The sequence below is a fragment of the Micromonospora sp. NPDC057141 genome (assembly GCF_042670805.1).
GTDB lineage: Bacteria > Actinomycetota > Actinomycetes > Mycobacteriales > Micromonosporaceae > Micromonospora.
The window spans coordinates 1-44208 of the sequence record NZ_JBHUVA010000057.1; the positions used below are offsets into that span (position 1 = coordinate 1).

Annotated in this window: 34 protein-coding genes and 1 riboswitch; of the genes, 13 read left to right on the top strand and 21 right to left on the bottom strand. The window is 74.0% G+C overall.

The features are described from left to right. The 4 genes from ACFT41_RS23460 to ACFT41_RS23475 form a co-directional block, all read right to left on the bottom strand. Positions 1 to 2132: M48 family metalloprotease (locus ACFT41_RS23460; protein WP_377613984.1), on the bottom strand; the 2132-nt coding region annotated here is incomplete at its 3' end. Further along, a complete protein-coding gene (locus ACFT41_RS23465; RefSeq protein ID WP_377590136.1) occupies positions 2116 to 2670 on the bottom strand; it encodes a hypothetical protein in 555 nt (184 codons plus the stop codon). The genes ACFT41_RS23460 and ACFT41_RS23465, both read right to left, overlap by 17 nt. Positions 2671 to 2765: 95 nt before the next feature. Continuing rightward, positions 2766 to 3605, bottom strand: a complete 840-nt coding sequence (locus tag ACFT41_RS23470) for an SDR family NAD(P)-dependent oxidoreductase (protein ID WP_377590134.1) — start codon at positions 3603 to 3605, stop codon at positions 2766 to 2768. After that, on the bottom strand, positions 3592 to 4971 hold the full coding sequence (locus tag ACFT41_RS23475) for a flavin-containing monooxygenase (RefSeq protein ID WP_377590133.1): 1380 nt from the start codon (positions 4969 to 4971) through the stop codon (positions 3592 to 3594). The genes ACFT41_RS23470 and ACFT41_RS23475 overlap by 14 nt, the downstream gene beginning before the upstream one ends. Positions 4972 to 5105: 134 nt before the next feature. Between ACFT41_RS23475 and ACFT41_RS23480 the strand changes: the two genes are divergently transcribed. Then, on the top strand, positions 5106 to 5732 hold the full coding sequence (locus ACFT41_RS23480; RefSeq protein ID WP_377590131.1) for a TetR/AcrR family transcriptional regulator: 627 nt from the start codon (positions 5106 to 5108) through the stop codon (positions 5730 to 5732). Positions 5733 to 5744: 12 nt separating this feature from the next. On the opposite strand, the gene ACFT41_RS23485 is transcribed toward ACFT41_RS23480, so the two are convergent. The 5 genes from ACFT41_RS23485 to chvE all read right to left on the bottom strand — a co-directional run bounded on the left by ACFT41_RS23485 (position 5745) and on the right by chvE (position 11440). Beyond that, the gene (locus ACFT41_RS23485; protein ID WP_377590130.1) at positions 5745 to 6632 is read right to left on the bottom strand and encodes a GNAT family N-acetyltransferase; all 888 of its coding nucleotides are present in this window, start codon (positions 6630 to 6632) and stop codon (positions 5745 to 5747) included. A 61-nt stretch (positions 6633 to 6693) separates the two neighbouring features. Next, entirely contained in the window at positions 6694 to 7287 is a 594-nt protein-coding gene (locus ACFT41_RS23490) for a hypothetical protein (RefSeq protein ID WP_377613985.1), read from the bottom strand. 125 nt (positions 7288 to 7412) lie between these two features. Next, positions 7413 to 8663 carry a multiple monosaccharide ABC transporter permease gene (mmsB, locus tag ACFT41_RS23495; RefSeq protein WP_377590431.1) on the bottom strand — a complete coding sequence of 417 codons (1251 nt, stop codon included), beginning with the start codon at positions 8661 to 8663 and terminating at the stop codon, positions 7413 to 7415. Further along, the gene (gene mmsA / locus ACFT41_RS23500) at positions 8660 to 10198 is read right to left on the bottom strand and encodes a multiple monosaccharide ABC transporter ATP-binding protein (RefSeq protein WP_377590433.1); all 1539 of its coding nucleotides are present in this window, start codon (positions 10196 to 10198) and stop codon (positions 8660 to 8662) included. The genes mmsB and mmsA overlap by 4 nt, the downstream gene beginning before the upstream one ends. Before the next feature lie 96 nt (positions 10199 to 10294). Continuing rightward, the gene (chvE, locus tag ACFT41_RS23505) at positions 10295 to 11440 is read right to left on the bottom strand and encodes a multiple monosaccharide ABC transporter substrate-binding protein (protein ID WP_377589452.1); all 1146 of its coding nucleotides are present in this window, start codon (positions 11438 to 11440) and stop codon (positions 10295 to 10297) included. A gap of 231 nt (positions 11441 to 11671) precedes the next feature. Here chvE and ACFT41_RS23510 point away from each other — a divergent pair, with 231 nt between their 5' ends. Beyond that, positions 11672 to 12700 (top strand): serine hydrolase, encoded by a 1029-nt coding sequence (locus ACFT41_RS23510; RefSeq protein ID WP_377589451.1) that lies wholly within the window; start codon positions 11672 to 11674, stop codon positions 12698 to 12700. A 45-nt stretch (positions 12701 to 12745) separates the two neighbouring features. Here ACFT41_RS23510 and metH read toward each other — a convergent pair whose 3' ends face one another. From metH to ACFT41_RS23525, 3 genes are all read right to left on the bottom strand, one after another. Continuing rightward, complete coding sequence (gene metH, locus ACFT41_RS23515) at positions 12746 to 16348, bottom strand: methionine synthase (protein ID WP_377589450.1); 3603 nt, start codon at positions 16346 to 16348, stop codon at positions 12746 to 12748. Between the two features lie 16 nt (positions 16349 to 16364). Then, a riboswitch (S-adenosyl-L-homocysteine riboswitch) is annotated at positions 16365 to 16442 on the bottom strand. Positions 16443 to 16509: 67 nt separating this feature from the next. Then, complete coding sequence (locus tag ACFT41_RS23520; protein ID WP_377589449.1) at positions 16510 to 18090, bottom strand: FGGY-family carbohydrate kinase; 1581 nt, start codon at positions 18088 to 18090, stop codon at positions 16510 to 16512. Positions 18091 to 18103: 13 nt separating this feature from the next. After that, positions 18104 to 20521, bottom strand: coding sequence for an aminotransferase class III-fold pyridoxal phosphate-dependent enzyme (locus tag ACFT41_RS23525; protein WP_377589448.1), 2418 nt, complete (start codon positions 20519 to 20521; stop codon positions 18104 to 18106). A 19-nt stretch (positions 20522 to 20540) separates the two neighbouring features. Here ACFT41_RS23525 and ACFT41_RS23530 point away from each other — a divergent pair, with 19 nt between their 5' ends. Beyond that, positions 20541 to 21749, top strand: a complete 1209-nt coding sequence (locus ACFT41_RS23530) for a PucR family transcriptional regulator (protein WP_377589447.1) — start codon at positions 20541 to 20543, stop codon at positions 21747 to 21749. 64 nt (positions 21750 to 21813) lie between these two features. Next, positions 21814 to 22665 (top strand): alpha/beta fold hydrolase, encoded by an 852-nt coding sequence (locus tag ACFT41_RS23535; RefSeq protein ID WP_377589446.1) that lies wholly within the window; start codon positions 21814 to 21816, stop codon positions 22663 to 22665. On the opposite strand, the gene crcB is transcribed toward ACFT41_RS23535, so the two are convergent. The 4 genes from crcB to ACFT41_RS23555 form a co-directional block, all read right to left on the bottom strand. Continuing rightward, entirely contained in the window at positions 22662 to 23024 is a 363-nt protein-coding gene (gene crcB / locus ACFT41_RS23540; protein WP_377589445.1) for a fluoride efflux transporter CrcB, read from the bottom strand. The two genes, ACFT41_RS23535 and crcB, sit on opposite strands and share 4 nt — an antisense overlap. Then, on the bottom strand, positions 23021 to 23569 hold the full coding sequence (locus ACFT41_RS23545; RefSeq protein ID WP_377589444.1) for a CrcB family protein: 549 nt from the start codon (positions 23567 to 23569) through the stop codon (positions 23021 to 23023). The genes crcB and ACFT41_RS23545 overlap by 4 nt, the downstream gene beginning before the upstream one ends. Positions 23570 to 23635: 66 nt before the next feature. Next, complete coding sequence (locus ACFT41_RS23550; RefSeq protein WP_377589443.1) at positions 23636 to 24751, bottom strand: hypothetical protein; 1116 nt, start codon at positions 24749 to 24751, stop codon at positions 23636 to 23638. 176 nt (positions 24752 to 24927) lie between these two features. Beyond that, positions 24928 to 27237: an AAA family ATPase gene (locus ACFT41_RS23555; protein ID WP_377613986.1), complete on the bottom strand. Its 2310-nt coding sequence runs from the start codon at positions 27235 to 27237 to the stop codon at positions 24928 to 24930. A gap of 188 nt (positions 27238 to 27425) precedes the next feature. On the opposite strand from ACFT41_RS23555, the gene ACFT41_RS23560 reads away from it, so the two are divergent. The 4 genes from ACFT41_RS23560 (at position 27426) to ACFT41_RS23575 (ending at position 35240) form a co-directional block, all read left to right on the top strand. Further along, on the top strand, positions 27426 to 30347 hold the full coding sequence (locus tag ACFT41_RS23560) for a helix-turn-helix transcriptional regulator (RefSeq protein ID WP_377589042.1): 2922 nt from the start codon (positions 27426 to 27428) through the stop codon (positions 30345 to 30347). 134 nt (positions 30348 to 30481) lie between these two features. Further along, positions 30482 to 31252 (top strand): DUF5995 family protein, encoded by a 771-nt coding sequence (locus ACFT41_RS23565; RefSeq protein WP_377613988.1) that lies wholly within the window; start codon positions 30482 to 30484, stop codon positions 31250 to 31252. A 215-nt stretch (positions 31253 to 31467) separates the two neighbouring features. Continuing rightward, a complete protein-coding gene (locus ACFT41_RS23570; protein WP_377589039.1) occupies positions 31468 to 33516 on the top strand; it encodes an amino acid transporter in 2049 nt (682 codons plus the stop codon). Positions 33517 to 33704: 188 nt separating this feature from the next. Further along, positions 33705 to 35240, top strand: a complete 1536-nt coding sequence (locus ACFT41_RS23575) for a hypothetical protein (RefSeq protein WP_377589047.1) — start codon at positions 33705 to 33707, stop codon at positions 35238 to 35240. Between the two features lie 182 nt (positions 35241 to 35422). On the opposite strand, the gene ACFT41_RS23580 is transcribed toward ACFT41_RS23575, so the two are convergent. The 5 genes from ACFT41_RS23580 to ACFT41_RS23600 all read right to left on the bottom strand — a co-directional run bounded on the left by ACFT41_RS23580 (position 35423) and on the right by ACFT41_RS23600 (position 39728). Next, positions 35423 to 35632 carry a hypothetical protein gene (locus ACFT41_RS23580; protein WP_377589037.1) on the bottom strand — a complete coding sequence of 70 codons (210 nt, stop codon included), beginning with the start codon at positions 35630 to 35632 and terminating at the stop codon, positions 35423 to 35425. A gap of 223 nt (positions 35633 to 35855) precedes the next feature. Continuing rightward, positions 35856 to 36938 (bottom strand): helix-hairpin-helix domain-containing protein, encoded by a 1083-nt coding sequence (locus ACFT41_RS23585; protein WP_377589036.1) that lies wholly within the window; start codon positions 36936 to 36938, stop codon positions 35856 to 35858. A 167-nt stretch (positions 36939 to 37105) separates the two neighbouring features. Then, complete coding sequence (locus ACFT41_RS23590; RefSeq protein ID WP_377589035.1) at positions 37106 to 38455, bottom strand: FAD-dependent oxidoreductase; 1350 nt, start codon at positions 38453 to 38455, stop codon at positions 37106 to 37108. Between the two features lie 17 nt (positions 38456 to 38472). Continuing rightward, positions 38473 to 38823 (bottom strand): TcmI family type II polyketide cyclase, encoded by a 351-nt coding sequence (locus ACFT41_RS23595; RefSeq protein WP_377589034.1) that lies wholly within the window; start codon positions 38821 to 38823, stop codon positions 38473 to 38475. Between the two features lie 95 nt (positions 38824 to 38918). Continuing rightward, positions 38919 to 39728, bottom strand: coding sequence for a BTAD domain-containing putative transcriptional regulator (locus ACFT41_RS23600; protein ID WP_377589033.1), 810 nt, complete (start codon positions 39726 to 39728; stop codon positions 38919 to 38921). Positions 39729 to 40151: 423 nt separating this feature from the next. Here ACFT41_RS23600 and ACFT41_RS23605 point away from each other — a divergent pair, with 423 nt between their 5' ends. The 5 genes from ACFT41_RS23605 to ACFT41_RS23625 form a co-directional block, all read left to right on the top strand. Next, positions 40152 to 40484, top strand: a complete 333-nt coding sequence (locus tag ACFT41_RS23605; RefSeq protein WP_377589032.1) for a TcmI family type II polyketide cyclase — start codon at positions 40152 to 40154, stop codon at positions 40482 to 40484. Between the two features lie 40 nt (positions 40485 to 40524). Next, positions 40525 to 41253, top strand: a complete 729-nt coding sequence (locus tag ACFT41_RS23610; protein WP_377589031.1) for an SRPBCC family protein — start codon at positions 40525 to 40527, stop codon at positions 41251 to 41253. Then, positions 41246 to 41677 (top strand): cupin domain-containing protein, encoded by a 432-nt coding sequence (locus ACFT41_RS23615; RefSeq protein WP_377589029.1) that lies wholly within the window; start codon positions 41246 to 41248, stop codon positions 41675 to 41677. Before ACFT41_RS23610 ends, ACFT41_RS23615 begins: the two co-directional genes overlap by 8 nt. Beyond that, positions 41674 to 42972 (top strand): beta-ketoacyl-[acyl-carrier-protein] synthase family protein, encoded by a 1299-nt coding sequence (locus tag ACFT41_RS23620; RefSeq protein WP_377589028.1) that lies wholly within the window; start codon positions 41674 to 41676, stop codon positions 42970 to 42972. The genes ACFT41_RS23615 and ACFT41_RS23620 overlap by 4 nt, the downstream gene beginning before the upstream one ends. Next, positions 42969 to 44208, top strand: a 1240-nt coding sequence (locus ACFT41_RS23625) for a beta-ketoacyl synthase N-terminal-like domain-containing protein (RefSeq protein WP_377613987.1), incomplete at its 3' end; no start/stop codon positions are given. The genes ACFT41_RS23620 and ACFT41_RS23625, both read left to right, overlap by 4 nt.

Below are 44208 nucleotides of genomic sequence, written 5' to 3' on the forward strand. Positions count from 1 at the left end.
CCGGCGCTCGCCGCCGCCGTCGGAGCGACGACGAGGGCGTGGGTGAGAACCCGGTCGACGGCGAGCCGGTCGACGATCGGGACGCAGCCGACCGAGGCGCCGGCCACGCAGGACACCACGGTGTCGGCGGCGACCATGGCCGGTGCCAGCAGCAGCCCCGCCGTGAGGGCGGCGAGCAGGGCGTGCGGCAGCGACAGGCGTCGGGTGGCGACCGCGGCGACCGCGACGGTCAGCTCGACGAACGTGACCGGGAGCAGGACGTGGCTGTCGACCAGGGTCGCCGCCGTCGTGGTGCTGAGGCCGGGGTCGCGCGCGGCCAGGCCCAGGCCGAGCGGCACCAGCGGCAGCAGCAGGGCCCCGACGCCGCCGGCCACGACGCCCAGGCGCACCGCCCGCCGGGTGGCGCGAGGGTTGGCCAGCACCGGGTACAGCAGCGCGAGCAGCGGAAGGACGAACAGGTACGGTGCTTCGGCGGCGGCGGTGCGCAGGTAGAAGCCGAGCAGGTCGAGCAGGGTCAGCGGGGTGACCACGTCCGGGTGCCCCTCGCGCGCGGCGACCAGGCGCAGCAGGGTGGTCGCACCGTCGAGGGTCGCGCGGTCCAGCATGAGCAGGAACCCCAGGTAGCCGGCGGCGAGCACGGTGGTGGCCAGCACCGCGCCGGCCCAGGCCAACCGGGTCCGGTGGGTCTGCTCCGGCGCGGTGACCCGCAGGTACGCCCGCGCTCCGCCGGCCACCCAACTGCCGAGCAAAGCCCCGCCGGCGATCCACAGCAGACCGAGGACGACCTCGATCCACCATGCCCGCTGCTGGTCGGTGTACGCGGTGATCCAGGACAGCCGGCGGCCGACGACCAGGCCGCCGGCCAGTGCCGCGCCGAACGCGGTTCCCGAGGAGGCGGCGATGCCGGTGCGCCGCGCCCACCAGGCGCAGCGCCACAACGCGCCGGTGGTGACCAGCGCGAGTGGCACGCCGAGCAGCAGCCCGGCGGCGAAGGCCCCGCCGGTCAGCCGGTCCGTGCCCGGTAGCTGGTGGGGCAGGCTGGTCGTCAGGTCCAGCAGCGGTGGCGCGGCAATCCCGGCGGCGAGGCCCGCGCCGAGCGCCTCGATCGGGCGGGCGGCGAACCGGCGGCCGGGGCGTTCCAGCGTGGCGACCCGGGCGTGGGCGAGCGGGTGGAACCGGAAGGCCGACCCGAGGCGGGCCCAGGGGCCGGTCCGCCTGCGGTCGGTGGCGAGCAGCGCCCGCGCGGCCGCACGGTCGCCGCCGAGGAGGCGGGCGTCGGCGGCGAACTCCCGGGCGCGCAGCACCGACCACGCCGAGGCGTGCACGATCAGCGCGAAGGCGGCCAGCCGCCAGCCGTCGTCGAGCAGGCCTCGTGCGGGCACGGAGCCGGCGTAGTTGACGGCGACGGGGACGACGACGGCCAGGGGGAACGCCCACGCCAGGGCGATGGTCAGCCGGGTGAGGTGGATGTCGGCGTTGCGCACGTGCGCCAGCTCGTGCAGGACGACGGCCCGGAACACCTGCGGCGCGGTCCGCTGGGCGTGCACGAGGCCGAGGTCGAGCCGGACGTACCGGACGGGACCGGCGCCGAAGGTGTTGCCGCTGATGCGGGCGGACCGGGACACCACGAACACCGGCGGGCGGCGCAGGCCCGCCTCCCGGACCAGGCCGGCCAGCGCGGCCCGCAGCGCCTCGGTGCCGGGCGTCCGGTCGAGGCGGCGCAGGCCGCGTAGCCGGCACTCGAACCAGGGGGCGGCGAGGTAGCCGGCGACGGTCACCGCCGCGAGCACGGCCAGCCCGACGGCCATCTGGCGCACCGAGTCCGCCTGGATCGTGCCGAGGCACTGCTGGAACGCGGCGAAGGCCTCGTCGTCCACCGCGCTGGTGCGCACGTCGACCGGTGCCGGAAGGCCGGTGAGCCCGGCGACGCACTCCGCCCGTTCCCGGGTGGCCTCCTTGTCGACGAGCACGGTCTGCCAGCCGAACATGCTCGTGCCCACGACCGCGGTCAACGCGGCGACGAACCGGCCGAGGGTGGCCGAGGGCAGCGGGGGCGCGACCACGTCGACCGGCGAGCCGACCGCGCTGGCCGGTGGGGCGGGCGGGCCGGCGCCCTCAGCCGCCGTCGACATCGCCGCCGTCGAGGCCGAACCGCTGGGCGAACGCGTCGCGCACCGCGTCGCGCAGCACCGCGACCTGGTCCTCGGTCAGCTCCCAGCGCGGATCGCGGGCGGCGGCGGTGACGACCTCCTCGATGCGCAGCAACTGACCGGGCCGCAGCCGCAACGGCGGTGGCGGTGGCGGAAGCTCGGTGCGGGACCGCCGGGCCCGCCAGCGCAGGCCCAGGTTGCGCAGGCCGCCCCGAACGGCCTCGGTGGCGTGCTCCCGTACGCCGTCGCGCAGGGCCTCCAGCGCGATGCCGGTGAGCACCAGCAGGTACGGCAGCAGCGGCGCGACGGCCTCGTCGAAGCCGCCGCCGCCGGCCTCGCCCCCGCCGACGCGCACCAGTCGGGCCGGGTCCCGCCGCCAGCGACCGGGACGGCGGCGGTACGCGGGCGTGAGGAACGCCAGCAGCGGCTCCTCGTCGGGGGCCGCCGCCTGGACCGCCAACCGGACCAGCTCGTCCTCGATGCCGTCGGCGGCGGCGTGCCACGGCGTGGCGCGGGTCATCGGCTTCCTCCCCCCGGCGCGTCGCCCGCCGGTTTCCGCGCCCACCGTACGGGGATTCACGGCGGTCGGCGGTCGGCTTCCGGACAGCCCGGCGATCACCCGGTCGGCTTCTGGGCGTCCTTGCGGCGCAGGTATCGGGCGTGTCCACGCCGTCCGATGCGTTCCAGAAGGGGAAGGGCCCGGTTGCTCAGGCCGGGTGAGGCCGCCATCACCCGGCTGGCCAGGCTGTCGCCGTAGGGCAGGAAGATCTCCAGGCGGCGGCTGGCCAGGGCCCGCTCGTAGCCGCGTACGACGTCGTCGACGGAGAGCACCTTGCCCACGAAGTTGAGCATGCTGCCGCCGTGGCGTGCCTCGTGTTCGAGCATCCGGGTGTCCACTCCGCTCGGATAGATCCCGCTGACCGCGACGCCGGTGCCGTGGAGCTCGGCCGACAGGGCGGCCAGATAGGCCCGTAGGCCCGCCTTGGCGGCGGAGTAGGCCGCGGAGCCGGGCAGGGCCAGCACGCCGCCCATCGACACGGTCGCCATGATGTGCCCCCGCCCGCGTCGGGTCATGGCCGCGCTCGCGGCCGCGATCAGCTGCGTCGGGCTGGTGAGCATCACGTCGAGCTGCGTCGTGATGTCCTCGGGCGCGGTGTCGGCGACGTTGCCGGGCACGATCACGCCGGCGTTGCAGACGATCACGTCGAGCCGGTCCGCCCACTCCTGCCGGACGCGGGCGCCCAGCGCCCCGACCTCGTCGCGGTCGCGGGCGTCGCACGGCACGGCGATCGCGTCGGCGCCGATGGCCCGCGCCGCCGCGGCGGCCAGGGGGCCGTCGAGTTCCACGGCGATCACGCGGTAGCCCCGGCGGGCGAGCATCCGGGACACCCCGAGCCCGATCCCGCCGCCGGCGCCGGTGACGAGGGCCAGGGGGCGGGACTCAGTGGCCGCCATGGGGCACCGCCTCGCGGGTGGCGGGGACGCGGACGGCGTCGAACATTCCGGGGCGCAGCTGCGTCCAGCCCATCCGGCGGGTGAGGGTACGCAGGTATTTCCGGTAGGCGCGCACCTCGACGTAGGCGGCGTGCCGGTCCGAGCCGACGAAGTCGATCCCGCCGGAGAGGTCGGGCCGGTCCTCGCGGACGAGCTGCCGGAACCGGGCGGCCCGTTCGGGCCGGTGCCGCTGGTCGTCGAGGTGCTGGGCGACGAGGTGGGCGATGCGGTCGAACAGCGTGTACGCGCTGGAGTTGACCTCCAGGTAGCCGAGCCCGAACAGGTTCCGCCGCTCGCGGCTGAAGGCGGTGAGGTACATCTGCGGACGCCCGCCCTTCCAGGTGAGGTAGTCGGTGGGCAGGTACGGGATGCTCATGGCGTAGCCGGTGGCGAAGAGGATCAGGTCGACCCGCGCGCGGGAGCCGTCGGTGAAGACCACCTCGTCCCCGTCGGCGCGGGCGATGCCCGGCCTGGCCGTGATGTCGCCGTGCTGCAGGTGGTGCAGCAGTTGGGTGTTGAGCAGTGGGTGCGACTCGAACAGCCGGTGGTCGGGGCGGGGGAGGCCCCATCGGGTCAGGTCACCGACCATGATTCGGCGGACCAGCCCGTACATGAGGCGCTCGCCCCAGATCGGGAGCCATTCCGTCTCGTCGGAGGGCTTGCCGAAGATGTGTTTGGGGACGAAGTGGTAGCCGCGCCGGGTGCTGACGTACGCCTCGTCGGCGTGGGCGGCGGCGTCGCAGGCGATGTCTGCGCCGGAGTTGCCCAGCCCGACGACCAGTACCCGACGGCCGGCGAACAGCGACGGGTCGACGTAGTCGACGGAGTGCATGACGTCGCCGGTGAACGTGCCGGGCAGGTCGGGCATCCGGGCGTCCCAGGTGACCCCGGTGGCGCAGATGACCGCGCTCGCCTGCACGTCGCCGGTGTCGGTGCCGACCGTCCAGCTCGCGTCGGCCTCCTGGCGTACGGAGGTGATCGCGGTGTCGAAGCGGATGGCGTCGCGCAGGGCGAAGTCGTCGGCGAACGTCCTGGTGTAGTGCAGAATCTCGGCGCGGCGGGGGTAGTCGGCGAACTCCCGGGGCATCGGGTAGTCGAAGAACCCCGATCTGTCGCGCGAGGAGATGAAGTGCGCCGACCGGTACATCGGGGTGCCGGGGTTGTCGAGGTCCCAGATGCCGCCGACGTCGCGGTGGCGTTCGAACTGGACGTAGGGGATGCCGAGGCGCTTGAGGGCGCGGGCCGCAGCGAGGCCGGCGGGGCCGGCCCCGACGATCGCGACGGGTAGCTCGTCGCTGGGCGGGATGGGGTTCCGAGTGGTCGTCACGCTGCGCACCTCTCGTCGAAGGAATGGCCGCAAGCCTAATCGGTCAACTGACCAAGTCAAGCGTCCAAGTCGCTGGTCCGGATCACCCTTCGGTCGGGCGGGGCCGGGAGCCGGCTGTGGGAGGATGGCCGGCGATGAAGAGAACGCGACCGGTGCGACCCCGGGGAGAGGCCGCCCGGACGGCCCTGATCGACGCGGCCGTGACCGTCGTGGAGCGCGATGGCGTCGCCGCGGCGACCACCCGGCAGATCGCCGAGGAGGCCGGGCTCCCGCTGGGCACGGTGCACTACTGGTTCGCCGGGAAGGACGAGCTCTTCCGGGCGGTGATCGACACCCTGCTGGGGGAGATGCGCGACGAACTGGCCAAGCGGGCGTCGTTGACCGACCCGGCCCACCGGCTCGCCGACACCTTCGCCGCGCTCACCGCGCTGCGCCCCGGGCGGCAGCTCGCCCTGTTCGAGCTGACCACCTACGTACTGCGCAACGAGCAGTTGCGGTCGCTGGCGGCCGACCAGTACGCGGCGTACCGGACGGCAGCCGAGGCGGGGCTGGAGCCCTGGCGGGAGCGCGCGGACCGGTCGCTGCCGGGAGGATCGGCCGCCCTGGCGGCGCTGCTGGTCGCGGTCTTCGACGGCCTGACCCTCGCGGCGCTGGCCGACCCCGCCGACAGCCGCGGCGCGGAGGCGCTCACCCTCTTCTCCCACCTGCTCACCGGTGCCGGCCTCGACGGCTCCGCCCCCGACGCGGCCGGCAACGGGTAGCCGGCGGCCCGGTCAGGGGGTGAGGCGCTTCTCGAACCAGTGGTGGGCGTAGCGCTCGCTGTTGAACGGCTCGACCTCCTGATATCCGGCGGAGCGGTACATGGCGCGCGCCTCGGTGAGGTTGCGGTTGGTGTCCAGCCGGACGGCGCTCCAGCCGCGGGCGGCGGCGTACCGCTCCAGCTCGTCGAGCATCCGCCGGCCGACCCCGAGCCCGCGCACGGCGTCGGAGACCCACACCCGCTTGATCTCGGCCGGCGCGCCGGGGTGCAGCTTCACCGCACCGCAGCCGACGGGCTCGGCGTTGAGGGTGGCCAGCAGGAACACCCCGGCCGGCGGGACCAGGTCCTCGTCGCAGACCGGGCTGCTCAGCGCCGGATCGAAGCCGTCGTCGAAGCGGCGGGCGACGTCACGGGTGTACGCGCGCACGCACGCCCGCGCCCGCGGGTCGCCCGGCGGGCACGGCGCGATGGTCACCATCGACGCGACGAGCAGCCGCTCGACCTCGGCCATCGCCGCGACGAGCCGGGTGCGGCGTGGCCCGGTGAGCGGTGCGAGGATCGACCACGCGAACGCGTCGGAGCGCTCGTCGAGCTCCGACCACTCGGCCCGGCCGGCATCGGTGAGCGTGGCCACCCTGACCCGCCCGTCGCCGCTGGCGGGCGCGACGGTGACGAGCCCGTCGGCCTCCAGGGCGCGCAGGAGCCGGCTGAGGTGTCCCGAGTCCAGGCCGAGCCGGCTCCGCAGCGCCGCGACCTCGGCGCCGTCCGGGCCGATCTCCCACAGCAGGCGCGCCTGGGCGAGGGGTCGACCCCGTGCCATGTACGCGTCGTCCAACGCCCCCACCCGTTGGGTGACCGTCCGGTTGAACCGCCGTACCGTCGCGACAAGCTCCGTGTCCATGTGTCTGACTTTAGTCAGGTAATCTGGGAGGGGTTCATCCGGGGTGCGGCGGGCGATGCGGTCAGTGGCCCGCGACGGCGGCCAGGACGAGGAAGCCGACGCCCAGCGGCACGTCCAGCAGCACGCAGAACTCCGCCAGCGACCGCGGCACGACCTCGTTGCGCCGGTAGTGGACCACGTCCCAGATGCCGTGCGCGGCCAGCGCGAGCCCGGCCAGCACCAGCCCGACGCGCGGGGCGACGAGGACGGCGGTGACGGCGAGCCCCCCGTAACCGAGCAGGGCCACCGCCTGGGCGGCGAGGGGTGCGCGCGGCACCCCGCCGACCAGGCCGACGACGACCAGCAACGCCGCGACGGCGCCCACGCCGGCCCACCACGGCACCCCCGCCAGTTTGCTCGCCGCCACCACCAACCCGCCGCCGCCGACCCCGGCCCAGGCCACCCAGGGCCGGCCCAGCGCGGCGGCACCCAGGTAGCACAGGGCCGCGACGGCGACCGTGATCGACAGCCCCTCCCGGTCGGCCCCGGTCGCCAGCACCGCCGTGGCAACGGCCAGGCCGAGCAGGCTCGGCCAGCGGCGGGTCAGAGCGGACCAGGGCCGTGCGCCGGCCCGGGTGTCGGTCGGGGGCACGGCACTGCGGTCGGAGATGTCCATGGCTCAGATGGTGGCGGAGGGTGCGGGCCGGGCCCGAGCGAAGCTGGTGGGTCCGTCCGGATTCCTGCGGCCCGTGTCCGATCGCCTGGGCCCGCTCGCGACCGGACACCCGGCGCGACGGGCCGTCAGCGGGTCGCGCCGGCGCGGCGCTTGTTGTAGACGTCGAACGCCACGGCGACGAGCAGCACCAGGCCCTTGACCACCGACTGCATCGACTGGTCGACGCCCATGAGCTGCATGCCGTTGCTCATCACGGCCATGATGAGGCCGCCGACCATCGCGCCCACGACGGTGCCCACCCCGCCGGTGACGGCCGCGCCGCCGATGAACGCCGCGGCGATCGCGTCCAGCTCGAACATGTTGCCGGCGGCCGGCTGCGCCCCGTTGGACCGCGACGAGTAGATGATCCCCGCCACGGCAGACAGGAAGCCCATGTTGACGAAGACCCAGAAATTGACGGTCTTGACCTTCACCCCGGAGAGCATGGCCGCGGGGAGGTTGCCGCCGATCGCGTAGACCTGGCGGCCGAACACCGTGCGCCGGGTCAGCAGCCCGTACACGAGGACGAGCACCGCGAGGACGATCAGCACGATCGGCAGGCCCCGGGCGTGGGCCAGCTGCCAGGCGAAGTACATGACGACCGCGCCCACCAGCACGATCCGGGCGACGAACAGCGGGAACGACTCGACCGGCTGCTGGTAGCGGATGCGCGCCACCCGGGTGCGGAAACCGCCGACCGCGTACCCGGCGACCGCGACCGCACCGATGAACAGGGTGAACGCGTCGAAGCCCTGCCCGCCGAGCAGCCCGTTGAGGAAGCCCGCCGCGATCTGCTGGTATTCGGCCGGGAACGGCGACAGCGAGATGTTGTCCAGCACCCGCAGGGTGAGGCCACGGAACAGCAGCATGCCGGCGAGGGTCACGATGAAGGCGGGAATGCCGGCGTAGGCGACCCAGAAGCCGTGCCAGGCGCCGACGGCGAGGCCGACGGCCAACGCGGCCAGCACCCCGAGCCACCACGGGTGGCCCTGCCCGATGACGAGCACCGCGGAGACCGCGCCGGTGAGCGCGACCACCGAGCCGACCGACAGGTCGATGTGCCCGCCGATGATCACGATGACCATGCCGATGGCGAGCACGAGGATGTAGGAGTATTGCAGGACGATGTTGGTGATGTTGCCCGGGCTCAGCGAGACACCGTCGGTCAGCACCGCGAAGAGCGCGACGATGACCACGAGGGCGACGAAGATGCCGCTCTGGCGCAGGTTGGTCATGATCAGCGAACGCGGGTCGCTGCTGCCGGTGTGCAGGGCGAGGGCGGGGGCGTCGTCGGCCGACGGGCGCTGCCCGGGGGAGGAGGATTTGATGTCGGTCATCGGGCCGGTTCCTTGTCCTTCGCCATGAGCTGCATGAGCTTCTCCTGGGTGGCCTCGCCCACCGGCAGTTCGCCGGTGAGCCGGCCCGCCGCGAGCGTGTAGATGCGGTCGCACATCCCGAGCAGTTCGGGCAGCTCGGAGGAGATGAGCACGACCGCCTTGCCCTGCGCCACGAGCCGGTTGACGATCGTGTAGATCTCGAACTTCGCCCCGACGTCGATGCCGCGCGTCGGCTCGTCGAGGATCAGCACGTCCGGGTCGGTGAAGAGCCACTTCGACAGGACGACCTTCTGCTGGTTGCCGCCGGAGAGCTTGCCGACCGTCGCCATCACGCTGGGCGCCTTGATGTTCATGTCGCGCCGGCTGGCCTCGGCGACCCGGATCTCCTCGTTGTCGTGCACCCACCCGAGGCGGGCGAGCTTGCGCAGCGCCGCCGCCGAGACGTTGTGGCGGATGTCGTCGATGAGGTTGAGCCCGTACCGCTTGCGGTCCTCAGTGGCGTAGGCGATGCCGTTGCCGATCGCCTCGGCGACCGTGCGCGCCCTGATCGGGCGACCGCGCAGGAACAGCCGGCCGGTGATGTCGCGCCCGTACGACCGGCCGAAGATGCTCATGGCCAGCTCGGTGCGCCCGGCCCCCATGAGCCCGGCGATGCCGACGACCTCGCCGGCGCGGACGGTGAAACCGACGTCGTCGACCACCGTGCGGTCCTGGGTGGGGTGGCGCACCGTCCAGTTCTCCACGCGCAGCACCTCCTCGCCGGGGGACGACACCCGGTCGGGGTAGAAGCTGTGCAGGTCGCGCCCGACCATGCCGCGGATGATCCGGTCCTGGGTCACCTCGCCGGAGCGCACGTCGAGCCGTTCGACCGTACGCCCGTCGCGCAGCACGGTGATCGAGTCGGCGATCGCGGTGATCTCGCCGAGCTTGTGCGAGATCATGATGCAGGTGATGCCCCGGTCGCGCAGCCGCCGCAGCAGGTCGAGCAGGTGCGCCGAGTCGACGTCGTTGAGGGCGGCGGTCGGCTCGTCCAGGATGAGCAGCTTCACCTCCTTCGACAGCGCCTTGGCGATCTCGACGAGCTGCTGCTTGCCGACGCCGAGCGCGGCGATCGGCGTGACGGCGTTCTCGCGCAGGCCGACGGACTCCAGCAGGGCCGCCGCGTCGGCGTTGGCGCGGTTCCAGTCGATGAGGCCGCTGCGTCCGCGCCGCTCGTTGCCGAGGAAGATGTTCTCGGCGATCGACAGGTGCGGAACCAGGGCGAGTTCCTGGTGGATGATGACGATGCCGTGGTCCTCGCTGTCGCGGATGCCGCGGAAGTGCACGGGCCGGCCGTCGAAGACGATCTCGCCGGCGTAGCTGCCCGACGGGTACACCCCCGACAGCACCTTCATCAGGGTGGACTTGCCGGCGCCGTTCTCGCCGCAGATGGCGTGGATCTCGCCGCGCCGCACGGTGATCGAGACGTCCTGGAGCGCCGCCACCCCGGGGAACGTCTTGGTGATGGTGCGCATCTCGAGGATGGTGTCGCTCACGGACATCCTCCCGCTGTTCGGGTTCGTCGGGTGCGTCGCCGGCCGGGGCCGTCGTCCGTCGGGCCCGGGCGACCGGCCCGGGCCCGACGGAACCGGTTACTTCTTGGCCTGCCCGGAGGCGACCTCTTCGGCCGTCCAGTAGCCGGAGTCGACCAGCGCGGACTTGATGTCGTCCTTGTAGACGGTCTGGATCGGCAGCAGGTACGCCGGGACGACCTTGACCTTGTTGTTGTAGGTCGTGGTGTCGTTGGCCTGCGGCTGCTTGTCCTGGAGGAACGCCTCCGAGGCGATGGCGGCCTGCTCGGCCAGCAGCCGGGTGTCCTTGAAGACGGTGGAGCTCTGCACGCCGTCGTTGATGAGCTTGATCGAGGCGATCTCGGCGTCCTGACCGGTCACCACCGGCAGCTTCTTCTTGCCCGAGCCGCCGTAGCCGGCGTTCTGCAGGGCGGTGATGATGCCCCGGGAGATCCCGTCGTAGGGCGACAGCACGCCGTCCACCGTGGACCCGTCGTTGTAGCTCGACGTCAGCAGGTCCTCCATCCGCGTCTGGGCGACTCCCTGCTGCCACCGGAGGGTGGCGGCCTGCTCGATCTTCGTCTGGCCGGACTTCACCTTCAGCGTGCCGTTCTCGAGGAACGGCTTGAGGGTGTCCATCGCGCCGCCGAAGAAGTACTGCGTGTTGTTGTCGTCGAGCGAGCCGGCGAACAGCTCGATGGTGAACGGGCCGGTCGCCGTGCCCTTGGAGCCGTCCTTGTTCTGCAGACCGAGGCCGACGAGCAGCGCGGTGGCCTGGGCGACGCCGACCTTGTAGTTGTCGAAGCTGACGTAGAAGTCGACGTTGGGGCTGCCGAGGATGAGCCGGTCGTAGGAGATGACCGGGATCTTGGCCTGGGCGGCGGCCTGGAGCTGGCCGGTGAGCGCCGTGCCGTCGATCGCCGCGATGACCAGGACGTCCGCGCCCTGCGTGATCATCTGGTCGATCTGCTGCGACTGGGTGGGGATGTCGTCCCCGGCGTACTGCAGGACGACCTTGTAGCCCTTGGCCTGCAGCTTCTCCTTCACCGAGTTGCCGTCGGCGATCCACCGCTCCGAGGTCTGCGTCGGCATGGAGACGCCGATGGTCAGGTCGGTGGGCTTCTTGTCGGCGGTGTCGCCGCCCCCGCCCGCCCCCTCGCCGCTGCACGCCGCGATGCTGAGCGCCAGCGCGGCGCTGCCGAGTGCCATCAAGAATCTTCTGGACACAGGCTTCCCTCCCAGGACCTCGTGCCGAAAGTGCCGAGCGTGGCCACGCCCCGGTCAGTGTTAGCGCTCACATCGGCCTTGGTCAACATTCTTCGGGAAATACCGGGGTCACGTTCTCGTAACGGCACCGACCACTTCGGAGCCGACCGACCGGACCAGGGACCGGCCTGCCGGGACACCGCCGGACCGGCATCTCTGGGACGATCGTCGGCGACCATTGGGGAGGTTCACATGACCAGCAACGTCACCCGTCGGGCCGCGATCGGGATGGGCGCCGCAGCGGCGGCGCTCGCCGCCACCGGCCGGCCCGCCGCCGCCGAGGGCCGGGCACCGGGCATCCCGGCCACGGGGATCCGCACCCGCAGCAGCGCCGAGGTGATCCAGCACACCTACCTCGAACAGAAGGCCGCGGCCGGCGGCGTGTGGCACTCCCACATCGCCATGGTCGACGGGGCCGGCACGCTCGCCACCGTCGTGGCCGACGACGCCGACCGCGTCACGCACGGCTACAGTGTGCAGAAGCTCGCCGTCGCCGTCGCGGTCATGGACAAGATCGATCGCGGGCAGCTCCAGCTGGACCAGCGGCTCGACCTGACCGCCGACATCATCCTCGGCGGCACCGGCATCTACTTCCTGCAGACCGTCTGGGGCGACCAGGTCACCGTCGCCAACTTCCTCACCGCGATGCTGCTCGTCTCCGACAACACGGCGGTGCGGATGTGCGGCCGGGTGGTGCCGGCGCTGGAGATCAACGACATCCTCGCCGCGAAGGGGTTCACCCACACCCGCGTCGAGCCGGTCGCCAACCCGAACCGGTTCTACCTCGGCGTCACCACGCCGCGCGAGACCCACGACCTGCTGTGGCGGCTGGCCAACAAGACCATCCTGACCACCCGGTCCGCCGACTTCCTCCTCGGCATCCTCCGCTGGATCAACGGCTACCACGACGGGATCCGGCACACCATGTCGTCGGCCGAGCGCAGCCGGGTCGCCACCAAGTACGGCGCCGACTTCGACGAACTGGGCGCGGCCCGGCACGAGGCCGGCATCATGTTCGACGCCGCCGGCGCGCCCACCCTGACGTACGCGCTGTTCGCCGACTCCCTCGGCGACCTGGACAACTACGGGTCGACCCACCCGGCGGTGCGGGCACACGCGGTCCTCGGCCGGACCATGTTCGACGCGATCTCCGCGACCACCAACCGCACGGCCCGCGCCCGGCACCGCGTCGCGCCGTTCCGCCCCGTCGACGGCGGCTGACCCACCGCCGGCCGGGCCCGTCGCCAGCGGACCCGGCCGCGCCGGTCACGGCTCGTAGGCGAGGTTCGGGCGCAGCCACCGCTCGACCTCGGCGAGGGCGACCCGGCGGCGGGCCGCGTAGTCTTCGGCCTGGTCACGGCCGATCCGCCCCACCGTGAAGTACCGCGAATCCGGGTGCGCGAAGATCAGGCCGCTGACGGCGGCCGCCGGCGTCATCGCGTACGACTCCGTCAGGCCGATGCCGAGCGTCTCCGCGCCGAGCAGGTCGAACAGGTCCCGCTTCTCGCTGTGGTCGGGGCTGGCCGGGTAGCCCAGCGCGGGCCGGATGCCCCGGAACCGCTCGGCGTGCAGGTCCGCCAGCGCGGGGGCGGCGTCGGGCTCGAACCAGTCGCGGCGGGCCCGCAGGTGCAGGTGCTCGGCGAACGCCTCGGCGAGCCGGTCGGCCAGCGCCTTGACCATGATGGCGCGGTAGTCGTCGTGCTCGGCCTCGTAGCGGGCGGCCAGCTCCTCGGCGCCGTGCACGGCGACCGCGAAGCCGCCCAGGTGGTCGCCGGCCGGCGCGATGTAGTCGGCGAGACAGCGGTTGGCGCGGCCGGTGGGCTTGGCGGTCTGCTGGCGCAGCATGGGCAGGCGCGCCCCGGCGTCGTCGAGGACGATGTCGTCGCCCTCGGCGTGGGCCGTCCAGAAGCCGTACGTGCCCCGGGCACGCAGCGACCCGGCGGCGATGATCTCGTCGAGCAGGGTGTTGGCGTCGTCGTAGAGCTCGCGGGCGACGGGCTGGTCGAGGATCGCCGGGAACTTGCCCTTCAGCTCCCACGCCAGGAACAGGAACTGCCAGTCGATCATCTCGCGCAGCTCGGTGAGGGACGGCTCCACGGTGCGCACGCCGGTGAACGCGGGCACCGGCAGGTCGGTGAAGTCGACCCGCTCGCGGTTGGCGCGCGCCTGGGCGAGGGTGAGCAGCGGCTGCGCGTGCCGGCTGGCGTGCTGCTCGCGCAGCCGCTCCTGCTCGGCCCGGTTGGCCGTGTCGAGGGTTTGCGCGCGGCCGGCGTCGAGCAGGTCGGAGACCACGCCGACGACCCGGGACGCGTCGAGCACGTGGACCGTCGGCCCCTCGTAGGCGGGGGCGATCCGCACCGCCGTGTGCTGCCGGGAGGTGGTCGCCCCGCCGATGAGCAGCGGCACCCGCAGCCCTCGGCGCTGCATCTCGCCTGCGACGGCGACCATCTCGTCCAACGACGGGGTGATCAGCCCGGACAGGCCGATCGCGTCGGCGCCTTCGGCCACCGCGGTGTCCAGGATCCGGGCGGTCGGGACCATCACGCCGAGGTCGACGACCTCGTAGTTGTTGCAGCCGAGGACGACGCCGACGATGTTCTTGCCGATGTCGTGCACGTCGCCCTTGACGGTGGCGAGGACGACCTTGCCCTGGCCCTGCCCGGCGGCCCGCTCCTTGGACATGTACGGCTCCAGGTAGGCGACCGACCGCTTCATCACCCGGGCGCTCTTGACCACCTGCGGCAGGAACATCTTCCCCGCGCCGAACAGGTCGCCGACGACCTTCATGCCGTCCATCAGCGGGCCCTCGATGACGTCGAGGGGGCGGTCCATCAGCAGGCGGGCCTCCTCGGTGTCGGCCTCGACGTAGTCGACGATGCCGTGCACCAGCGCGTGCGTGAGCCGCTCGGCGACCGGCGCGGAACGCCAGGAGAGGTCGACCTCCCGCTTGGTCCCGGACCCGGTGACCGTGGACGCGAAGGTGACCAGCCGGTCGGTGGCGTCGGGGCGGCGGTCGAAGATGACGTCCTCGACCAGCTCGAGCAGGTCCGCCGGGATGTTCTCGTAGACGCTGAGCTGGCCGGCGTTGACGATGCCCATGTCCAGCCCGGCCCGCACGGCGTGGAACAGGAACGCCGAGTGCATCGCCTCGCGCACCACGTCGTTGCCGCGGAACGCGAACGACAGGTTCGAGATCCCGCCGCTGGTGCGCGCGCCGGGGCAGCGGGCCTTGATCAGCGGCAGGGCGTCGATGAACGCCTTCGCGTAGCCGTTGTGCTCGGCGATGCCGGTGGCCACGGCCAGCACGTTCGGGTCGAAGATGATGTCCTCGGGGGCGAAGCCGGCCTCGCCCACCAGCAGGTCGTACGCCCGCCCGCAGATCTGGACCTTGCGCTCGGTGGTGTCGGCCTGGCCCTGCTCGTCGAACGCCATGACCACCACGCCCGCGCCGTAGTCACGGATCGTCCGGGCCTGGGCGAGGAACGGCTCCTCGCCCTCCTTCAGGCTGATCGAATTGACCACGCCCTTGCCCTGCACGCACTTCAGGCCGGCTTCGAGCACGCTCCACCGGGAGCTGTCGATCATGATCGGGATCCGGGCCACCTCGGGCTCGGTCGCGATCAGGTTGAGGAACGTGGTCATCGCCCGCTCGCTGTCGAGCAGGTCGGCGTCCATGTTGACGTCCAACAGGTTCGCGCCGCCGCGTACCTGCTCCACCGCCACGTCGACCGCGGCCTGGTGGTCGTCGGCCTCGATGAGCCGGCGGAACCTCGCTGAGCCGGTCACGTTGGTCCGCTCGCCGATCATCACGAACCCGGTGTCGGGCCCGATCGTGAACGGATCCAGGCCGCTGAACCGGGTCGCCGACACTTCCCGGGCGACCGGTCGCGGCGCGGCGCCCCGGACCGCCGCGGCGATCCCGGCGATGTGCGGCGGGGTCGTCCCGCAGCAACCGCCGACGATGTTGACCAGGCCGTCGCCGGCGAACCCGCTGAGCAGCGCGCCGATCTCCTCGGGCGTCTGGTCGTAGCCGCCGAACGCGTTCGGCAGCCCCGCGTTGGGATGCGCGGCGACGTAGGTGCCGGCCAGCCGGGCCAGCTCCGCCACGTGCGGGCGCATCTCCGCCGCGCCGAGCGCGCAGTTCACGCCGACGACCAGCGGCTCGGCGTGCGCGACCGAGCGCCAGAACGCCTCCACCGTCTGGCCCGACAGCGTACGGCCGCTCAGGTCCACCACCGTGACGGAGATCCACAGGGGCAACTGGGGGGCCACCTCGCGGGCTGCGGCGATCGCCGCCTTCGCGTTGAGGGTGTCGAAGATCGTCTCCACCAGCAGCAGGTCGACCCCGCCCTCGGCCAGCGCCGCGATCTGTTCCGCGTACGCGGCCTTGACGTCGTCGAACGTGACCGCCCGGTACGCGGGGTCCTCCACCCGAGGCGACAGCGACAGGGTGACGTTGAGCGGGCCGACGGAGCCGGCGACGAACCGCCCGCCCGCCTCGTCCGCGGCCTGGCGGGCCAGTTGGGCGCCGCGCACGTTCATCTCCCGCGCCAGCGACTGAAGGCCGTAGTCGGCCTGACTGATGCTCGTGGCGGTGAACGTGTTCGTGGTGGTGATGTCGGCACCCGCCGCAAGGTATTGCCGGTGCACGTCCAGGACCACGTCGGGGCGGGTCAGGTTGAGCAGGTCGGGATCGCCGGTGACGTCGCCGGGGTGGTCGTCGCCGATCAGGTCGCCCCGGTAGTCGGCGGGCGAGAGCTTCGCGCCCTGCAGCATCGTGCCCCAGGCGCCGTCGAGCACCGCGATCCGCTCGGCCAGCAGCCGCCGCAGCGCGGAAACCACATCTGACCTGTCGACGGACAAACTCATAGCGACCACCCCCGATGTCTCGGAGGCGCCCTTGGATCACGTGCTCCCAGGTCGAGCGTGGCGGGCCGAGCCCGTCGCAGCGCCTCTCGGCCTGGTAACGAGAGACTACCGGATACCGGCCCAGAACCGCCGAATCCTTCCCACCAAGTGCGACGGCCCGTCTACCGGCGCAGCCGCCGGTAGACCGGGGCCAGCCGCTGGTGCAACTGGCGGTAGACGTCGAAGAGCTCGTCGTACGTCGCCCGGTGCGCGGGTGTCGGTGCGAAGACCCGGTCGCTGCGCATCAGGCCGGGAATGTCGGCGAAGTCGACCATCCCGGTGCCGACCGCGCCGATCCAGCCCGCGCCCCGGGCGTTGACCGCCAGGGGGTTCGCGTCGCGCCGGATCTCGACGCCGAGCACGTCGGCGAAGATTTGGCACCACGAATCCGACAGCGCCCCGCCGCCGGTGATCGCCAGCGAGGTGACCGGCGCGCCGAGGAACCGGTCGACCGCCCGGAACAGCCAGCGGGTGTTGAACGCGACGCCCTCGAAGACCGCCCGCAGCAGGTCGGAGCGGTTGGTGTCCAGCGAGATGTTGAGGAACGCCGCGCGTAGGTGCGGGTCGTCGACCGGGGCGCGTTCGCCGTAGAGCCACGGGGTGTAGAGCACGCCGTTCGCGCCCGGCGGCACCGTCGGGATGATCATGTCGAACGCGTCGAAGATGGTGCCCTCGTCGCGGCTGACGTGGCCGGCGCCCAGCAGCGGGTCGTCGTACTCGACGACCTTGTCGCGCAGCCACGTCAGGTTGGCCCCGGCCGTGGCCTGCAACGCGGTCATCAGGTAGCGGTCGGGCACGGCGCACGGCACCGCCGCGATCCCGGCGACCACGTCGGTCTTCTTCGCCGGGACGTGCGCCGCGACCCACGACGAGGTGCCGAGGTAGAGGTGCGGCTCGTTGTCGCCGGTGGTGCCCGCACCGATCGCGGCGGCCGTGTTGTCGATGGCACCGGCCACCACCCGCACCGACTCCGGCAGGCCCAGGTGGTCGGCGGCGGCCGGGGACAGCGTGCCGATCACGTCGGTGCAGGCGACGATCGGCGGCAGCTTGTCCCGGTCGATGCCGCAGTCGGCGACCAGCGCGGGGGAGTAGCGGACGTCGCCCGGCCGCCGGTTGTCGGTCACCCACGAGGTGAGGATCGAGTCGACGGTGGCCACCGTCCGCCCGGTCAGCTTCAGGTTGATCCAGTCGAGCACGTTGAGGAACGACGCGGTGCGCGCGTAGACCTCCGGCAGCTCGTCGCGGATCAGCAGCATGTGCGCCGCCGGGTCCTTGCCGGTCGGCGACGGCATGCCGCCGGTGAGCCGCAGCCAGCGCGCGACGCGACGCACCGACAGCCCGTGGTACGCGGGGAAACCGCGGAACTGGCGGCGCAGGTTCGCCGCGCCGCGCATGTCCAGCCAGCTGATGCACGGCGTCAGCGGCTCGCCGGCCGCGTCGACGGCGATGGTCCCCTCGCCCTGCGTGGAGGCGCACACGACGGTGACCGCCCGCAGGTGGCCGGGATGCGCCCGACCCAGGTCGGCGGTGACCTGCCCGAGGGCGTCCCACCAGGCGCGCGGGTCCTGTTCGGCGCCGCCGCCGGGCAGCACCCGCAGCGGCACGGCCCGCTCGGCCCAACCGGTGACGGTGCCGTCGGCGGCGACGAGGGCGGCCTTCATCCCGGAGGTGCCCAGGTCGATCGCGAGCACCTGCGGTGCCATGCCTGTCACCGGCTCAGACCCCTTCGACCAGCGCGAACACCTGGTCGAACCGCGCGAGCGCGTCGTCGATGACCTCGTCGGTGTCGGCCATCGAGGTGTACATCCGCGAGCCGGCCAGGGTGATGATGCCGTGCGCAGCGTACGCCGCGCCCATCTGCTCCATCAGCCGCTTGCGGGCCTTGTTCTCCTTGAGCAGCTTCACCGGGTGGCGCATGTCCAGCAGCATGACGCCGCTGCACTCCAGGTGCACGATCGAGCCCTGGTTGTAGGCGACGTACGGCAGGCCGTAGCGGTCGATGAGCCGTTGCAGGCCCCGGGTGAGCCGGTCGCCGGCCCGCCCGGCGATCACCGGCGCGTTCGTGCGGGCCATCTCCTCGATGGCGAAGTAGCCGGCCGCGCAGGACAGCGGGTTCGCCGACAGGGTCCCGCCGACCTGGATGTGCGCGCCGCTCTTGCCGTCCAGGCCGGAGCCGAAGACCGCCATCACGTCGGCGCGACCGCCGACGCCGCCGGCCATCGGGTACCCGCCGGAGACCGCCTTGCCCAGCACCGTCAGGTCGGGGGTGACGCCGAAGTAGCCGGCCGCGCCGCCCAGGCCGAGGCGGAACCCGGTGACCACCTCGTCGAAGACCAGCAGCGCGCCGAACTCGTCGCAGAGCTGGCGTACCCTGGCGTTGAAGTCGTGCGGCACCGGCCGGGTGCCGGACTCCGGGCCGACGGGCTCGACCACGACGGCGGCCGTGCCGCCCCGCAGCCGGTTCTCGATCAGCTTGCGCCGCAACTGCCCCAGGTCGTGCGGGAACGCCTCCCGGGTGCGGCTGGTCGCGCCGAAGGGGATGCCCTTGGCGTTCATCCGGTAGGTGCCGGGCACCCGCAGCCCGTAGACCATGGTGTCGGACCACCCGTGGTACGCGCCGCCGACCTTGATCACCATCTTCTTGCCGGTGAACGCCCGCGCCCCGCGCACCGCGGCCATCACCGCCTCCGTGCCGGAGCCGAGCGACCGGTACATCTCCACGTGCGGCAGGTACCGGTGGATGATCTCGGCGAGCTTCAGCTCGTACTCGTGGAAGAGGCCGGTGACCGGCCCGGACGCCCGGACCACCTCCGCGACCCGCTCGTTGACCGGACCGTAGTTGCTGCCCAGGATCGTCGGGCCGCCGGCCTGGAGGAAGTCGATGTAGGTGTTGCCGTCGCGGTCGACCAGGTGCGCGCCCTCGGCCCGCTCGATCGCGAGGGGGAACGGGTAGTTGAAGGCCAGGTTGTGCTGCACACCGCCGGGGATGCGCCGCTTCGCCCGGTCGGTGATCTCCCGGCTCGCCCGGCACTTGGTGTCGTAGTAGTTGAGCACGTCGAGCATCGCGTCGTGGCGCAGCCCGCGGATCGGCTGGGCGACCAGCGCCTTCAGGCGGCGCAGCACGTCGTCGACGTCGGGATACTCGCTGATCGCGTAGCCGAGCCGGGCCGCCTCGCCGCCCTCGTCGGTGGCGCTGCCCGCGCCGCCTGCGGGGCCGTCCGGGTCGTCGGCGACGGTGTCCCGGTTGCCGGCGGTCGCGAGCGCGGCGGCCGTCGCGTCGGCGCTGGGCGGCTCCTCGTCGGCGGGCACCCGCAGCGGCGGCACCGCCTCGGTGATCTGGGCGGCGATCCGCTTCTCGTCGGCGCGCAGCTTGCCGAAGGCGACCTCGCGGATCGCGGTCGGGATGGTGTAGACCTTCCCGGTCTCGGTGGTCAGCGCCAGCAGATAGGCGATCGAGACCTTCTCCAGCAGCGCCATGTTGAACACCGCCCGGTCCGGGTCCGTGCCCAGGGCGACGATCCCGTGGTTGGCGATGATGAACGCGTTGTCCCCGCCGGCCACCTTCTTCTGCACGTTCTTTGCCAGGAAGCCGGTGCCCGACGGGGCGTAGTCGACGATGGCGACCCGCTTGCCGAGGAAGCGCACCTGCTCGTCGGTCAGCGCCGGGATCGGCCTGCGCAGGAAGGCCAGCGCCGAGGCGTACGGCTGGTGGGTGTGCACGATGGCGTTGACGTCCGGCCGCTGCCGGTAGATGTTGGCGTGCATCCCGCACTCGATCGACGGCGCGAGGCCCGCGCCGGAGCCGTCGGGCACGTGCTTGCCGGCGAAGTCGACGATGCAGACGTCCTCGACGCGCATCCGGTCGTAGTCGTAGTTGCTGGGGGTGACCGCGTACAGCTCGTGGCCGGGAACGCGGACCGACACGTTGCCCTCCGTGGCCTTGAGGTAGCCGCGGGCGAGCATGGTGCGGCACATGTCGACGACGTGCTGGCGGGACGTGCGGTGCTCCACGGTGCGCTCCTCGGTGCGGGTCACGGCGGATCGGCGGGGGTGCCCGTCGCGGTCCATCGTCGCCGGGCGACCGACGCGGAGCACCGTCCCGCCGGACGCGAGAATCAGACCCCCGATTGTCACCGCGTGACAAAATCGCGGGATGACCGCCTCCGCGACCCCCTGGCAGCGGCTCCCCGCCGACCTGGCCGCCGCGATGCGCCCGCGCCTGCCCGCCACCGTCGGGGCGGTCGCGGCGGCGGTCACCGAGGCCACCCCGGCCTTCGCCGCCATCTCCGACGCCAAGTTCGCCCGGGACGTGCGTACCGCCGTGCAGGTCGCGTTCGAGCGTTTCGTCGACCTCGTGGGCACCGCCGAGCCCGCCCTGCCGCCGCGCGTGCGGGACGTCTTCGTCGCGCTCGGTGCCGGGGAGGCACGCGAGGACCGCGGGCCGGAGGCGCTGCTGGCCGCGCAGCGGACGGCGGCCCGGCTGATGCTGCGCACCGCGTCGGAGTCGCTGGCCCGGCTGCGCCCCGTCGACACCGCAGAGCTGATCGACCTGTCGGACGCGATCACCGCGTACGTCGACGAGCTGGCTGCCGCGAGCACCGACGGCTACGCCCTCCAGCTGCGCGAGCAGGCCGGGGAGGGCGACCGGCGTCGCCGGCAGCTCGCCGAGCTGCTGCTGCGCGGCGACGGCCTGCCCGCCGCCGTCGAGGCCGCCGCCGCGCGGATCGGCTGGCCGCGCCTCGACGAGGTGGTGCCCGTCCTGCTGCCGCTGGAGCAGGCCCGCGACGCCCGGTTCCGCTACGGCGCGGACGGCCTCGTGGTCGAACGCGGACGCGACGCCGTGCTGCTGCTGCGGGCCGGCCCCCGCGCCGCCCGCCCGCAGCTCGCCGAGGCGCTGACCGGGCGCGGGGCGGTGGTGGGGCCGACGCTGGGCTGGGCGCGGGTGCCGGCGGCGGTCCGCCTCGCCGAGCTGACCGCCGGGCCGGATGGCACCGACCCGGCGCCGGTCTTCGTCGACGACCACCTGATCGCGCTGACCCTGCGCGGGGAGGCCGGCGCGCTGGCGGTGCTCGCCGCCCGCCGACTGGCGCCCCTGGCGCACCTGCGCCCGGCGCAGCGGGAGAGCCTGCTGGCCACCCTCTACAGCTGGCTGCGGCACTGGGGCTCGCGCGCCGACGTGGCCACGGAGCTGTTCGTGCACCCGCAGACCGTCAGCTACCGGGTCAAGCGCCTGCGCGAGCTGTACGGCGACGACCTGGACGACCCGGCCGCCCGGTTCGAGCTGCTCCTCGTGCTGGCCGGCCGCAGCGAGGCCCCAGCCAGCGAACCGTGGCCCACGTCGCCGCCTTCGTCGCCAGGGTGACCGTAAGCGTCGCGGGCCCGGTAACCCAATGGACGGTGAACCGGGCATCCGGCAGGGTGGGCCCATGGAACACGAGATCACCGTCGCACCCGGCGTCCGGTTGTGGGCCGAGGAACGCGGCGATCCGGGCGCACCGGCGCTGCTGCTCGTCATGGGCGCCAACGCCTCGGGCCTGACCTGGCCGGAAGCCCTCCTGGACGCGCTGGCCCGCCGGCACCGGGTCGTGCGTTACGACCACCGCGACACCGGCCGGTCGACGTGGTCCTTCGACGAGGACCCCTACCCGCTCACCGCGCTCGCCACCGACGCCGTGCAGATCCTCGACGCCCTGGGCATCGACCGCGCCCACGTGGTCGGCATGTCGATGGGCGGCCTGCTGACGCAACTGCTGCTGCTCGACCACCCGGAGCGGGTGGCGACGGCCACCCTCGTCGGCACCACCCCCATGGACGGTGGTCCCGCCGACGGGCCCGGGATCGCCCCCGCCCTGCTGGCGCTGTGGGAGACCATGCTCCAGCCACGGGACCGTGACGCCGAACTGGCCTGGCGCGTGCGGCACTGGCGCGTCCTCAACGGCGGCGCGTTGCCCTTCGACGCCGAGGAGTTCCGGCGTCGGGAGGAGCACATCATGGCGCACGCCGGGCGTCACGAGAACCCGGCTGCGCACGCCCGCGCCGACCAGGGTGGCCTCGACCGCGCCGGAGAGCTGGCGGCGGTCACCACCCCCGTCCTCGTGGTCGACTCCCCGGCCGACCCCGTCGCCGGCACCGCCTCCGCGCGGCACCTCGCGACGCTGCTGGGCAACGCCCGGCTCGTCACCGTACCCGGGCTCGGCCATGCCCTGCCGGAGGCGATCGCTCCACGGCTGGCCGAGGTGATCCTCGATCACACGACCTCCCCCGGGGGCGGTGGCTAACCGACAATCGTGCGAATCGCCACGTAACCGACCGTCGCCGCGCCCAGCCCGGCGGCGACGCTGGTCAGCGCGTTCGCCGCAGCGAGGAGCCGGGACCCGTCGCGGGCCAGGCGCAGGGTCTCGTACCCGAAGGTGGAGTAGGTGGTGAGGGCACCGCAGAAGCCGGTGCCGAGCAGTGCGCCGACCGCCGGCCCGACCGGCGCGGCGACCAGGGCCCCGAGCACCAGCGAGCCGACCACGTTCACGGTCAGGGTGCCCCACGGGAACGACGACGCGTGCCGGGCCTGCACGGCCCGGTCGGTGAGGTAGCGCAGCGGCGCCCCGACGGCCGCGCCGAGGGCGATCAGCAGGACCGTCACGGCGCGCCCCGCCCGCCGTCGGGCGGTGCCCCGTCGGGGCCCGTGCGCTCCGGTGCCGTCCGGCCGGCGTGCGCGCCGGCGGTCGCGCGGTCGAGCAGCCGGCCCGCGGCGGCGTCGCCGACCCAGACCGCGGCGACCGCACCCAGCAGGGTGGCGGCGAGGTACGCCAGCGCGGTGCCCGCCGCACCGGCGACGGCCGCCTGCCGCACGTCCACCACGTACGTGGAGAAGGTGGTGTAGCCGCCGAGCACGCCCACGCCCATGAACGGCCGGGTGAGCGGCCCGACGCGGCCGGCGGTGACCACCGCCATCAGGGCCCCGATCAGCAGGCACCCGGACACGTTGACGCCGAACGTCGCCCAGGGGAACCCGGTCGGCCGGTGCGGGACCGCCGCCTGGGCCCCCGCCCGGGCGAGCGCGCCGAACATGCCCCCGGCCGCGATGACGCCGAGCACGACCGCCGGGTGCGCGCGCAGCTCGCCCCGGTCGGCTGGCACGCGCAGGTCGACGTCGGGGTCGACCCGGCGTGGGGTCGGTCCTGTCACCTCAGCCTCCCACCCGCCTCACCGGCGTACGAGCGGCCCCGAGCCTACCGGGCGCGTCCCGGCCGGTCAGCGCCTGCCGAGCGGCACCGCCTGGACCGGGACGGCCGGTGTCGGCACCGCCGGGGCCGGGGCGGGCCCGGCGGGTCGGGCGGCCAGGCCGCCGAGCAGGGCACCCAGCAGCGCGGCGAGGGTGACGATGCCGCCGGTCACCTCCGGCGTCCAGCGGATCCCGACGGTCAGGGCGAGGCCGGTCAGGTGCCCGGCGACCAGCAGGCCGCCGAGCAGCGCCCCGGCCAGCGGCAGTCGCAGCGGCGCGTCCGGGCCGCGTGCCGCGTCGAGCCGCCACAGCAGCGCGTCGGCGAGGCCCGCGCCGCCCAGGGCCCCCAGCGCGGCCCATGTCTGCGTCGTCGGAAACTCGTGCATCACCAGGTCGTACAGCGCCACCCCGGCGACCAGGGCGGCACCCATCCCGGGGGCCGCGCGCCGCCGGTGCCCCAGCAGGAACGGTCCGACCAGCAGCAACGTCGTGAGCAGGTACGCGTCGACGCCGAGCACCGCCTGCTGCTGCGAGCCCAGGCCGGTGATGGCCCGGGTCGGGGCGAGGGTGAGGAACGCGGACGCGTACGTGAGCAGGATCGACGGCGCCATCGCGCCGAGCACCAGCGACGCGACGCCCGTGGCCGCCCGTGCGCCGCCCTCGCCGCCGGCCCACCACGAGCGCAGCGGGCTGGTCACCAGCAGCACCGCCGACGCGTCGAGCAGCAGGTGGCTCGGGCTGAACGCGGCGTCCAGGCCGACCTCCACCCCCAGCGTCTCGTGCCAGGCCAGGTCGGCCAGGCCGGCGAGCAGGAAGGTCACCGCCGCGATCGCCCCCACCCGGTAGCCGGCGGGCCAGCCGTCCCGCCACCACCGGGGCGCGCCGCCGCGCCGCCGGTACGCCAACCAGAACGTCCACGCCGCCGTGGCGACGAAGCCCGCGTAGAGCAGCCCGTGCCACGGGGTGAAGAAGCCCTCGATGGTCTCGATGATGTTGGTGTGCGCCCAGCCGTCGGACATCGCCCCGGCGGTGAGCACCGCGCCGAACAGGACGGTGACGAGGTCCTCCCGGCGGGTGGCCGGCGGTACCCCGGGGGAGGCGACTGCGGACGGTGAGGTGTCGTGTCGGACTCCGCTGCTGGTCATCGGCGGTCCTCTCGGGAGAAGGCAACTCAGCGTCATTGTGCGGCTCCCGTGGGCGACGGTCCGGGACCGTTGGCCGTCCGCGCCGGGCGCGTCGCGCTGCCTTCCACATGTCGGGACGTCCGAGCGTCGACGCCGGGTCGGAGGGCTCCGACGCTGGCCGGGGGTCGTGCGTGAGGTCAGCGGCGAGGTCGCCGCCAGGCCGGCCCCGGCGGACCTGGTGCCCCGGCTGGAGGCGCTGCTCTGATCCGCGTTCCGGCGCTGGACCGGCCAGGGGTTGCCCGGCGACCGGTCGCGCGGACCGGGCCGGCTGGTCGGACCGCGCTGGGCGCGGTGGCCGCGCTGGGCGGGCGTGATCGACCCCAGGTCGCCGACATGGGGCGTTCCGGCGCGGCCGAAGCCGCAATGTCGGCGACATGAAGCCGATCTCGGCGGTGTGGTCGGGTGCGCGATCGTTGCCGGAAGTGCTGGCCGGGGCCGGCACGTCGGTGTTCCCGCCCACACCGGCACCCGGAGCCGGACCGGACCGCGGCCGGGGCCGGGCGCCACGCCGGATGCGCCGGCCGGGTCAGGGCCGGGTGCGCCGCTTCGACCGGGGCCGGGCGCATCGCCTTGGCTGGGGCCGGGCGCGTCGTCTTGGCCGGGGCCGGGCGCGCCGCCGGGTGCGCCGAACGGGCCGGGGCCGGCAGCGTCGGCCGGAGCCGAGCCGGGGTCGGGGGCGTCGTGGGTCGCGCCGGCCGGGCCGGAGCCGTCGTCCCGGCGCGGCGGACGACGGCCGCCCGGACCGCCCGGGGCAGCCGGTCGCGCGCCACCCGACGCAGCGCCGGGTCGGCGACGTCGTACCCGCCCCGCGTCGCACGGCGCAACAGCCCGCGCGCGGTGAGCCGGTGCAGGATCGGCTCGGCGTGGCCCGCCGGCCAACCGAGGGCCCGGTCGACCGTCGCGGCGGCGACCCCCGGGCCCAGCGCGGCGCCTCCCGGGCCCAGCGCGGCGGCGACCATCAGCGTGGCGCGCTCCCGGCCGTCGCAGGCGTCCAGGCGGGCGCCGGCACTCGCCAGCACCCGCTGCGGCGGCTGCGCCGGGTCCGCGCCGTCGGCCAGCTGCCGCACGTATGCCTCGGCGTGCCCCGGCAGGCCCCCGACCAGGGGCAGCAGCCGGGTCGCCAGCGCCGCCGGCTGCCCGGCCCGGGCCAGCAGGCGCCGCAGCAGCCGCCCGGTCTCCACCGCCGCCAGCGGCGGCAACGACACCTCGTCGTGCCGGCTGTCCGGCCCGGGGTGGTCGATCGTCCACTCCGGACGCTGCGTCGTCACCACCGCCAGCGGCACCCCCCGGGCGACGGCCGCGGCGAACAGGGCACGCAGGAACCGGCCCGCCGCCGGGGCGGCCCGGTCGGCGTCGTCGACCGCCAGCACGACGGGCTGCCGGTCGGCCAGGCGCAGCAGCACCCGCTGCCACACCGCCGCGCCGACCGGCGACGACCCGTCGAGCAGTCCCTCCAGCGCGACCACCGTGGACAGCACCCGCCCCGAGGGAACCAGGCCGTCGAGCGCCGCCAGCAGCCGTTGGCGTACGGTCGCCGGCGCCTCGTCGGCGCGCAGGCCCGCGAACGCGCGCAGCAGGTCGGCGGCGGGCTCCAGCGGCCGCTCGGGGCACGGCGGGCAGGCCGCGACGTACCAGCGCACCGGCACGCCGTCGACGGCCTCGACCGCGCGGCGCAGCTCGTGCAGCACCCGGCTCCGGCCGCTGCCGGCCGGGCCGACCAGCGACACCCAGCGCGGGCCGCGCTCGCGGGCGGCGTGGACCACCCGGTCCCGGGCGGTGGCGAGCTGCCGGCGGCGGCCGACCAGCCGGCCGTGGTGGCGGCCCGGTTCGGGGTGGGTGGCCCCGACGGCGAGCGCGACGTCCATGGGCCGCGGCTTGCCCGCGACGGTCAGCGGGCCGAGCGCCCGGTGGACGATCACCCCGGCGGTGGCGCGTCGGGTGGCCGCGCAGACCACGACGCCGCCGGGCGGGGCGTGCTCCTGGAGGCGGGCGGCGGCGGTGATCACCGAGCCGCTGGCCATGCCGTGCGCGCCGTCGCGGATGGCCGCGACGTCCACCAGCGCCTCGCCGGTGGCGACCCCGACCCGGGTCCGCAGGGCTGCCACGCCGGGCAGGGCGCGCCCGTCCAGCGCGCGCTGGATCTCCAGCCCGGCCCGCACCGCCCGGTACGCGTCGTGGCCGTCGGACTCCCGGGCCCCGAACAGGGCCATCACCGCGTCGCCGACGTACTTCTCGACCACGCCTCCCCAGCGGGCGAGCACCCCGGCGACGGTGTCGAAGTAGGCGCGTTGCAGGGCCCGGACGTCCTCCGGGTCGAGCCGGTCGACCAGCGAGGTCGAGCCGACGATGTCGGCGAAGAGCACGCTGACCGTCCGTCGTTCCTCCGGCACCGGCCAGTCGGCCGGCGTCGACGACTGCGTTCCCTTGACGATCGTGGACATTGGCATCGCACCGCCTTTCCCCCCGCTTGGTGCCTGACGACCTCAGGAGACTCCCACCACCGGTCCGACGGGGGATCGGCAGAACGACGTATGTCGGCCTACCGCAACCTTTAGTCGCAATGTCGACGCGAGGCGTACCAGTGGGGGCGAAGACCCGTAGAACGGTCCGGGGACCTGTGACTAGGCTGCGAACCATGGCCAGCGATGTGGACCTCGCACCACTCGTCGGCCGTGCCGACCACCTCGCGACGCTGCGATCCGCGCTGCTCGACGGCGTGGGTCCGGGGCAGACGGCGGCGGTGTTCGTCACGGGCGAGAGCGGGGTGGGCAAGACCCGGCTGCTGCGCGAGGCGGGTGACCGGTTTCGCGCCGGGGGCGCGCTCGTGCTCACCGGCACGTGCCTCGACATCGGCGACTCGTCTCCCCTGCATCCGCTGCTGCAGGCGTTGCGGCGCTTCGACGCCGAGCTGACGGCCTCGCACGCGCGGACGTCGTCGGCGGTGCGCGGGCTGTTGCAGATGTTCGCCGCGGAGACGGCCGGCCCGGACGGGGCGGGTGCCCTGCTGGAGCGGGTCTCCCGGGGGTTGCACCTGGTCGCCCAGGGCCGCCCGCTGGTGCTGGTGCTGGATGATCTGCAGTGGGTCGACCGCAGCACCCGGCAGTTGCTGCTCTATCTGCTCGCCGGGCTGGGTGACCTGCAGTTGTCGGTGTTGGCGGCGGTGCGGGCCGAGTCGTTGCAGGGCGCGCACCCGCTGCGGCGGGTGTTGACCGAGCTGCGTCGCCTGCGGTCGGTGCGGGTGCTCGACCTCGCCCCGCTCGACCGTGCGGGCACCGAGCAGCTGGCTGCGGCGGTGGTGGGCGGGCCGCTGGTCGCCGAGGCGGCGGAGTCGCTGTGGCAGCGCAGTGGCGGGAACCCGTTCGTGGTCGAGGAGTTGGCGCGGGACCTGCGCGAGGGGCGCGACGGGCTGTCGGAGACGCTGCGGGAGGTGTTCCTGGCGCGGGTGGACGCGTTGCCGCAGGCCGCGCATGCGGTGGTGCACGCGGTGGCGGCCGGGGTGGAGCCGGTGGCGCACTGGCTGCTGGCGGAGGTGACGCGGCTGCCGGAGGGGGAGCTGATCGACGCGGTGCGGGCGGCGGTGGCGCACCGGTTGCTGGTGGGCGACGACGACGGGTACCGGCTGCGGCACCGGCTGGTGGCGGAGGTGCTCTCCGACGAGTTGCTGCCCGCGGAGCGGTCGGTGCTGCACCGCCGGTACGCGGAGGCGCTCACGACGGCCCCTGCCGAGCTGCACCAGGCGCGGCTGGCGCACCACTGGCGGTTGGCGGGGGAGCCGGCGCGGGCGCTGCCGGCGGCGGTGGCGGCGGCGCAGGAGGCCGAACGGCTGCACGGTTACGCCGAGGCGCACCGGCACTGGTCGGTGGCCCTGCAACTGGCCGGATCGCCGGCCGCCGGGGCGGCACCGGCCGACGGCGGGCTCGACGTCGGCCGCGCGGAGCTGCTGCGCCACGCTGCCGAGGCGGCCCACCACTGCGGCGAGCACGCCCGGGCGCTGTCCCTGTTGGAGGAGTTGGCCGCCGCCGCGGAAGCGCCCCCGGTCTGCGCGTTGCACATCCGACGGGCCCGTTACCTGGCCGCCGCCGGTCGGTCCGCGCCGGCCGAGGAGGAGTACCGGCGGGCCCTGGCCGCCGCCGACTGCACTCCCCAGGAACGGGCCACCGCCGCCGCGCACCTGGCCGAGCTGCTGCTGCACCTGGGCCGCTACGCCGACGCCGGCGACCGGGCCCGGGAGGCCCTGGAGCTGGCCGCCGCCGTGGAGGGGTCCGTCTCCGAGGTGGTGCTGGCCAGCATGGCGCTGGGCTTCAGCGAGGCATACCTGGAGGATCCGGACGCCGGGCTGGCGGTCATGCGCGAGGCCCTCGACACCGCCGAGCGGGCCGGTCGGCCCGAGGACGTGGCGTGCGCGTACCTGCACCTGGCGGAGCTGCTGACCGGGCCGCTGAACATCCTGGAGGAGGGGGTGGTGGTGGCCCGCCGGGGCGCCGAGCGGGTCGCCGAGCTGGGGCTGGGCCGCACGTACGAGACCCGGTTGCTGGCCATCGCCACGAACGGGCTGTTCCGGGTGGGGCAGTGGGCCGAGGCGGAGAAGGTGGTCGCGGCGGCGCTGCGGCACCGCCCGTCCGGCGCGGACGCCGTCGAGCTGCTGCTGGCCCGCTGCCGACTCTCCGTCGGGTACGGCGACATCGAAGCCGCCGACCGGGACCTGGAGGCCGTGGCCACCGTGCTGGCCGGCGGCGGGGCCCGGCACGTCATCCCGCTGCTCACCCTGCGCGCCGGGCTGGCCATGTGGCAGGGCCGGCACGACCTGGCCCGGCAGGCGGTGCAGCGGGGCCTCACCGAGAGCCGCTCCGACGACGTCGGCATCCTCGCCGCCCTGGTCTGGCACGGGCTGCGCGCCGAGGCAGAGGCGCACGCCGCCCGGGCCACGGTGGACACCACGGCGGTGCGCCGGCTGCGCGAGGTGGCCGTGCGGGTGGCCCGAAAGAGCGAACACGCCGCCCGGCCGGTGCGCGACGTCGTCGACGGGTTCCTGGCGCTGTGCGACGCCGAGGTCAGCCGCCTCGACGGCAGCGACCCGCAGCTGTGGGCGCGCTCGGTGACCGAGTGGGACCGCCGACACCATCCGTACCCGGCGGCGTACTCGCGGCTGCGGCAGGCCGAGGCGCTGCTGGCCCGGCGCAGCCGCACGGCGATGGCCGGCAAGCTGCTGCGCGAGGCGTACCAGGTGGCGCAGGGGCTGGGCGCGGAGCCGTTGAGCACCGAGATCCGCACGTTGGCGACCCGGGCACGGGTGGCGTTGGAGGACCGGGGCGCCTCGGCCGAGGGGCGCTCGGCGGCCGGGGCCGAGCCGTCCGGCGACGAGCTGACGGTGTTGACGGCCCGGGAGCGCGAGGTGCTCGCCGCGGTGGCCGAGGGGCTGACCAACAGGGAGATCGGCCAGCGGCTGTTCATCAGCGAACGCACCATCGGCGTGCACGTGTCGCACATCTTCGACAAGCTCCAGGTGCGCACCCGCGTGCAGGCCAGCGCGATCTTCCTGCGTAACCGTCCCGAGTAGACGCCGACGACGTACGCCCGTCGCCCGGTTATACGTCGTTCTACTGATCCGCCGCACGGACCACGGCTGAGAGGCTGTGCCCCGACGCCGCGGCACGGGAATGGCGCGGCGCGCAGGGGGGAGGACGAATGGGGTTGGGCGAACCGGTCTGGGGCCCGGTACATGAGGACATCGTGGGGCTGCTCGCCGACCACCCGGCGGACGTGCCGGCGGTGGTCGACCACCTCACCAAGCTCCAGGACCTGCTGGTGCGGCTGCCCCCGCTGGAGCGCAGCTGCCCCCTGGCGGACTTCAACGAGCTCTACCTGACCATCACCACCAGCGTGCTGAACGGCCTGTACGACGACCGCTTCGCCGACCCGGTCTTCCTGGCCCGGCTCGACGTGGAGTTCGCCGCCCGCTACTTCGACGCGCTGCGCTACTGGACGGAGTCCAGCCCGGCCACCCCCCGGGCCTGGGCCTGCCTGTTCCGGCGGATGCGTGGTCCGGACGCCCGGCCGCTGCCGTCGGCCGCGGCCGGGGTGAACGCCCACATCAACTTCGATCTGCCGTTCGCGCTGGTGACCACGTTCGACAGCCTGGAGTCCGAGCCGGTCGACGGCACCGACCAGCACCGCGACTACCTGGAGATCAACCAGATCTTCGCCGAGCGGATCCCGGAGCTGCGGCGCGGCTACCTGGACAACTGGCAGCTCATGATCGACATGCTCAACGGCGACATCGACGACTGGTACCAGGGCGAACTGGTCGAGTACACCCGCAACGTGGCCTGGCGCAACGCCCAGAAGATCTGGCGCTGCCGGCACGATCCGGAGGCCCGCGAGTGTGAGCGCGTACGGCTGGACGACAACGCCGCCGCGCTCGGCCGGCTGCTGCTCTCGCCCCTCGGGGCGTTCCTGCAGTAGCCGGGTACGGGGGGTCCCCGCGCTACCGGGGGGGAAGCGCGGGGACACCCCCTGTCCGTGCCACCTCGATGCCCACGTGGCCGCCTGGTCCGCCGCGCTGAGCTGACCGGCCGTCCGGTGCGTCGACGCGGACCCGCCCGACTTTCCTCGCCGGTTCGGCCAGGACGGGCGGCGGGTTGCGCCTACGGTCGGGTCAGGGCGTGGAGGGGGCGCGCATGGCGCAGCGGCGGGACGGTGGGCAGCCGAGGCGGACCTGGGGTCACCGGCGTCCGGCGGTCCCGAGCGACCAGGTGGTGGTCCCGGCGTGCGTCGAGCGGGCGACCCGTCCTGAGCAGCCCGCCGGCCGGCTCGGCCGCTGGCTGTTCCAGCACCGGGTGCCGCCCGTGGGGCCGGAGGCCGGGGAGGCGCAGGGCCGGGCGCACCCGTGGTGGCAGGTGATGTGCCTGACCGGGGTGGACTACTTCTCCACCTTGTCGTATCTGCCCGGCATCGCCGCGCTGGCGGCCGGGGCGCTCTCCCCGCTGGCGACGCTGTTGATCGTGGCGCTGACCCTGTTCGGGATGCTGCCGATGTACCGGCGGGTGGCCCGGGAGAGCCCGCACGGGCAGGGCTCGGTGGCGATGCTGGAGCGGCTGCTGCCGTTCTGGCGGGGCAAGATCTTCGTCCTGGTCCTGCTCGGCTTCGTGGCCACCTCGTGGATCATCACGATCACCCTCTCCGCCGCCGACGCCACCGTCCACCTGTTGGAGAACCCGTACCTGCCGGCGTCCTTCCCGCGCGGCACCCTCGCCGCCGTGGCGGTGACCGTGCTGCTGCTGGTGGTCCTCGGCGGGGTCTTCCTGCTGGGGTTCCGCGAGGCGGTGACGGTGGCCGTACCCCTGGTCGTGGTCTTCCTCGGGCTGAACGCCGTGATCGTCGCGGCGGGCGCGGCGGCGATAGTGGCGGACCCGGCCACGGTGGGGGACTGGACCGCTGCCCTGACGGCCGGCGGCGGCGGGGTCGGCGGCCTGCTCGGCCCGGCGGTGCTGGCCTTCCCACTGCTGGTCCTGGGCCTGTCCGGCTTCGAGACCGGGGTGAGCATGATGCCGCTGGTGCGCGGCGACGGCCCGGACGCCGAGCGGCGGCTCGCCGCCCGGATCCGCAACACGCGCCGACTGCTCACCGCCGCGGCGCTGATCATGTCGGTGTACCTGGTCGCCACCACCTTCGTCACCACCGTGCTGATTCCCGCGCGGGAGTTCCGGCCGGGTGGGGCGGCCAACGGCCGGGCGCTGGCCTGGCTGGCGCACGAGCAGCTCGGCGAGGCGTTCGGCACGGTCTACGACGTCAGCAGCGTGCTGATCCTCTGGTTCGCCGGTGCCTCGGCGATGGCCGGTCTGATCAACATCGTGCCGCGCTACCTGCCCTCGTACGGGATGGCGCCGGAGTGGGGCCGGGCGGTGCGCCCGGTGGTGATCGTCTACACGCTGATCAGCATCGTGCTCACCGTCGCGTTCCGCGCGGACGTCAACGCGCAGGCCGGCGCGTACGCCACCGGGATCCTGGCGATGATGGTCTCCGGCGCGGTGGCGGTGACGATCGCGACGGCCCGCGCCCGTCACCGGTTCGCGGCGGTCGGCTTCGCCGTGCTCACCGTCGTCCTGCTCTACGCCCTCGTGGAGAACGTGATCGCCAAGCCGGACGGGATCGCCATCTCCGGCCTGTTCATCGCGGGCATCATCGGCGTCTCGCTGATCTCCCGGGTCACCCGCACCACGGAGCTGCGCGCCGACCGGATCGAGTTCGACGACGACGCCCGCCGGTTCGTCGCCGAGTCCCTCGCCCACGACGGCCGGCTGCACCTCATCGCCAACAAGCGCGGCAGGGGGGCGGTGAAGGAGTACACGGTCAAGGAGCGCGCGCAGCGCGGCATGAACCCGGTGCCGGGCGCCGCTGACGTGCTCTTCCTGGAGGTCGACGTGGTCGACCCGTCGGAGTTCAGCCGGGTGCTGCGGGTGCACGGGGTGCAGGTCGGGCGGTACCGGGTGCTGCGGGCGGCCAGTCCCGCCGTGCCGAACGCGATCGCCGCGATCCTGCTCGCGCTGCGCGACGCCACCGGGGTCCGCCCGCACGCGCACTTCGAGTGGTCCGAGGGCAATCCGATCGCCCACCTGCTGCGCTATCTCATCCTGGGGCGCGGCGACACCCCGCCCGTGGTGCGGGAGATCATCCGCAAGTCGGAGCGGGACCCGTCGCGTCGCCCCGGCATCCACGTCGGCGGCTGAGCGGCGAGGGATACGCCCGAGAGTTACCGATCTACCCCTTTAGACGTGAATTAAACGTTTATTCATGTACGCCTGACTTGCCCTCTTTCACTCCGTATCGTGACCTTCGGTGGTTGCCGCGAGGTACGCCATCCGGCGCCCCGTTCCGGCGTCGCCGCGTCATTTCGTGCAGGAGAGGCAGGACCGTGATGTTCACGTACCAGGGCAACCGGCGAGCGACGCCCGGCAGGCGACGGTCCCGGTGGTTCTTAGCCGGCGGCGTGGTGGCCGGCAGCCTGGTGGTCGGCGCGGCCGGTGCCACCGGCGTCGCCGCCCTGGCCGCCAACCGTGTTCCCGGCGTCACCGACCAGGGGCGGGCGGCGGCCGTGCGCGACGACGGCCCCGACGCGGGGCGGTGGACCGACGAGGACACCCCGGGCGGCCCCCGCCGGCCCGCCGGCAGGCCGGACGAGGCGGGCGCCCCGGACGGGCCGGGTGCGCGCCGGCCGCCCCTGCTCACCGTGCCCTGCGACTCGGCCCGGCTCGTCGCCGCGCTCGTGCAGGCCAACGCGGAGGGTGGGGCGACGGTGCGGCTCGCGCCGAAGTGCACCTACACGCTCAGCCACGCCTTCCAACAGCCCGACGAGTACGACGGCGGCATCCGCGACGCCCGGGAGGCCGCCGACGCCGCCGAGACCCCCGGCGACGCCGAACTGCCGCCGCGCCAGCCGGGCGATGACAACACCGGCCTACCGGTGATCTACCAGGCGATCACCGTCGAGGGGTCGGGGGCGACCATCGCCCGGGGCGGGAACGCCGAGACCTTCCGCTTCTTCACGGTGCGCGACGGCGGCGAGCTGACCCTGCGCGACGTCGTCCTGCGCAACGGCCGGTCCACCGCGGAGGGTGGCAGCGTGCACGTCGTGCACGGGGCCACGGCCGTCCTCGAACGCACCACGGTCGTCGGCAGCACCTCCGTCTCGGCGAAGGAGGGCGGCGGCGGGGTCTTCAACGACGGCAACATGGTGGTCCGCGAGAGCCGGTTCGTCGGCAACTCGGCCGCCGGCGCCGAGGGCAAGGGCGGTGGCATGCTCAACGGTGGCGTGCTGACCATGACGAAGACGGAGTTCCGCGACAACAGCGCCAACGGCTACGGCGGCGGGCTCGCCAACTACCGGGGCGCGGCCGACATCGCCACCACGATTCTCGCGCACAACATCGCGGGACAGGGGGGCGGCCTGGCCAGCTTCTCGGCCCGGACGAAGGTCGAGGACACCCGGGTCGTGGACAACACCGCCGGGGCCGGCGGCGGCATCGCGAACTCCGACGCGGTGCTGGTCCTGCGCGGCCTGGTCGTCGAGGGCAACACCGCCAGCGGCAACGGCGGGGGCATCTCCAGCGTCCAGGGCCTGCTGCCGATGGACGACAGCGTCGTCACCGGCAACCACGCCCGGGGCAACGGCGGTGGCATCTTCGCCGACCGCTCCAACCTCCTGGTACGCACCAGCGAGGTGAGCGGCAACGCCGCCGCCGGCGCGAAGTCCACCGGCGGCGGCATCCACACCATCGCCGGGCAGCTCTCCCTGTTCAAGAGCAAGGTGGTGGGCAACAGCTCGACGCTGCCCCCGGGCGGGATCTTCGCCGACCGGGCCCGGGTCAGGATCGACGACGCCAGCGTCATCATCGAGAACCGGCCCACCAACTGTGTGGGCAGCAAGGTCACGATCGCCCACTGCTTCCGCTGATCGCCTGATCCACCTGACCTGCCCGATCCACCTGACCCGCCCGGTCCGGCCGGCGGCGGGATCTTGGTCAGTTCCTGTTCGCTCGTGACGGCAACTGTCCAAGAACGCTGGCAGGGATCGCGACGCGAAGCGGCCCGCCCCCGCGATCGGGGGCGGGCCGCAATCGTGTCGTGCCGCTCGTCCTACTCGGACGGCTCGGGAAGCTCGCAGTCGACCTTCGGGTTGGCGCCGATGTAGTTCAACGGCCCGGCGACGATGGTCACCAGGATGGTGCCCGCCTCGGCGCAGTTGGTGTCGTCGCCGTTGTAGTAGCCCCGCTGCCCAGCGGCGATGGCGCCGATGACCAGCCAGATGACAAGGATGATTCCCAGAATCGACGGGCCGCGCCGCATGGGTTCCTCCCGGGTCGTGGTGGGTTTCGAGGTGCGACCGATGTACCCAACCGCCCCGAGCGGCTAAACGACCGCCGCCCCGCCTGCGCAGACGCGGGCGGGGCGGCAGCGCAGACGCAGGCGGGGATGTGGGCGGCCTGGCGGTATCCGGGCCGGCGGATCCGCCCGTGCCGGCGACATGGCGGTCCCTCGCGCCGGTGACCCGGCGCCGGCCCGGCGTTCGTCAGTCGGCGGTGCCGCCCGCCGGGAGCACCCGGTCGGCCTCGGCCGGGGCACCGGTGAGGACCTTGGCCTGCTGGGGCCACGTGGCCAGGCTGGGCGCGGCCCGCAGGCCGGCGGCGCGGATCGTCTCCCGCAGGGCCGCCTCGTCGAGGTCGGCGAGCTGCCGGTAGGTGCGGATGCCGGCGTCCTGGAGCGCGGCGGCCATCTTCGGGCCGATGCCCTGGATGCGACGGAAGTCGTCGGCCGACCCGGTCGACGCCGCCCCGCCGACGGCCGGCGCGGGCCCGGGCTCGACCGGGGCGGCGGCTGCGGGCTCGACCGGGGCGTCCTGCGCCTCGGACCCGTCGGTGGCGGGCGACACGGCGTCGTCGACCGGGATACGCGGCGCGGGGACGACGGGCGTCGTGGCCGCTGCCTCCGCCACCGGCTGGGCCGGCGCGCTCTCCGCCACCGGCTCGGGCTCGGCCACCGGCTCGGGCTCGGCCACCGGCTCGGGCTCGGCCACCGGCTCGGCCACCGGCTCGGGCTCGGCCACCGGCTCGGCCACCGGCTCGGGATCCGTCGCCGGCTCGGCGGACGCCACGGCGACCGGCTCGGGCTCCGGGGCGTCGGCGGTCGCCGCCGGCTCGTCGGTCCGGTCGGGCACCGGTGCGGCGTCCCCGGCGGGCACGCTGGCGGCAGGGGCGGTGTCGACCACCGGCCCGGGGCGGTCACCGTCGCCCGTGTCGGAGGGAGAGCCACCGGCCGCGGGGGCGTCGTCCGTGGCGGTGGGGGTGAACGCGACCGGGTCGGCGTCGCCGAGGACCCCGCCGGGCGGGGTGGGGGAGGCGGTGTCCGGGGTGGGCCGGTCGAGGACGGCGACGGGGGCCGCCGCCGGGGCGACCGTCGCCTCCGGCCGCTGCTCGTCGACGGTGGCCTCGGGGGCGGCGCTGGACACCGCCGCCACGCCGGCGACGGGGTCACCCTCCACGATGGGCGTCGCGCCGGTGGGCGTGTTCTGCCGGCCACGCAGCGCCCATCCGGCTGCCGCACCCACCAGCAGCGCCAGGATCACGATCAGCCATTGCCCGAAACTCGACGGCACGTCGAACCTCCCTCTTGTGAGAGCGTCGGTGAAAAGTCGCGAGAAAAATCCGTCGCAGCTTCGCACACGCGCCGTGTCGGCGACAGGGAGGTCCGGGCGCTTCCGGCGCTGGTGGGGCGCTTCGAACCCGGGGTGGCGTCAAGGTGACCGAGAGTGAGGCGGCGTACTCAGTCCTCCTCGCCCCGGTAGGTGTAGAAGTCGTCGACGAACTTGCGTCGCAGCCGGGGCACCCGACTGGTGATCCCGAAGTAGCCGCGCGCCCCGAGCAGCGCGAGTCGTCCGACCACCGGACGGTAGATCCGGTCGTCGCCGCTGGTGCCGCTGCGGTGCAGCGAGTCGTGCACCCGGGCGAACCCGTACGGGAGCATGGCGGCCTCGTAGTCGGCGACCGCCTGCACCAGGGTCTTCTCGCCGGCGGCGGCCGACCTGATCTGCCGGCAGAGCAGGGCGGCGTCGCGCAGGGCGGTGTTCGCGCCGACCCCGCGCCCCGGGGTCATGGTGTGGATGGCGTCGCCGAGCAGGGTGACGGTGCTGCTCTTCCAGGCCGGTACGGGCTCGGAGGTGGACACCTTGATGGGCAGGGCGCTGCCGGGATCGCTGCGGGCCAGCAGTTCCCGCAGGTGGGGGTGCCAGTTGTGGGTGAGTTCCTGGGCGAGCCGGACCAGGTCCTCGCCGCGGCGGCGCATCACGTCGGCCGGGAACCTGCGGGCCGTACTCCAGATGATGAAGTTGATGTTGTCGCGGGTGGTGTCGTGGCGCAGGCCGGGCCAGCGGCGCAGCAGGTCGGCGTCGGCGTCGGCGACGCCGGGCTTGGGGTCGCCGTTGCGGTCCCACCTGAACTCCATCACGTGCAGCACGCCCATCATCCCGCCCGCGCCGAAGACCAGCGAGATGCCCTGCGCGACGCGTTCGGGCAGCAGCGACCGGGTGTGTTCGGTCAGCGGGATCCGGGTGGCGATGTTGATGGTGCCGGCGTCCCTGATCACCGCGTGCGGCAGGTACTGGCGGCGTACGGCGGAGTGCGTGCCGTCGGCGGCGACCAGCAGGTCGCCGGTGGCCGTGGTGCCGTCGGCGAAGTGCGCGGTGACCGTGCCGTCGTCGCGTTGCTCGTAGTGGGTGAACGTCCTGTCGAACTCGACGGTGTCCTCCAGGCCGGTGAGCAGGACCTGGCGCAGGGTCATCCGGGCGACCGAGCGTTCGGTGTCGACGTCGTCGGTGTCCGGGCGCAGCGGGAACGAGGCGGTCTGCCGCAGCCGTTCGGTGACGACGTTGAAGTAGCGGGGGCCGCGGGCGCAGGTGACGGCGAAGATGTCGAACAGCTCCGGCGGGAGGCACTCCCGCAGCGCCTTGCTGCCGGTGGGCCCGATGCCGACCCGGTAGCCGAGCAACCCGTCGGCGCGGGTGGCGTGGCGTTCGTGGACGGAGACGCGGATTCCGGCCCGGCGCAGCCCGTGGGCCAGGCACAGGCCGCCCGTGCCGGCCCCGATGATCACCACGTGCGGTGGGTTGGCCACCATGGTCCCGGCTTCCCGGCTCAGCCGGCCGTGCCGGTGGCGCCGACCGACGAGGTGGCGTCCCAGCTGTAAAAGCAGCCGGCGAGCGCGTCACGCGGTGAGCGCCAGGTCGGCAGGTACGGCGAGGTGTGCGCGGAGAGCCGCTCGTTGACCTGGCGGTAGAGCGGGTGGTTGCGGGCCGCGGCCAGGGCATCGGCGTCGACGTCGGCGGTCTCCATCAGGTGTACGCACAGGTCGTGCAGGCAGTACAGGGAGCGGTGCCGGACGCCGGTGAGGCCCGGTAGCTCCGTCGCGTCGGACTCGGCGAAGATCTGCGCCACGCGTCCCTCCGCGCCAGGGATGATCCTGCTGACGATCAGTAGACGACTCATGGGACCCCTCCCGCAGGCGGTGCTCCTGGATCAAGGTCGGGCGACCACGGCACCGGTTCTGCGACCACCATGCCGACCGCTCTGTCACGTTGCTGTCACCGTGGGTGTGTTTGTGGTGACGCGCCGGGCCGGCGCGGCTCGGGAGGCGTCGGGCGGCTGGCCTGCCGGATGGGCGCGAGCGTGTCGTGCAGCAGGGCGGTCATCGCCGGGGACGGCTCCAGGCGTAGTTCCCGCAGGATCAGGTCGCGATAGGCGTAGAAGGCGTGCACGGCCTCGAAGACGTTGCCCTCGGCGAGGTGGACGCGCACCACCAGCCGGTGCGGGGTCTCGCGCAGCGGCTCGGCGGCCATGGCCTCCAGCGCGGCCTCCAGGGCCTCGCCGTGCCGGCCCGCCGCGAGGTGGTTGCGGGCCACCTGTTCCAGCATGTGCAGCCGCAGTTGGCGCAGGCGTTCGCGTTCCAGCAGCACCCAGTCGTCGTACCAGCCGGGGAGCAGATCGTGCCGGCCGGCGGTGAGGGCGGTGCCGGTGCTGCCCGGGTCGTCTCCGTCGCGGACGCGGGCGGCGGTGCTGGTCAGGTCGTCGACGTCGAGCCGTACGTGGGGGTCGAGGCTGGTGGTGTCGCCGGTCGTGACCAGGGGGCAGCACGGGTCCTGGCGCAGCCGCCACAGCGCGGTGCGCAGCGAGGACAGCGCCCGTTCCTCCGGCGCCTCGGGCCAGAGCAGGCCGGCGAGGTGGCTGCGGGTGGCGCCGGGGCGCAGCCCGATGAGCGCGAGGACCCGTTGCAGACCACGGGGCACGACGACGGGGGTTTCGTCGTGCAGCAGGCGGAATCCGCCGAGCAGGTGCAGCGAGACGTCCGGGGTGGGGGCGTCGCCCGTGGTCGGCGTGGGCGGATCAGCGGTCACGGCGGTACCCCCTGCACCGGACCTCGTCCGGACTCCTCGTGCGTCCCGGCGTGCTCGCCCCGGGGACGCCACTGTCTCCGGTGGCTCCACGCGGCGCGGCTCGGGTGCCGCGACCGCCGGGCTGGCCCGCTCGAAGATTAACAACAATGATTACGGTGAGTCAACACGGCGTGGGGCGCGGTCGATGCCATCGTGGACGGCGAAGTGCCTGCCAACTGCGAATACTTGTCGCCATCGGGTCTGCCCTCTCAGTCGAAGCATGGATTGTCCACAGGATTCATCAACGCAGCGTCACGGTTGATCGTGTCCGGGAGGGGGCGGCGGTGACGCCTCGGTGACGGCGGTGCGCGCACCGTGGCGGCAGTCGTCCCGCGTGACGGCGAGTTCACGCCGCGCCGTCGCGCGCCCGAGGGAGGCACGTCCATGGACCGTTCGCTGATTGTCGCCAGGGTGGTTCCCGATGCCGAGGAACAGGTCGCCGAGATCTTCGCCGAGTCCGACGCGACGGAACTGCCGCACCTGGCCGGGGTCCGGCACCGGTCGCTGTACCGGCTGGGCGACCTCTACGTCCACCTGCTGGAGACCGAGCGGCCGGGGGAGACCGCCGTGGCGGGAATCCGGGAGCACCCCGAGTTCGCCCGGGTCAGCGAGCGGCTGCAGCCCTACGTCTCGCCGTACCTGCCGACGTGGCGCTCGCCCCGGGACGCCATGGCGCGCTGCTTCTACCGCTGGGACCACGCGGGGCGGCGGCCGTGACCGCCGTCGGTCCGTCCGGCCCCGACCAGAGGAGGAAACGATGACCGTCACCCACGGCCGACCGCTCACCGCCGAGATCGCCGAGATCCTGGTGGCGAACTGCGGCTTGGACGCCGAGGCCGCGGCCCGGGAGCCCGCCGCGTCCCTGGCGGACCTCGGCATGGACTCCCTCGCCCTGCTCGAACTGTCCGCGGTGGTCGCCGACCGGTACCGGGTGCGCCTGCCCGAGGACGCCGCCCGGCTGAGCATCGCCGAGGTCGCCGACCTGGTGTCCCGGGCTACCGACCCGCCCGGGCACACCGAGAACAGCATCGTCGTCGCCGCGCCGCTGCGGCTGGTGTGGGAGCTGACCAACGACGTGGCGAACTGGCCGAACCTGTTCACCGAGTACGCCTCGGCGCAGATCCTCGAACGCGACGGCCGCACCGTGCGGTTCCGCCTCACCATGCACCCCGACGAGAACGGCGCCGTGTGGAGCTGGGTGAGCGAGCGCACCACCGACTGGGAGAACCGCGAGGTGCGGGCGCACCGGGTGGAGACCGGCCCGTTCGAGTACATGCGCATCCACTGGCGCTACGACACCGAGCCCGACGGCACCCGGATGACCTGGGTGCAGGACTTCGCGATGCACCCGAGCGCCCCGCTGGACAACGCCGGGATGACCGAGCGGATCAACACCAACAGCCGCGTCCAGCTCGCGGTCATCAAGGAACGGATCGAGCGGGCGGCGCGGGCCGGCTCCGCCACCACGGGAGGCGATGATGAGTGAGACCACCGCCCGGCGCACGGCCGACGACCCGGCGTACCGGACGGTCGCCGCCCGCGACGTCCCGGCCGACCGGCGGCGCGGCGGCGAGCTGCGGGTGCTGCTCGGGCCGGGGACGGTCGGCAGCACCTCCGGGTTCATGGGGGTCGCCGGCCTCGCCCCGGGCGAGCGCATCGCCGAGCACTACCACCCGTACAGCGAGGAGTTCCTGTACGTGGCGCGGGGGGCGATCACCGTGGACCTGGACGACCGGCCGGTGCCGCTGGCCGCCGGGGAGGCGCTGTTCGTGCCGGTCAACGTGCGGCACCGGCTGCGCAACACCGGCGAGGAGCCGGCCGAGGTGGTCTTCCACCTGGGCCCCCTCGCGCCCCGGCCGGAGCTGGGACACGTCGACACCGAGCTGGCGGAACAGCGGGGCCCGTCGTGACCGCGCGCCGCACGGTGGTGACCGGCATCGGGGTGGTCGCCCCCGGCGGCGTGACCCGGGACCGGTTCTGGAAGACGATCACCGAGGGACGTACGGCGACGCGGCGGATCACGTTCTTCGACCCGGCGCCGTTCCGCTCCCGCATCGCCGCCGAGTGCGACTTCGACCCGATCGCCGCCGGGCTCACCGAGGCCGAGCGGCGCCGCGCCGACCGGTACGTGCAGTTCGCCCTGGCCTGCTCGATCGAGGCGGTCGCCGACAGCGGCCTGGAGCTGACCGACGCGCAGCGCGACCGCGCCGGGGTGGTGCTGGGCACCGCCGTCGGTGGCACCATGGCCCTGGAGCAGGAGTACGTGGCCGTCAGCGACGCCGGCAGCCGCTGGCTGGTCGACCACGACCGGGGCGGGCCGTACCTGTACCAGGCGCTCGTGCCCAGCAGCCTCGCCGCCGACGTGGCCTGCCGGCACGGACTGCACGGCCCTGCGCAGGTGGTCTCCACCGGCTGCACCTCCGGCATCGACGCCATCGGGTACGCCCACCAGCTCATCGCCGACGGCGAGGCCGACATCGTCCTGGCGGGGGCGGCGGACTCGCCGATCTCCCCGGTCACGGTCGCCTCCTTCGACGCGATCAAGGCGACCAGCCCCGACAACGACGACCCGGCGCACGCGTCCCGCCCGTTCGACGCCGACCGGCACGGCTTCGTCCTCGCCGAGGGCGCGGCGGTGCTGGTGCTGGAGGAGTACGGGCACGCCCGCCGCCGCGGGGCGCACGTCTACTGCGAGGTCGCCGGGTACGCCAGCCGTAGCAACGGCTACCACATGACCGGGCTGCGCCCCGACGGGCTGGAGATGGGGCTGGCCATCTCGGCGTCGCTGAAGCAGGCGCGGCTGATCCCGCAGCAGGTCTCCTACATCAGCGCGCACGGCTCCGGCACCCGGCAGAACGACCGGCACGAGACGGCGGCGTTCAAGCGGGCCCTCGGCGAGGCCGCCCACCGGGTGCCGATCAGCTCCATCAAGTCCATGGTGGGACACTCCCTCGGCGCGATCGGTTCCATCGAGATGGCCGCCTGCGCCCTCGCCATCGAGTACGGCGTGGTGCCGCCCACGGCCAACTGGGCCACCCGCGACCCGGAATGCGACCTGGACTACGTGCCGAACGTGGCCCGGGAGCTGCCGGTGGACGTGGCGCTGTCGGTGGGCAGCGGGTTCGGCGGCTTCCAGTCGGCGATGGTGTTCCGCCGGGTGGGCGGCACGGCGCAAAGCGGCACGGCGCTGGGCGGGGCGGCGTGACCACCCGGGCGGTGGTCACCGGCATCGGGGTGGTCGCCCCGAGCGGCATCGGTGCCGAGGCGCACTGGTCCACGGTGGTCTCGCGGACCCGGTGCACCGGGCCGATCACCCTGTTCGACCCGGCGTCCTACCCCACCCGCGTCGCCGGTGAGGTGTCCGACTTCGAGGCGTTGACCTGGGCGGACAACCGCCGGCTGGTGCAGACCGACCGGTGGACGCACCTGGGGTTCGCGGCCACCCGGCTGGCGCTGGCTGACGCCGGGCTGCCCGAACTCGCCCCCGACCCGTACGGGTACGCGGTGACCCTGGCCAGCTCGTCGGGCGGGAACCTGTTCGGGCAGCGGGAGCTGCAACGGCTGTGGGGCGGGCCGTCGCGCACCGTCGGGGCGTACCAGTCGATCGCCTGGTTCTACGCCGCCAGCGTCGGGCAGCTCTCCATCCACCACCAGTTCAAGGGCCCCTGCGGGGTAGTGGTCAGCGAGTCGGCCGGCGGGCTGGACAGCCTCGCGCACGCGGTGCGCACCGTGCGGCGGGGCACCCCCGTGGTGATCGCCGGGGCCACCGAGTGCCCGCTGAGCCCGTACGCGCTGGCCTGCCAGCTGCGGTCCGGGCTGCTCAGCGCGGAGGAGGACCCCGCGCGGGCGTACCGGCCGTTCGACGTCGAAGCCGCCGGGTACGTCCCGGCGGAGGGCGGCGCGGTGTTCGTGGTGGAGGAGCTGTCGCACGCCCTGGCCCGGGGGGCCCGCATCTACGGGGAGGTCACCGGCTGGGGCGCCACCCACGACGCGGTGCACACCGGCCCCGACTCGGCCGGCAACCCCGCCCAGTACGCGCGGGCGATGCGGCTGGCCCTGGACCGGGCCGGCGTCGCCCCGGGCGACGTGGACGTGGTGCTGCCCGACGCGCTGGGCACGCCCCGCCACGACCGGGCCGAGGCCGACGCGCTGCGCGCGGTGTTCGGGGCCCGCCCCGTGCCGGTGACCACGGCCAAGCCGCTGACCGGCCGGGCACACCAGGGCGGGTCGGCGCTGGACGTGGCCACGGCGCTGCTGGCCTTCGCCCACGACACGCTGCCCGCCTCCGCCGGCCCGGACCGGCCGGCCGACGGCTGCGAGCTGGACTTCCTGCGTGAGCCCCGCCGGCCAGCGTCCCGGGTGGCGCTGGTCGCCGCCCGGGGTTTCGACGGTTTCAACAGCGCGCTGGTGCTGCGGGGCGCGGCGGCGCGCCCCGCAGCAC

Bases quoted from the DNA above. Each gene is read 5' to 3' on its own strand.
- ACFT41_RS23590 (WP_377589035.1), bottom strand. From the start codon at position 38,455: ATGGTGGCCAACCCACCGCACGTGGTGATCATCGGGGCCGGCACGGGC.
- ACFT41_RS23570 (WP_377589039.1), top strand. From the start codon at position 31,468: ATGGCGCAGCGGCGGGACGGTGGGCAGCCGAGGCGGACCTGGGGTCAC.
- ACFT41_RS23465 (WP_377590136.1), bottom strand. From the start codon at position 2,670: ATGACCCGCGCCACGCCGTGGCACGCCGCCGCCGACGGCATCGAGGAC.
- mmsB (WP_377590431.1), bottom strand. From the start codon at position 8,663: ATGACCGACATCAAATCCTCCTCCCCCGGGCAGCGCCCGTCGGCCGAC.
- ACFT41_RS23535 (WP_377589446.1), top strand. From the start codon at position 21,814: ATGGAACACGAGATCACCGTCGCACCCGGCGTCCGGTTGTGGGCCGAG.
- ACFT41_RS23530 (WP_377589447.1), top strand. From the start codon at position 20,541: ATGACCGCCTCCGCGACCCCCTGGCAGCGGCTCCCCGCCGACCTGGCC.
- metH (WP_377589450.1), bottom strand. From the start codon at position 16,348: ATGAGTTTGTCCGTCGACAGGTCAGATGTGGTTTCCGCGCTGCGGCGG.
- ACFT41_RS23480 (WP_377590131.1), top strand. From the start codon at position 5,106: ATGAAGAGAACGCGACCGGTGCGACCCCGGGGAGAGGCCGCCCGGACG.
- ACFT41_RS23605 (WP_377589032.1), top strand. From the start codon at position 40,152: ATGGACCGTTCGCTGATTGTCGCCAGGGTGGTTCCCGATGCCGAGGAA.
- ACFT41_RS23485 (WP_377590130.1), bottom strand. From the start codon at position 6,632: ATGGACACGGAGCTTGTCGCGACGGTACGGCGGTTCAACCGGACGGTC.
- ACFT41_RS23470 (WP_377590134.1), bottom strand. From the start codon at position 3,605: ATGGCGGCCACTGAGTCCCGCCCCCTGGCCCTCGTCACCGGCGCCGGC.
- ACFT41_RS23520 (WP_377589449.1), bottom strand. From the start codon at position 18,090: ATGGCACCGCAGGTGCTCGCGATCGACCTGGGCACCTCCGGGATGAAG.
- ACFT41_RS23580 (WP_377589037.1), bottom strand. From the start codon at position 35,632: ATGCGGCGCGGCCCGTCGATTCTGGGAATCATCCTTGTCATCTGGCTG.
- ACFT41_RS23615 (WP_377589029.1), top strand. From the start codon at position 41,246: ATGAGTGAGACCACCGCCCGGCGCACGGCCGACGACCCGGCGTACCGG.
- ACFT41_RS23595 (WP_377589034.1), bottom strand. From the start codon at position 38,823: ATGAGTCGTCTACTGATCGTCAGCAGGATCATCCCTGGCGCGGAGGGA.
- ACFT41_RS23575 (WP_377589047.1), top strand. From the start codon at position 33,705: ATGTTCACGTACCAGGGCAACCGGCGAGCGACGCCCGGCAGGCGACGG.
- ACFT41_RS23550 (WP_377589443.1), bottom strand. From the start codon at position 24,751: ATGACCAGCAGCGGAGTCCGACACGACACCTCACCGTCCGCAGTCGCC.
- ACFT41_RS23610 (WP_377589031.1), top strand. From the start codon at position 40,525: ATGACCGTCACCCACGGCCGACCGCTCACCGCCGAGATCGCCGAGATC.
- ACFT41_RS23555 (WP_377613986.1), bottom strand. From the start codon at position 27,237: ATGCCAATGTCCACGATCGTCAAGGGAACGCAGTCGTCGACGCCGGCC.
- ACFT41_RS23510 (WP_377589451.1), top strand. From the start codon at position 11,672: ATGACCAGCAACGTCACCCGTCGGGCCGCGATCGGGATGGGCGCCGCA.
- ACFT41_RS23560 (WP_377589042.1), top strand. From the start codon at position 27,426: ATGGCCAGCGATGTGGACCTCGCACCACTCGTCGGCCGTGCCGACCAC.
- ACFT41_RS23490 (WP_377613985.1), bottom strand. From the start codon at position 7,287: ATGGACATCTCCGACCGCAGTGCCGTGCCCCCGACCGACACCCGGGCC.